Source organism: Kitasatospora sp. GP30, assembly GCF_029892145.1.
Classification (GTDB): Bacteria; Actinomycetota; Actinomycetes; order Streptomycetales; family Streptomycetaceae; genus Kitasatospora; species Kitasatospora acidiphila.
Map to the genome: position 1 here is coordinate 56,975 of NZ_JARZAH010000026.1, position 47,193 is coordinate 104,167.

A 47,193-nucleotide genomic window follows, 5' to 3' on the forward strand; every position below is an offset into this window, starting at 1 on the left:
GGCAGGTCGACGCCGACGAGCAGGTTGAGCGCCCACCACTCCGCCTCTCCCCACTCCAGCGTGTCGTCCACCACCCACCGGGTCGCCCAGGAGCGCCAGGCGGGCCGCCCCTAGTCGCGGTCGCGGCGGGTGGCTGCGGCGGCTTTTCCGATGTGCTCGGCGGGGACCGGCTTGTCCGTCTCCGACCAGGGCGACATGGCGTCGAGGTACCTGCTCAGCAGCATGCTGTCACCGGCTGCGACCGCGGAGTTGGGGCGGGACGCCCGAAACCCGGTAGCCCAACGCCGCCAGGCGCCCCGCGACCTCCCCCGGCGTGCGACCGGTGATCACTGCTGCCCGCAGCACATGGTCGACCGGAACCCGCTTGGCCGGTGACAACCACACCGGCCAACCGTTCACCCGCGAACTGACCAGCAGCTCATCACCCAGGACGACATCCGCCGAGTCCACTTCGGGCACGCGGTACCCCAGCACCGACAACCGCGCCGCCACCTCCCGCACCGAACAGTCCGTCTTGGCAGCAGCCGCCACCAGATGCCCGAACTCGACCGGCTCGTCGGTCTCCAACCAGGGGTCATCGCTGTCAACGTACTTGCTGAGCAGCACGATGTCGTCGGCGTGGACGGCGCTGTCGGGCGGAGCGTCCGGGAGTCGGTAGCCCAACGCCAACAGGCGCCCGGCGATCTCGCTCGGGCTGCGGCGGGTGATCGCCGCCGCGCGCAGGACGTGGTCAGCCGACACCGGCGCACTCGGCGCCAGCCAGTGGGGCCAACCGTTCACGCGGCAACTGACCAGCAGTTCGTCACCGGGGAAGGCGTCCGGCAGGTCCACCTCGGGCAGGCGGTACCCCAAGGCCGTCAGGCGCGCCGCCACCTCGCGCGCCGAGCGGTCCGTCTTGGCAGCCGCCGCCACCAAGTGTCCGAACTCGACCGGCTTGTCGGCCTCCAGCCACGGCGACTCGGCGTCGAGGTACCTGCTGACCAGTGCTCGGTCAGCCGGTCCGGCCGCGGTGTCGGGGAGGGCGTCCGCGATGCGGTAGCCGAGCGCCGCGAACCGGGCCATCACGTCACCCGGGGTACGGTTGGTGGCCGCCGCCGCCCGCAACACATGCTCTGCCGAGATCAGTTCGGTGCTGGGCAGCCAGGACGGCCAGCCGTTCAGGCGTGAGCTGACCAGCAGCTGGTCGCCAGGCTGGACGTCCTGCGGCGGTGTCGCCCGCACGTCATAGCCCAGCGCCTTCAGCCGGTCCGCGATCTTCTGCGCCGACCGATCCAGCTTGGCAGCGGCCGCCACCAGATGCCCCAACTCCACCGGCTTGTCGGTCTCCAGCCAAGGCGACTCCGCGTCGACATATTTGCTGAGCATCACGACGTCACCGGGCCGGACCGCGCTGATCGGCGGAGCCTGACGCGCCGCACCTGCGGCCCGCCACTTCAGCCAGCTCAGCCAAGCCTTCCGGGCTTTTCCTCCCTCGGACTTGAGCATCGCACCCCCCAGTACGTGATCTTGCGCTGCCCGATCATAGACCCAGCACCGACCTGCAGCATCGCTGACGTACCGACAGGTGCCTTGCTCTCCCGACACTTTCGAGCGTACCGTCTCGAAACATGTCTTTCGAGAAGTCCTCGCAGCCTCAACAGGCCGACGCCGCAAGCCCGATACGTCGACTGACCGACCCCAAGGCCATGCGGGCCGTCGCTCACCCCACCCGGCTGGCCCTGCTGGAGGCACTGGCCCAGCGCGAACCGCTCACCGCCACGGAGGCCGCAGAGCTGATCGGGGAATCACCGACCAACTGCGCGTTCCATCTGCGCACACTGGCCAAGTACGGCTTCGTCGAGGAGGCTGGAGAGGCGCCGGGGCGACGGCGGCCGTGGCGGCGGAGCCACATCGGCTTCTCGGTGGACGAGGTGCAGCCCGACTCGGAAGGCTCGGCAGCCGCCGGTGCGCTGTCGCAACTGCTGTGGGACACCTGGCTCCAGCGCATCAGCACGGTGAACAGCCGTCGCGCCCGGTTCGAAGGGGACTGGCAGCGGGTGACGGAGGCCATGGAGCATCTGGCCTATGTGACGCCGGATGAGGCCAGGGAGTTGAACGCCGATCTGCTGGCCGTGCTGGACCGCTACCGGGACCGCTTGGCCGACCCGGCCCGGCGTCCGTCCGGCAGTCTGCCCGTCGAGCTGGTGCTGTTCACCTTCCCGCTCGATTCGGTGAAGTCGGCGGGGTGAACGGCCGGATGCGCCGCCTGCCGGCCGATCGCGATGCTCGCCTCTACCTGGCCGGACAGCTGCTCTCCTCACTCGGTGACTCCGCGCTGTGGCTGGCACTCGGCATCTGGATCAAGACGCTCACCGGAAGTGACGCCGCCGCGGGCCTGTCCTTCTTCATGCTCGCCCTAGGCTCATTGGCCAGCCCACTCGGCGGACTGCTCGCCGACCGTTTGCGCCGCCGCCCGCTGCTGATCGCCGTCAACGCCGCCACCGCCGCGCTGGTCCTGCTCCTGCTCCTGGTGCGTGGCCAGGGCCAGGTCTGGCTGATCTACGCGGTGCTGGTCGGCTACGGCGTCTCCGCTGCCGTTCTCACCCCGGCGCAGACGGCACTGCTGCAAACCCTGCTGCCGGCCGAGCTGTTGGGCGCGGCCAACAGCGCGCTGCAGACCGCGCAGTGGGGCATGCGGCTGATCACCCCGCTACTGGGCGCCGGCCTCCTGACGGCTTTCGGGCCGGCCCCGGTGGTCATCGGTGACGCGGTCACCTTCGTGGTGGCCGTGCTGACCCTGGCCGCCCTCCGGGTGACCGAGCAATCCCCAAGGCCGTCCGGCAAGCGGCTACTTGACGAGGCCGGCGACGGACTGCGGCACATCCGGCACAGCCCGGAGCTGCGGCACCTCACCGTTGCGACCGTGCTGGCCGTCTGCGCCTTCGGCTTGTCCGAACCCACCGTCTTCGCCGTGGTCAGCCAAGGCCTGCACCGCCCCAACGCCTTTCTGGGAGTTCTGACCACCGTCCAGGGCGCCGGCGCCATCGCCGCCGGCTGCACCGCCACCGCAGCCCTCCGCCGCCTGGGCGAACAGCGCCTCGCCGCAGCGGGCTTGGCGGGGACCAGCGGCGGCTTCCTGCTGCAGATCGCCCCCGCCACCCCGGCCGCCCTCACCGGCGCCGCCCTGATCGGCGCGGGCCTGCCCTGGCTCATGGTCGGCCTCACGACGCTCTTCCAACGCCGCACCCCGCCAACCCTGATGGGCCGCACCGACGCCGCCCTGACTCTGGCACTCTCCGTGCCCCAAACCCTCGCCATCGCCCTCGGCGCCGCCCTGATAGCCGTCGTGGGCTACCAACTCCTGCTGCTGGCCATCGCGATGCTGACGGCAGCGGCGGCGGTGTACCTGCACATCCGGGGCGCGGGGGCCAGCCGGGGTGCGGGCCTTTGCCGACATCGTGCTGACGGCGACCGGGTGCCGTCCGAACATGTGTAGCTTGACCCCACCGGGTCAGGGTGCCGCGAGGCGCTCCACGACACGGCTGTGCACATAGGGGTGCGGATCGGCGAGGGCCTTTTCGAAGACGATCCGAGGATCGCCGTCGCTCAGTTGGGCAAGCGCCTCCACGGCACGGAAGCGCAACTGCGGTCGGGCGTCACGTTCGGCGACCTTGCCCAGCAAGTCCACGGTACGGTCGTCGCCGACATGGCCCGCGAGGGCGCAGACGAGGAGAGGGCCGTACTCCTCACTGCCGTTCAGGTACGACCTGATCGTGCCCTTCTCCATGTCGAAGAGGAACTGGTTCGGCTGCCGGGTCTCCGGGTTGACGACCATGAGGTTCAGCGAGACCGAGATCTCGCTCGGATAGTGCTGCACATGGATGTCGCGCGATGCGCGGTAGAACATCACCTTTCCCGGACCGAGTGACGTGTGTTCGAGGAACCTCATGTCCACCGGCTCACCCGGGTAGCCCTTGACCTGATCCGGCTCGTACTCCCAGATGGACGTCTCGTAGCCGGAGCCGATGTGACCGACCGTCAGGAAGGAGAAGTCGTGGTCGTGCGGGAGCTCATACGAGTGCAGGACGTCCTCGTTCTCCCGTGCCTGCGCGCTGCGCGCCTGCGGCATCCAGATGTTCGCGCGGACCAGCCATCGGTCGCCGCGCGCGAGGGTCAGTGACTGCGCACCGTACGGGTTTCCGCTCTGGAATTCCGCGACGTCGCGCAGGCCCTCGTTCACCAGGTCGACCAGCACCGTCGCGTTGTTGCTCAGGGCTCGGAGCGCGTCGGCGGAGTCCACGATCGAGTCCTCGTTGCGGACGTCGACGGCGCTCTTGACGTGGTCGATGTAGTCCCTGAGATCAAGACGGTGGTTCTCATCGGTTTCCAGCGTGTACGCCATGCTCTTCACTCACTCCGGGTCGTGCGTCGGGCTTGGGCGGTCGGCCGTCGTGGACTGGACATCGCCGAGGAGGGCGTGCAGGGACCGTCGAGCCGTCTGCTTCACGTGCGGATGGGGATCCTCGGTCGCGCGCTCCAGCAGCTCCATTCCGGTGCGCTGGTCGAGGACCAACGCGGCGCGGGTGGCGTTCCACCGGACGGTGTGGTCGCTGTGGCCGGCCAGGGCCCGCAGGCTCGGCAGGGAGGACGGGTCTCCCGCTGCCGCGAGGAAGCGGATGACGGAGTTCAGGCGTCCGGGCGCCTCCTCGGCCGCCATCATCCGCACGGGAGAGAGCGTGTCGTGGTCGTACTCCCAGCGGTACGGGACGACGGTGCGCGAGGACAGGACGAGCAGGACCGAGGGAGCCTCGGCGGGCTTGATGTCGATGAGATCACGGCCCGCGTGGAACTCGGCCGCTTCACCGGGCTCGAGTACCCGCTCGCCCAGGTGGATCAGACCGCGTTCCGGGTCGAAGACATCGTGCGGCTCCGGTGCCGGCTGCTGCAGCAGCCCATAGCTCAGCGGACCGGTGCCCGGCACTGCCCCGACGCCGAGGAGCATGTGCTCCGTGCTGCTCCAGAGCACCTTTGCGCGGTCTGCGGACTGCTTGCCGGCGAACCGGAGCGACAGGTGCCAGCTCTCGCTTCGCACGATGTTCATGGCGGCAGCGGTGGCCCCGTCGGTGAACTGGTAGAACCTGTCCTCGGTGACCTTCGTCAGTTCGTAGTTGGCGAATTCGACGAAGAAGTCGGACGCCAGAAAGCACAGGAAGGCCGGACGGCAGTCCCAAATTCCTTCCGGGCCGGACTCCCGGAGAATCGGGAAGACCTCCGACGCCAGCTCGTGCAGAGCACGGGGTGCTCGCGGATCGAGGGCGACCTTCGGTGCCGCGAGCCTCGCGACTTCCGGTAGAATATCTGGCATCTGATTCATCCTCGGCAAGGCTCCTCGGCGGGTCGTTGATAACCTGGTTCAGGGGGCCGGAAAAGCTTCAGGGGAGTGACCCCCTGAACCAGGAGAACAGCGAATCAAATACGATGAAGCAGAGCGGTCATCACATGGCCGTGATGATGGCCACGGCGACGATCCCGGCCTTGACCAGGTAGATCGGAGCGATCCCCTCGGGCTGGCCGTCGAGGTCCGGCGTGGGGGCGCTGACGTGGTACGGAAGCTCGTCCAGCGGCAGGTGCGACATGGTGGAATCTCCTCTGTTCATTTCAATCGGTCACGACTTCGGGATATCCGGCGCCGTGATTTCTCTGAACCTACACAGCTGCTACAGAGGCTGCCAGGTACGCTCGGGCAAACCCGACGGCCGGGTGTGCAACCCTCCAGTGCACGTTGGTGCAGGGGCCCAGGTCAACCGAGTGCGGAGCAGTTACCGGATACCGTCCGTGGCGGCTGCCGATGGGATCCGATTGCGAATTTGAGTGTGCATGACGAATTGCGGTGATGATTGTGTTCACGCCAACTCGAATAGCCGGCACTCGCACCACCGCACCACTTCGCCGATCCCCCTGCCGTGGTGCACGCCGGGCTCGCTGACCGGGCAGGTGGGTGGGTCGCAGATGTGCAGGGCGGGCCAACTGCCGTGGGCCGCCAGGGCGAGGTCGGTGCGGGCGCTGTCGCCGACGACCATGCAGAGGGTGCGGCCGGTCGCGTCAAGGTGGGTCCGGACGGCCTTGGCGAAGGCGGGATCGGCCTTGGAGCAGCCGACTTCGGCCGAGATGAGGATCCGGGCGAAGTGGTCGGCGAGGCCGGAGGGGCCAGCTTGCGGCGTTGCAGCGAGCCGGCGCCTTCGGTGGCAAGCCAGAGTTCGTGATGAGCGCTCAACTCAGCGAGTGTCTCGGGTACTTCTGGAAAGGGGCTGACCAACTCGGCCCGGAGGCAGCGGAATTGATCGGAGGCCTCACCAGCGGAGACGGCGTCCTGCCACACCGACCGGCCGTACTCCACCACCCACCGCGCCGCCGCGACCGGCAGCCCCGCCGCCGACGGGTCCAGCCACAGCGCCTCCCAGGAGCTCACCCGGGCGAGCTCTGGCAACTCCCGGTACGGGCAGGCCCGCCATCTGGCGCGCGCCACCCGCAGCACGCCGTCCACCGCGGCCGCGTCAGGCGCGAGGCCGAGGCTGCGCAGGGTGCCGGCGATGGCTTCGCGGGCGGCCGGGACATCCGGTATCAGGGTGTCGTCCATCGATCAGCAGGACTGCTTTCCGCATCCGCCCCCCGGTGTCTATGGTCGACTTTCGACCCTATCCCTCGGCAGCGTACGGAGGACATCGTGCTCAAGGGGAAGACCGCTGTGGTGACCGGCGGTTCGCGCGGTATCGGTCGGGCGATCGTGGAGCGGCTCTGCCGCGACGGGGCCCGGGTGGTGTTCGGGTACGGGAGCAACGAGGCCGCGGCGGACGAGGTGGTGCGTGCGGTGGCCGACGCCGGCGGGTCGGCCCTGGCGGTGCGGGCGGACCTGAGCGATCCGGCGCAGGCGGAGCGGCTGATGGCGCTGGCCGACGAGGAGTTGGGCGGCCTGGACATCCTGGTGAACAATGCCGCGGCGCATTTCAGCCCGACGCCGGTGGCCGAGATCGAACTGGCGGACTTCGACCGGATATTCGCGGTGAACGCCCGATCGGCGTTCCTGACGGTCCGTCATGCGGCGCGCACCATGCGGGACGGCGGCCGGATCGTCAACATCTCCTCCGCCGCGACGGCGCGGGCCGGGCGCGGGACCGCGGCGTACGTGGCCAGCAAGGGGGCGTTGGAGCAGCTGACGGGGGTCGCGGCCCAGGAGCTCGGCGCGCGCGGGATCACCGTCAACACGGTGTCACCGGGCGCCACCGACACCGAGCTGCTGCTCGGCACCGTGACGGCGGACATCCTGAAGGCGCTCCCCGCCATGACGCCGCTCGGCCGGCTCGGTGAGCCGGCCGATGTGGCGGACGTGGTGGCGTTCCTGGTCGGACCGGACGGCCGCTGGATGACCGGCCAGAACCTGCGGGCCACGGGCGGCCTGGCCTGAGACCAGGCCTGCCCTCTGGCCTGACCTGCGGAGATCCCGCGTCAGCCTCGCACCCGGGCCCGCGCCCGGTGCCGGTGCCGTCCTCGCGCGGCCGCCGGCACCGTGGCCGCGTGCTCGGCGGGCCAGGCCGCGATCGGGTTGCCGATCCAGCGGGTGCTGTCCGGGATCTCCTCACCGCGCATCGCCAGTGAGGCAGCGCCGATCGAGGCGCCGGCGCCGACCGTGGTGCCGGGCAGCACGATCGAGTTGGGGCCCAGCGTGGCGCCCTCGTCGAGCACGACCGGCCCGAGCCGCATCACCCGGTCGTGGAACAGGTGCGTCTGCAGCACGGTGCCCCGGTTGACGCTGGCGCCGCTGCCGACGCTGACCAGGTCGGACTCGGGCAGCCAGTGGGTCTCGCACCAGGCGCCGCGGCCGATCTTGGCGCCCAGGCTGCGCAGCCACATGTTCATGTAGGGGGTGCCGAGCAGGGTCTGCCCGCCCCAGGGCATCGCGAGTTCCTCCACGAAGGTGTCGTAGAGCTCGTTGCGCCAGACGAAGGCGGACCACAGCGGGTGCTCGCCGGAGCGGAACTTGCCGACCAGCAGCCACTTGGCGAGCGTGGTGACCAGGCAGGCGGCCAGGGTGGCGCCGGCCAGCACCACGCCGCCGACGGCGAGGGCGGCAGCCAGGCCGTCCTGGTCGATGATCGCTTCGAGCGCACCGAAGACCAGGTCGCCGAGCAGCACGGTGAGGATCACCGGCAGCAGTCGGCAGAGTTCGACGGTGGCGCGGGCCAGCAGCAGTCGGCGCGGCGGCGCGTAGGTACGGGCCTCGTCGGCGGCGTCGGCGACCCGGGGCAGTTCGATGCCCGGTCGGCCGAGCCAGGACGAGCCGGGTGTGGCGTTCACGGGGGCGTCGGAGAGCACGCCGACCAGGGCGCGGTCGGGCAGTTCGGTGCCGGGGCCGACGATGCCGGAGTTGCCGACGAAGGCGCGCTGGCCGACCGCCGAGGGCCCGATCCGCAGCCAGCCGCCGCGCACCTCGAAGGGGGCGATGAGGGTGTCGTCGGCGAGGAAGGCGCCGTCGTCGACCCGCATCAGGCCGGGCAGTGCGAGCACCGTCGAGGCCTCCACCCGGCGGCCGATCCTGGCACCGAGCAGCCGCAGCCAGACCGGGGTGAACAGGCTTGCGTAGAACGGGAAGAGCGAGCGACGGGCGGTGTCCATCAGCCGGGAGACCGCCCAGACGCACCAGGCGACCTTGCCGTGCTCGGGGTGGAAGCCGGGCTGGATGGCCCGGCTGAACAGGCGGACCAGCAGCACCAGCAGCAGCGCGTAGCAGGACATCGTGAGCGCGGTCAGCAGCGCTGTGGTGGGCAGCAGTTGCAGCAGCGCGGCTTGCAGCGTGTGGTCGGCGTCGAGCATCGGGTAGAGCACGCACAGGGCGGGCACCGTGGAGATCACCGGGAGCAGGCCGAAGAGGAGCATGCCGAGGCCGTAGGCGAGGTTCCAGGCGCGTGACGCGGCGTGGCCGCGGCGCGGAGCGGGCCAGCCGGCCTGCGGTTCGCTGTTCGGGCGGGCGGGTGAGCCGTGGTAGTGGCTGCCCGGCGGCACGGTGCCGAGTACGCAGCTGCCGGGGGCGACGTCGGCGGCGGTGCCGACCCGGGCACCGGGCATCAGGGTGGCGCGGGTGCCGACCCGGGCGTCGGCGCCGATCTCGACGGACCCGAGGTGCAGCAGGTCGCCGTCCAGCCACCAGCCGGCCAGGTCGACGCCGGGTTCGACCGAGCAGCCGGCGCCGAAGACGGCCAGTCCGGTGACCGGTGGGACGGCGTGCAGATGGGCGCCCTTGCCGACCCGGCAGCCGAGCAGCTTGGCGTAGTGGCGGGCCCAGGGGGTGCCGGCCAGTTCGCCGGTGTTGAAGCTGGCGGTGGTCCGTTCGGCGGCCCAGAGCCGCAGGTGGGCCAGGCCGCCGCGCGGGTAACTGCCGGGGCGCAGCCGGGCGGTGAGCACCCGGGCGGCGGTGCCCGCGAGCAGCACGCGTCCCGGTGTGCTGCCGAGCAGCAGCAGGCCGCCGATGATCAGCCACCAGGGGGTGTGCGGCGCCCAGGCGAGGTGACCGCCCATCAGGTTGTTGATGGCGGCGATGAGCAGCACCCAGCGCACGCTGGCCAGGGTGTAGAGCACGGCGAGCACCAGGCTCTGGGCGACCGCGGCGCGGCGCGGGGTGCGGCGCACCCGGCGCTTTTCACGGGGTGCGGCCGGCGCGCCGCCCAGTGCCTGGTCGGCGCCGCCGTGCTTCTCGTCGAGCGCGGCGGCGAGGTCGGCCAGCACCGGGTGGGCGTACAGGTCGGCGACGCCGACCGACGGGTAGCGGGTGCGCAGCACGGAGACCAGCCGGGCGGCGACCAGGCTGGAGCCGCCGAGCGCGAAGAAGTCGCTGTCGGAGGAGACGGGCAGGCCGAGGCTGGCCTCCCACTGCTCGGCAAGCCAGCCGGCGGTGCCGGTGAGCCGCTCGGCCGGCCCGGTCCGGTCCGCCAGGCCGGGCAGCGGCCAGGGCAGGGCGTTGCGGTCGACCTTGCCGGAGGTGCGGGTGGGCAGCTGGTCGACGGTGGCGAGCAGCGGGACCAAAGCGGCGGGCAGCCGCTCGGTCAGCTGGGTGCGGGCGGCGGCCAGGTCGAGGGCGGCACCGGGCTGCGGGACCAGGTAGCCGACCAGCAGCTGCGTGCCGGCCGGGTTGGTGCGCACGGCTGCGGCGGCGGCCCGGACGCCGGGCAGTGCCTGGAGGGCGGCGTCCACCTCCCCGAGTTCGATCCGGCGGCCGCCGAGCTTGACCTGTTCGTCGGCCCGGCCGACGAACAGCAGGCCGCGCGGGTCGGCCTGGACCAGGTCGCCGCTGCGGTAGACCCGCGCGCCGGGCAGGGCGGGGTGGGCGACGAACTTCTCGGCGTCCTTGGCCGGGTCGAGGTAGCGGGCGGTGCCGACGCCGCTGATCAGCAGTTCGCCGGTCTCGCCCCACGCGACCGGGTAGCCGGCCTCGTCGACCACGGCGATCTGCCAGCCGTCCAGCGGGAGGCCGATCCTGACCGGCTCGCCGGGCAGCATGCGGTGGGCGGTGGCGACCACGGTGGTCTCGGTCGGGCCGTAGGTGTTCCAGAACTCGCGGTGCGGGGCGGCGAGACGTTCCACCAGCTCGGGCGGGCAGGACTCGCCGCCGACGATGATCAGGCGCACCTGGTCCAGGCACTCCTGGGGCCAGAGCGCGAGCAGGGTGGGCACGGTGGAGACGGCGCTGATCCGGCGCTCGACCAGCCACGGGCCGAGGTCGGTGCCGGCCTTGACCAGCGAGCGGGGCGCCGGGACCAGGCAGGCGCCGTGCCGCCAGGCGAGCCACATCTCCTCGCAGGAGGCGTCGAAGGCCACGGACAGCCCGGCCAGCACCCGGTCGCCGGGGCCGAGCGGCTGCCGCTGGAGGAAGAGCCGGGCCTCGGCGTCCACGAACGCGGCGGCGGAGCGGTGGGTAACGGCGACGCCCTTGGGGCGCCCGGTGGTGCCGGAGGTGAAGATGATCCAGGCGTCTCCGCCGGGGCCGGGGCCGCCGGCTCGGCAGCCGGGTCCGACCACGGAGCTCATGGCCAGTCGGCGCTCGGCGCCGATGACGGCGCAGACCTGGGCGTCCTGCCAGATCATCTCGGCGCGCTCGTCGGGGTCGTCGGCATCCACCGGTACGTAGGTGGCGCCGGCCCAGAGCACGGCGAGTATCGCGACGTAGAGGTCGGCGGTGCCGGAGGGGACGCGGATGCCGACCCGGTCGCCGGCGCCGATGCCGTGCCGACCGAGCTCTTCGGCGTAGGCCGCGACGTGGTGCACCAGCCCCTGGTAGTCGAGGAGCACGCCGCCGGCATCCAGGGCGGGCGCCTGCGGGCAGGCGGCGGCGGTCGCCAGCAGGATGTCGATCAGGGTGCGGGGCGGTGCCGGGTGGGCGACGGGCCAGGCGGCGATCTCACGAGCGGGCCGGTGTTCGGGCAGGGTGGACACCGGATTGTGGCTCGGAGCCATGCGGGCAACTCCTCAAACTCGCGGACTGTCGACTACGGCGCCGACTGCGCCGTTACACGGCACGGGAGATGAGGGTAGGGGTTCATCCCGGGCAGACAGCTTCGCTATTCACCTTGCCAAGCCGCTTCGGTCCGCCGAGGGCGCCTTGCCGAAATCAAAGCAAATTCTCATGGATCTTCCGTGACATAGGCGAAAGTAGCAGGTCAGAGCATTGGGCGACGACTGTTCGAATGCTCCGTGACGATGCTCACGGGTGCCTGGCACCGGTTCGACGAAATTCACCCGGTCGGCGGCCGCGTGTCACAGTGAGAGTTCTCACATCCGAATGCGGCCATAAATGGTGATCAAAGTCTGGAGCTCCGAACCGGTATCTCCCTGAAGAATCCTTGAGGTTCCCGTCGAATTCGTTTCACGGACGCCCGGGCCGTGGCGGAGCCCTTCGGAGCAGGCGCCGCCGTGCCGTCGCAGGACCCTTCACGCCATGCGCACCTCGACGTCACCGGATCCTTCGCGCCATGCCCGCCCTGCGGTCACGGGGCCCTTCAGCCCGCAGCCGGCCCGGTGCTCTCCCGGACCACCAGCTCGGGGCGGAGCAGCTGCAGCGAGTTGGTCCGGGTGCCCGACTTGGTGATCGCGCGCAGCAGCTGCTCGATGGCTTGCCGGGCCATCTCCCGCTTGGGTATCGACACCGTGGTGAGCGCCGGCCTGGCGACCTGGACCTCCAGGGTGTCGTCGTGCCCCACCACCGAGAGGTCCTGCGGCACGGAACGCCCGGCCTCCCTGGCGGCCTCCAGCGCGCCGAGGGCGAGCACGTCGTGGGTGGCGAAGAGCGCGGTCACCTCGGGGTTGGCGGCCAGCGCGGCGGTGGCGGCCTCGAAGCCGCCGGCAGGGGTCGGCTCGGGCGCGTAGTGCACGGCGGAGTCCGGCACGGTCAGCCCGTCCGCCGTGAATGCCCGCCGGAAGCCCTCGATCCGCACAGCGTGGCTGGGGCTGGCCAGCACCGCGACCTTGCGGTGGCCGAGCTCGCGCAGGTGGCGCCCGGCCAGGTAGCCGGCCCGCTCGTAGTCGATGGTGACCACGGGGAACCGGTCCGGGGCCTCGGTCTCCCAGGCGCACAGCACCACTGGGAAGCGGGCGTCGGCGAGCAGCGGCAGGTGGTCGATGAGGTCGTTGTCGCCGGCGATCAGCAGGGCGTCCACCGAGCGGCTGGTCAGGCCGGCGAGGTGGCGCCGGGCCCGCTCGCCGTCCAGCCGGGTGGTGCACAGCAGCAGGTGGTAGCCGTGCTCCTCCAGGACGTCCTCGACCTCCTCGATCAGCTCCGCGTAGAAGGAGCCGACGACGGTCGGCACGAACAGCCCGACGGTCTTGGTACTGCCGGTGGCCAGTGAGCGGGCGACCAGGTTGGGCGTGTAACCGAGCTCGTCGATCGCGGCCCGCACGCGGGCGGCGGTGGCCGGCCGGACCGCGACCCGCCCGGAGAGCACATTGGAGACGGTCTGCTTCGTGACCCCGGCCCGCTCGGCCACGTCCTGCATCGTCACCATGGCTGTTCCCTCGAATTTGACCGGTCAATACTTCTCGTTCGCAAAATAGTCGCACCTTGACAGCAGGTCAAGGCGGCTTTGAACTCCCGGCACCGATAGATCCCCGTCTCGCGTGGCCCCATGAGGCATATCGCGACCCAGCTTGGCAGATTTTTGCAACCTTCCTCTTGTTTTACCGGTCAAGAGAGCCGTACCGTTCGGGCCACCCCCACCTCGAAAGGAGTACCTGTGTCAACTCCTCGACAGCGGTTCGGCGGCGCCGTGGCCGCCCTGGCACTGGCCGCCACGGCCGCCGGCGCCGCCGCGACTCCCGCCGCCGCGCGGACGGCGCCCCCACGCGCCGGCTCGTACACCGTGACCATCGGCTCCAGCGGCGGCTACGCCTACCCCGACGACACCCCGGCCAGCGTCTACACCGACAAGGACGGCTCCTTCCACTTCCAGGAGTCCCACTCCCTCTACGGCGCGACCGACTCCCGGCAGTGGACCTTCTACACCGGCAGCGACTTCGACACCGCAAGCGCCGACAGCGCGCTCGACAATGCGGTCAACCCGAACAACCCCAACGACCGCAACAACGACACCACTTGGCGCTGCAACAACTCCCCCACCGGCCTGACGGCCACGGCGGCACCAGCGGGCTCGGGGTACGCACAGCCCAACTACTGCGACCTGTCGGGTGTCTGGGTCGACCCGGACACCGGTGACTGGTACGGCCTGGTGCACAACGAGTTCACCCCGCAGCCGTTCGGCGACGGCCTCCACTACGACGCGATCGACTACGCGGAATCCACCGACCAGGGGCACACCTGGGCCATCAAGGACCACGCGATCACTTCGCCGTACAGCACCACGCGCGGCGACACCACGGCGTTCCCGGCCCAGACGTACTACTACGGCGACGGCGACCAGCGCCTGTTGGTCGACACCGCCTCCGGCTACTTCTACGTCTTCTACGGCTCCCGGATCATCGACAAGAACGGCGGCTGGGGCGCCTTCCAGGAGCACGTGGCCCGGGCCCCGATCTCCGCCAAGATGGCGCCCGGCAGTTGGCAGAAGTGGTACGACGGCGCCTGGTCGCAGCCGGGCGCGGGCGGCCTGGAGAGCGACATGGTGCCCGCCGACGCCGCCAACCCGACCGGGTACCTGCCGCCCGCCAAGGAGTACAACCCCGCGAACACCGGCACGATCAGCCAGCAGGTCGCGGCGGGCACACTCGCCGCGACCACACCACTGTTCGTCATGAACGTCAGCTACGACGCCTACCTGGGCCTGTACATCGGCACCCCGCAGGGCGTCGACCAGAGCGGCAACGCCCCGCAGCAGATCTACGCCACCAGCAACCTCGCCACCCAGAAGTGGACCCTGCTCGGCGACACCGGCAGCTACCACACCGCCTCCTGGTACCGCTGGCTCCTGGACAGCGCCAACCTCACCAACTCCACCATCGTCGGCAAGAACTTCCGCACGTACTGCGCCTACGGCTGCTCCAACGGCTCGTCCGGCGAGTACGTGAACACCACCATCGACTCCAGCACGCCGGCCGCCGCGCCGTTCGACCCCGCCAAGACCTACCGGATCAGCAGCGGCGACGGCCGGGTCCTGGCCCAGGCCAACGGCGGTTCGGCGACCACCTCGCTGGCCGCACCCGCCGGATCCGCCCTGGAGGCCTGGTCGTTCACCTCGGTCGGTGACGGCTCCTACCTGATCACCAACGCCGCCACCGGCACGCACCTCGGCGTGGACGCCGGCGGCAATGCCGGGCGCGCCTGGGGTGCCGCACCGACCGTCAGCAGCGGCAGCGGCGTCGGGCAGCAGTGGTTCATCGTGCCTGCCGGAGCCGACTACCGCCTGGTCAACCGGTACAGCGGCCTGGTGCTCGGCCTCAACGCCACCGGCACCCTGGCCGAGACCACCCCCGCCCGCTACTGGACCGACGCCACCGGCTCCCCGATCGGCGCCGGGCGCACCACAGCCGAGCAGACCCTCACCATGACGCCGGTCGGCACCGTCTCCGGCGGCGGCAACCTCAACGGCACCCACACCCTGGTCACCGGCGGCAAGGCACTGGACGACCCCAACCACAGCACCACCGCCGGCACCCAGCTGATCACCTGGACCCCGAACGGCGGCCCCAACCAGAACTGGCAGTTCACCCAACAGTCCGATGGCAGCTACCAGTTGACCAACACCCAGTCGGGCCTGTGCGCCGACGTCAGCGGCGGCTCCACAGCGGCCGGCGCCAAGGTGATCCAGTGGACCTGCACCGGCAACAGCAACCAGCACTGGAACCTGACCCGCCAGCCGGACGGCAGCTACACCATCACCTCGGCCAAGAGCGGCCTGCTGCTCACCACCGCGTCGACCGCTGACGGCTCGCTGGTGACGCAACAGGCGGACAGAGGTTCGGCGTTGCAGCGCTGGGCCGTCAACTGACCGAGTTTCAGCACTGATTGTTAGGTCAGTATCGTGCGGATCCCGGGCGCTACGTCCGGGATCCGCTACTCATCCCGCGAAGTCGATCTGGTTGGTCGCAGCAGCGATCGGAAGTCTCCAACATCCCAATGCCCCAGCCAGAATGCAGCCACGGACGGCTCTGCCAACCCCGCCGTCGAACCGTCGTGCGGCACCAGCTCGGTAGGTGCGACATAGCCCTCGCCCGGCTTGAGAAGAATCCGCAGACACCTCAAGCGGTGACCAGCTGAGACGTAGGCGCGAATGTCCTCAGTGTGCGGATGGCGCTCACGGTAGTTGGCGTGGAGCGCCCGGCAGATCGCCAGTGCGTCAACACTGCCGAGCAGCAGATAGCGGGCCCCGGGGCCGGCGTTGATACACAGCCGCCGTCGCGACTGGAGACGGTTCCGGTACGGGAGGCGGTCCCAGTTGTCGAGGTGGATCCCGATGTATCGACCGCCGGCCGGGTTGAAGGTCGTCGTCAGGGTGTTGGCATCACTCCGAGCGAAGCCACAGAACTCGATCGAACTGTCACCGGCGAACGGAAGGCGGCCGATATCACCCCTCCCGAGGCCGCGTTGGACGTCACCGCGATAGCTCTCGGGCGTAGTCACGATCTCCACCGTCTCGGCGGCCCTGGCGCTGGCGCTGTGACTCAGCCCAAGGAGCGCCGCTTGTGTCTCGCTGATCGGTGTCCAGTTCCCCTGCGGCACGATCGCCCGTTCCTCGTGCGATGGACGCCGCGGGCAACCTCAACATCTGCAACCTCGCAGCGACTGCGAAGGTCTGCCATGCTTCTGAAGTAGATCATCACACCTTCCAGTTCGAGGACCGCAGGTCACAGTCCACGAACTCGACCGAGCTGAGGCGGACCCCCTCGAAGATGACCCGGTCAGCGTTGAGATTCCAGACCCGGCCGTTGCGGAGATCGGTCTCGGTGACTTCGAGATCCCGAACGTCCTGGCCCCCGTACCGAAACTCCGAGACCGCCTGACCGGGTCGGTTCAGGTTGACGGCCGTTCCGAGGTACATCTCATCCTCGATCTCCGGGAGGGAGATCTTGGTGCGGCCGAAGAGACGAGTCGCCATCGTGGCGTGCTCCGCTGTCGTAGTGTGCTGGTCGACGCCCGCCGGGGCCGACCAGCCAGACGAGCCGATTCTTGCAGTCCGGCCGGAGCTACCGGTTCGACCAATCCGACCAGGACGGCCCGTTGTTCCAGTTGTCCCACGGCGCGCTCTGCCAGTTGTCCCAGCTGGGCTGGTTGTTCCAGGGACCGCCACCGCTGTTGTCCCAGGTCGGCTGGTTGTCCCAGTTAACGGCGAGCCGATTGTCGGAGCGGCCGGCGGCCGCAATCAGGTCTGCCACGGCCGGAGCCTGACTGGCACTCAGTTCTTCCAGAAGGACCACGTGGTCTACTCCTCTCGGGTGATGCAAGCCAAAGCGATGACGGGTGCCTGGTCGGTCACCCGGCAGTAGTTCGTCTCGGACTCGGCGAAGGTGTTGTGCTCGAAGTAGCGATTACCGGCCTGCGAACCTCGGCAGTAGTCGAAGAACTCGCAGGTGGACTCGCACTTGTCCAAGCCGGTCAGGAACTCGCGCACTTAGCGAAGCTGCGAAGCCTGCGCCAACATGGACGCAATGGACTTGCTCAGCACGTTCCCGGCCCGGAAGTCGTCGTAAGTCGGCGCCGTAATGCCGGACAGCTCTGGGGAGAGCAGCACCACGTCACCGTTCGCAGCAATGGTCGGAAGCGGGTCGATCCGGCTCCTCACTCCACGGTCGGCCTGCTGCTGCCTGGACATGCGGAGGTATCTGCCGAGCCGATCCAGTTCGCGGACAGGCGGTGCATCGGGGTTGCGCCTGGTCCAGCCTGATCGCTTCGCCAGAAGGCCACAGCCTGATCCCTGGTCGGCGGGGTCCGCTCGGTGTTGGCGCCCTCGTACTCCTCGATGTTGATACCGATATTGACCCCATGCAGGGAGGCCAGGAAGTCGAAGAGCGCTTCGGGGTGATCGATGGTCTCATGCCCGACAACGGCAAGTACCGAGAACAGAACGCCGTGGTCCTGAAGACACTTGATCCCCTTCATGATCAGTCGATGTGCCGAGTGGCCTGCGCGATCGACCCGATGAGCCGTCAGCTCAACCGAAGGCAAGATCATGCTGCGATCCGGGAGCGCGGAACGGGCAACCGCAGCGCTCGAAGCGTCGATCGCCATGGCAGTACCGCGTGACAAGGCCGCCCGCGCGCCCCGGCTCGCGGAGGCGCGACTGACCGGGGGCGACCTGGACGGTGCTCTCGACGCGGCGAACGCGGGTGCTGCGCTCCTGGAGGGGCCGGTTTCGTCGGACCGGGCCGTGACTCGGCTGAACGAGTTCTCGCGCCAGCTCGACAAGTACAGCACGGTCCCGGCGGTGAGGGAGTTCCGTGACCGACTGCGGGCGCTCCCGATGGCGTCCTGAACTCATAACAGGATTCCGACGGGCTGCTCACCCGCCTCCCGCTCCAGTGACCACCTCGACTTCCTTGGGTGCTGTGCCTTCACCGGCCGCCGGTGCCAGGCAAGCGGCAGCTGCGCGAGCCGCACAGCGCCTACGAGGCGCCGACGGCGAGGACAACCAGCCACAAGCCCCCGCAGTCGAAGCGGTCCGGGTCGGAGTCATCCGTCTGATTCCAACCCGGACCGCCTTGTGCGCGAGGCTCAGCCGGTGGGCGGGACGCGCAAGCGGGGCCGCACTGGGGGCTCGGACGGGACGTCATCGCATTGGTAGTCGAGCCGGGTCAGGGCGCTCCGGCCCTACCCCTCCTGACCCGCCGACCGGATGCGACGGCGACAGTGGCACCTGGCTCGCTAGTGTGATGCACCGCAAGTCACGCAGGTAAGTTGATAGCCTGTCAGGATGTCGGTTCCTGGCCCTTCAGCTGTCGAGATCACGCTGTCCGAGGACGAGCGCGCCGAACTGCTGCGTCGGGCGGCAGCTCCGGAGCGGCGGTCGGCTGAGCGGGCCCGGATCATCCTGGCGTGCGCTGACGGGATGTCGAATGCGGCCGTGGGACGGTCCCGCGCACTGGTGCGCCTGCGCCGCCTCGGCGGCCGAGGAAATGGGCGATCGACGGCACCTGGCGGGTGCCCGCCCGAGTGGAGAACCCTTTGGTGACAGCAGGTTCAACCCGGGCCGCGTTTCATCGCGGACAACGTGGACCCACGCGAGCTTCGATGCCCCTGCTGCCCGGCCTGCGGGCCGTCCAGGAGAGCTTCCTGGGACGCGCGGGGGCGCCAGCCGCCGCCCCCGGCGTTCACTCAGCCGGGGGCGGCGGCTGGCGCCTGAGGCGCCTCACGCGTAGCGGTAGCCGAGGTCGTGGATGTCCTGCACGCTCCGGACGGTCTTGTACCTGGTGTAGGGCGCGAGTACGTCGAACGGGTCATCGAGGTTCTGGGGGTAGGGTCCGCCAGTGACGGGCCGGTAGGCGTCGGGATGACATTCCTGCCACCTGGCCCAGACGCGGTCGACGTTGGAGTGCAGGTGCCAGAAGAGGGGGTCGTTGGGGGCACTCGCGGGGACGATGGTGCCGTAGACGGCTCCGGGCACTCCGAACTTCGCGGCCAGGTAACCCTCGCCGTACACCTTCACCGCGCTGCTGGGCTCGAACATGCCCCCGACGTAGAAGTGCACGCGGTTGTGATTGATCAGCGCGGCCTTGGACGGGTCGCTTCCCTCGGTCGGTTGCATGATGTCGTCCACGCACACCCCGTGCCCCGCGAAGCCGATCCAGCCCTCCCAGTACTGCCGGAAGCTCTGCTCGGGATCGGACGACAGGTCCCACGGCGCGACGTCGTATACCGGCCGCGAGAGCGCGGCCTGCGTGTCGGCCGCCGTCGGCAGTTCGGGGGCGATGAACGACGTTCCCGCCGCCCTGACCAGGTACGTGAACTGTGCCGGGTCGTCCGACGGCGGTCCGTGGACGGTCACCTCCCAGGCTCCGCGGCGGAACGGCCCCGAGAGCACCGCGTAGTCGTCCTCGGGAGCGCCGTAGGGGCCCATGAAGTCGTCGGCCAGGACCGCCGCGGTCGACGACGGGTCGGTCCAGTCCCAATAGGGCACGGCAATCGGTCCGCCGGCCGCTTCGGCCAGCGCGGCTTCGAAGATCAGCAGCAAGGCCCGGTGCCAGGGCAGGAACACCGGCGACATGTGGCCGTAGAGGCCGCAGCGGTGGACCTCCAGGTGCCAGCTGGTGATTTCGTCGTAGTAGCTCAGGTCGCAGGAAAAGGGCGAGGACATCCGCTTCAGCCGATGGACGGCCTCGACGTAGTCGTGCTTCTCCTGCCGGGTGAGGTCCTTGACGTCCTTGCGCACCAGGACACGGCCGGACGGGGAGCCCGGCGCGTCGGCCCAGGCAGGGCCGGCGGTGGCGGCCAGTGCGCCGGCGGCGAGAGCGGCACCCGCCGAGGAGCGCAGGAACTGCCGTCGGGAGGGATCTGCGGCGGCGGTGCGGTCGTCGGGCCCATTGCCGGCCGGCCGCGTGTGTGAGTCCATCGTCCTTCTCCGATCGCCGGGTCTTGTGCGCGCGGGGGCGCGCCGTGGATGGCTGCCAGGGCCGTGTCGCTGGGCGCTCCAGCGCGACCACAGAATGTCACGAATGGGCACGTTGTGTTACTGCGCCTCGCCGTGATTCTGGAGGCAGGCCCGCTCCGGGCGGGGACCGCGGCCAGGCGATCACAGCGGCCCGGCGCTCCAGGACCCCGGATCGTGCCCGCCTCCGGTGCGGTTCGCGGGGCCGGTGAGTACCGCCTGCGGCGAGGTGGGGCCGCCCTGACACCCACCTAGTGTGAGGCGCCGCAAGTCACGCAGGTAATTTCTACTCTGCTGGTGAGTCAGGTGGGTTGATCTTGGTGAGGTAGTCCGCGAGGGACTTGAGGATCTCGTCGGCTGTCTTGGTCCAGGTGAACGGTCTGGGGTTCTCGTTCCAGGTGCCGATCCACGCCTTGATGTCGTCTTCCAGGGCCCTGACGGAGGTGTGGACACCACGGCGGATGAGCTTGTCGGTCAGTAGGCCGAACCAGCGCTCGACCTGGTTGATCCAGGAAGAGCCGGTCGGGGTGAAGTGGACGTGGAAGCGCGGGTGTCTGGCCAGCCACGTCCTGATCTCGGCGGTGTTGTGCGTGGCGTAGTTGTCACACACCAGATGCACGTCGAGCTCGCGGGGCACGGCCTCGTCTATCGTGACCAGGAACTTCTTGAACTCGATGGCCCGGTGGCGGCGGTGCAGTTCGCCGATGACGGTCCCGTCGGCGATGTTGAGCGCGGCGAACAGGCTGGTGATGCCGTGCCGCAGGTAGTCGTGGGTCCGGCGCTCGGGCATGCCCGGCATCATCGGCAGGACCGGCTGGGAACGGTCCAGCGCCTGGATCTGGCTCTTCTCGTCGACGCAGAGCACGACCGCCTTCTCGGGCGGGTTGTGGTACAGGCCGACGACGTCGACAACTTACCTGCGTGACTTGCGGCGCATCACACTAGTGCTGTGACCGGGATGGTTCACCGTGATCGGAAGGCGGCTCGCGGGACGAGCGCACGCGAAACGGCTGGTATTACTAGGGTATGCAGGAAGAGACCGCACGCTCCGCGATCGACACGTTCATCTCCGCGTTCAACGCCTCGGACGACAGCTATGTGACTGCCCTGCTCTCCCAGGCCCTGACCTCAGACGTGGTCTTCTGGGGGCCGTTGGGCCGCAGCGAAGGAATCGCGGCGGTCGAGCGGTTCGTGCTGGACATCCGGCGCCACCCGGCGGGGACCGGCACGATGACGCGCTGCTCAGAGGTGGACATGCCTGACGAGTGGGCCCGGTACCAGTGGGTCTTCACCACGCCGGATGGAGGCCCCCGCCTGGCGGGAACGGACGTCGTCCATCTGCGGCGGAGCCTCATCGACCAGGTCATCGTCTTTGCGGGGGAGATCGAGCCGTCCGCCTCCTGAGTCATCCTTCTGTCACTGTCCTTCGCAGGTAGCGGTGCAGTGCCTGGGTTTGCGCGGGGTGGCTGCGGTGGTGGGAGTTGGCCAGGGTGAACTGCCGCAGCGGGCCGCAGTGGGCCTTGATCGGGTTGGCCCGGCCGCGTGCTCGCGCAGGGCGGCGAGGTCCAACGACCCCCCGGCGCGAGTTGGGCGGGGCGGCCGCCCCGTGGTACCGACCAGCCCACGACTCCGGGCCGGTCGTGGTGGTGCGCGGCGGGTGCTACAGCCCCGCGAAGATGTCGTCCCAGTTGACCATGTCGCCTCCCCTCCCTCGTCCCCACCTTCAACTGACGCCGCGTCAGCTCCTCCCATGCTTCGTCCCCCCCACCGGTCACCCCGCAACGTTCGCTGCACCAAGGGGCAGCGGGCCGTCGAGATCGAGCTACCACGCCGGCGTCGCGGCCGGGCGATGCGTTTGTCGGCGAAGCGGATCTCGGCCTGCAGTGGTCCTACCCCTCAGGTACGGTTGCTTGATCAGCTGTGATGCGTGGCGACGGCCTTCGAGGGCTGCTCTCGAAGACTGTCGTACTCCGCCTGGCGTGGGGACCTCACCCCTCCCCCGCCGCCTCGCGCGCCGCCTGCTCCACGCGGTCCCGGTAGTCCTGCCACCAAGTCCCGTCCCGTTCCGGCATGTTGTCGTCGATGGCGCGCAGACCGACGGTGCCGTCGACGAGTTCGCGCACGATGTCGGCCTGACCGGCGTGGCGCTGGGTCTCGACGATCACGTGGATCAGGATGCGATGGAGCGGCAGTTGCAGCCGGGCGCCCCAGGGCACGGTGCCGAGCGCGTCCAGTGGCAGCTCGGCGATGGTGGCGTCGGCGTGGACCCAGACCGCGCGGTAGCGGCCGACGAGCTCCTCCCGGGACTCGTCGGGGCGCGCCCAGAAGTCCGCGTTGGCCTCGGCCGCGCCCGCCACCCACAGCCCCGGCGCGGCGAACGGCCGACCGAAGCTGTCACCGAGGTAGACCGCCTCGGCGCTGGTCACATGCTTGACCAGGCCCAGCAGGTTGGTGCCGGTGGGGGTCAGCGGCCGCCGGATGTCGTACTCCGCCAGGCCCTCCAGCTTCAACAGCAGTGCGTCCCGGGCGTCCTGGAGGTAGAGCCGAAGGTCGGCCTTCACAGCTGATTCGATCATCTATCAAGTCTGCTGACCCCGGGTGCGCTGTCCACCGGTTATCGGGCGGCACAAGGGCCATGCCCGTGCCGTCAGCTCGGCCAACCTGCGCCGATGGACCCGCCGCGGCCACCCCTCGCCGGATGTGGCCGCAGCGGGCATGGGCCCTCGCCCGCCAAACAGGATCAAACAGATTCCACTACAAGTCAACAGTCTGGCAGCAGTCGCATCCACCCGCGCCCACCAGGCCCTACATGCCGTCAACACCCGTGGCAGCCAGTGAGAACACCGCCCCGCCGGACCAGCCGGCCCGGATCCTTGCATCTCGTTTTCGCACTGCACAACGAAAACAGTGCGAAAACTATTGTTCACATCCGTTCGGTTGACTACATTCCTGCTCGGCCGTCGGCGACACAGACGGCCGAGGCACGCGTGCCGCCACCGCTGTGCGGTGTGGTGGCACGCTTCGAGGGAGGAAGACCCAGGCATGGGTGGCAGAGTCGTGGGCGGACCGAGTCGGCGCGGATTTCTGAGGGGCCTGGGCGCCGCGGCACTGGCCGCTGGTGGCGCCGGGACGCTGGCCGCGTGCGGCGGTTCCAGTGGCAGCGGCGCGGTGACGGGCGGCTCGGGCGAGCCATCGGGGTCGATCACGGTCTGGAGCTGGAAGAACCCGGCCGCCGAACTCAGGGCGCTGATACCGGCGTTCAACGCCGTTCACCCCAAGGTCCAGGTCAACGTCCAGGACATCGGCAACCCGGCGATCTGGGACAAGATCACCATTGCCATGGAGGCCGGCGGCCAGGGGCTGGCCGATCTGCTGCACATCGGCGTGGACTATCTGCCGAGCTACATCGAGAAGTTCCCGGGCGGCCTGGCCGATCTGAGCCAACTCGGCGCGAACCAGTACGCCACCTCCTTCGCCCCGGGCCTCTGGCAGACCGTCTCCCGGGGCAGCAAGGTCTACGCGCTGCCCTGGGAGGCCAATGCCGCCGGCTTCTTCCTCCGGGCCGACCTGTTCAAGAAGGCCGGCGTGGACCCGAGTTCGCTGCTGACCTGGGACGATGTCATCGTCGCCGGCAAGAAGGTCAAGGCCGCCACCGGCACCGCGCTGTTCGCCGTCGACAAGTCCGCCTCCCAGGCCGACTCCGCCAACCTGTTCCAGCTGCTGATGCAGCTCCAGGGCGCCTTCTACTTCAACCTGGACGGCAAGATCACCCTCAACTCCCCCGAAGCCGCACGGGCGTTGACGCTGATCAAGGAGATGGACGACGCCGGGCTGCTGGCCGATGTGCAGGGCTCCCCGGGGATCACCGGCTACGACACCGCGGTGAAGTCCGGCAAGGTGGCGATCTGCCCCGACCCCGCCTGGTACGGCGGCTACCTGGAGACCCTGGCCCCCGACCTCAAGGGCGACTGGCAGCTGATCCTGCCGCCGGCCGTCACCCCGGGCGGGTCCCGGTCCGCCATCGTCAACTCGACGCATCTGGCGGTCTCCGGCACCAGCAAGAACCAGCGCGCCGCCTTCGCCTTCGCCGAGTTCGCGCTCACCCGGCCGGACTCGCAGGTGTCGATCTTCAAGGCCAAGGGCATCTTCCCGGCCCTGCTCAAGGCCTACGACGACCCGGTCTTCCACCAGAGCGACCCGTACTTCGGCGGCCAGAAGTACGCCGAGGTCTTCGTCGAGGAGCTCGCCAAGCCGTCGACGCCCACCAACTACACCTCCGACTACGCCCGGGCGCTCAAGGCCGTGGACGACGCGCAGACCAAGGTGCTGCTGCAGGGCGCCGACCCGGCCGCCGCCCTCAAGGCCGCCGCTTCCCAACTGGCCCAGCAGACCCGAAGGTCGCAGGCATGAGCCTGGCCGTCAGGGAGCGAGCCGAAGAGCGCGGCAAGAGGCCCGCCCGACCGGCCGGCACCGCACGCCGCACCGGCGGGGGCACCGCCCGGCTGGCTCCCTACCTCTTCATCCTGCCCGCACTGGCCCTGTTCGCCGCGTTCCGGCTCTACCCGATCGGCTGGTCCTTCGTCCTCAGCCTCTACCACACCGAGGGGATGACGCAGACCTGGACCGGACTGGGCAACTACCAGCGACTGATCCACGATCCACTGTTCTGGAAGGCCCTGGGCAACACCGGGCTGATCCTGGTGGTGCAGGTGCCGGTGATGCTCTGCCTGGCGCTCGGCCTCTCGGTGGCGCTCAACTCCGCGCTGCTGCGCTGGAAGCCGCTGTTCCGACTGGGCTTCTTCCTGCCGGTGGTGACCGGCCTGGTCACCTACGGCCTGATGATGGGCGCGCTGCTCAACCAGGACTCCGGGGCGGTGAACTGGCTGCTGAGCCTGGTCGGGCTGCCCGAAGTGCACTGGCTGACCGACCCGTTCTGGGCCAAGGTCTCGGTGATGCTGGCGCTCACCTGGCACTACACCGGCTACAACGCGGTGATCTACCTGGCCCGGCTGCAGGGCATTCCGGACGAGCACTACGAGGCCGCCGCGGTGGACGGCGCGGGCGCCTGGCGCCGGTTCTGGCACATCACCCTGCCCGGTCTGCGCCCGGCCCTGCTGCTCACGGTGGTGCTCTCCACCATCGGCACCCTGCAGCTGTTCGACGAGCCGTTCATCATGACCGGCGGCGGCCCGGACAACGCGACCACCACGATCGGCGTCTACCTGTACCAGACCGGGTTCCGGTACTTCGACTTCGGCTACGCCTCGGCGATCGGCTACGCGCTGGTTCTGATCATCTCGGTCTTCGGCCTGATCCAGGTCAAGTTGGCCAAGGAGGAGGACTGATGGCCCGCACCGGACCGGCCTTCCGCGCCGGCAAGCGCGGCCAGGTGCTGCTGACCGGCCTGCTGCTGGTGCTGCTCGCCTTCACGGTCGCACCGCTGTACTGGCTGCTGATCGCCGCCACCCACAACCAGCACGACATCTTCGGCCGACCGCCCCACCTGCTGCCCGGCGGTGAACTCGGCAACAACCTGGCCCACCTGCAGACTTCGGTCGACTTCGGCCGGGTGGTGCTCAACTCCGTTCTGATGGCCACCAGTTACACAGTGCTGGGCGGCGTCGTCTGCACGCTGGCCGGCTACGGCTTCGCCAAGTTCCGGTTCCGCGGCCGCGGTTTCCTCTTCTCGGTGCTGCTGCTCGCCCTGGTGGTGCCGACCCAGCTGACCATCGTGCCGCTGTTCAAGCTGATGGTGAACCTGGGCTGGCTGAACACCTACCAGGCGGTGCTGCTGCCCAATCTGGCGCTGCCGTTCGGCATCTTCCTGATGCGCCAGTCCATGCGCGCGCTGCCGGACGAGCTGTTGCAGGCCGGACGGATCGACGGCTGCGGCGAGTTGAGGCTGTTCTTCCGGGTCGCGCTGCCCACCATGAAGCCGGCCCTGGCGGCCCTGGCGATGTTCCTCTTCCTGTTCCAGTGGAACGACTTCCTCTGGCCACTGGTCGCGCTGCGCGACCCGTCCTCGTACACCATCCCGGTCGCGCTGGCCGCGCTGACCGGCAGCTCCGACGTCGACTACGGCCAGCTGCTGACCGGCACCGCCGTCGCGGCCGTGCCGATGGCCGTGCTGTTCCTCTTCCTCCAGAAGCACTTCGTCTCCGGGATGCTCGCCGGAGCCGTCAAGCAGTGACTCGGGCTGCGAGCTCAGACCGACCACCGACCCCCATTCCAGGAAGGCTCCCAGTGGAGACCGGCTCCATCGACCTCACCGCGCTGCCCACCTTCACCCCGGACCAGTGGCACCCCGGCACCGAGCAGCTGCAGCTGCACGACGCCCGGATCAGCGCCCACGCACCCGCCGGATCCGTCGAGTTGACGTACAGTCAAGACCTGGTCCTGGTCACCGCCGCCGAACCCGTGGAACTGACGCTGCGGTTGGACGTACCGCTGGGCGACGCGGCCGGCTACTGGCACCCGAACGCCGGCTGGGTCCGCACCGTGCCCGCCGACTGGTCGCCCTGGCGGGCGGTGTCGCTGACCGACTCGGCACCGGTCGGCTGCCTGTACGACAGCAGCGGTGCCACGCTGCTGGCCTTCGGCGCCGACCGCACCGCCCAGCAGACCGCGATCCGGTTCGGCGTCTCGGAGGAGCAGAAGCGCTTCGGCATCTGGCTGCGCTGCCGGCTCGCCGCGGGCGCCACCCTGCGGGTGCGGCTCGCCGCGCCCGGCCAGAGCGTGGCGAGTGCGCTGCGCGAGCTGCGCGACTGGTTCGCCACGCTGCCCGGCGGTGCGCCGCTGCCCGTCCCGGAGTTCGGCCGCACCCCGGTCTACTCCACCTGGTACGCCTTCACCCAGGACGTCAGCGCCGCTGCCGTCGAGCGGGAGGCGGCGGTGGCGGCCGAACTCGGCTGCGGCCAGCTCTTCTTGGACGACGGCTGGCAGCTGCACGCCAACGGGCGCGGCTACGCGGGCTGCGGCGACTGGCAGCCCGATCCCGCGAAGTTCCCCGATCTGCGCGCCCACGTCGAGACCGTGCGCGGCCTGGGCCTGCGCTATGTGGCCTGGATCGCCCCGCTGCTGCTCGGCGAGCGGTCGGAGGCCTACCTGGACTGGGCCCGCTACGCCCCGGAGTACGTGCACAGCCTGGACTGCCGGATCCTGGATCCGCGCCACGCCGAGGTCCGCGAGCACATCGTGCGCAGTTGCCGCGAGGTGGTCGAGGCTCATGGACTGGACGGGCTGAAGGTCGACTTCCTGGACGAGGCCACCGTCTACGCCGGTGCGCCGATCCCCGACGAGCTCGGCGCCGGCTATCTGCACGACGTCGACCAGGCGATGGCCCAGCTGCTCACCCGGCTGCGCGAGGAGCTGCGGGCGCTGCGCGGCGACGACTTCGTGATCGAGCTGCGCCAGCCGTACGCGGGCCCCGCGATGACCGCCTTCGGCAACGCCCTGCGCGCGGTCGACTGCCCGGCCGACGCGGTCGCCAACCGGATCCGCACCCTGGACATCGGCCTGCTGGCACCCGGCGGCGCCGTCCACTCCGACATGCTGATGTGGGACCCGCAGGCCACCCCGCAGACCATGGCCCGCCAGCTGCAGGGCGCGCTGCACGCCGTGCCGCAGCTGTCGGCCCGGCTCTCCGAGCTCTCCGAACCGCACCGGGAGACCCTGGCGTTCTGGCTGGGCGTCTGGCGCGAGCTGCAACCGGCGCTCACCGGCGGCCACTACGAGCCGGGCCGCCCCGACGAGCTCTACCCGCAGGTGACGGCCCGTCATGGCGACCAGTGGGTGATCACCAGCTACGTCGACCGCCCTGCCGAACTGCCCACCGAGGGCTGGCGCGAGCTCACCCTGATCAACGCCACCCCCGCCCGCCGTCTGCTGCTGGACGTCACCGGGGCACCCCGGACGGTCCAGTTGGACGTCTTCGACGCCGCCGGCCGTCCGCAGCCGCCGCTCACCCTGAAGCTCACCCCCGGTCTGCACGCCGTGGCCGTCCCGCCCGGTGGGCTCTGCCGGGTCGCTCGGGACGCGGAATGACATAGTTGCCGCCGTTCGGGCAGCACAGGCAGCAACGTATTCGAGGGTGGTATGGAGCAGGAGAAGGTGAAGATCACCGAGGTCGCCGAGCGTGCCGGGGTGAGTCTGGCGACCGTCAGCCGGGTGCTGAACCGCAAGAGCGGCGTCTCGACGCGGACCCGGCAGCTGGTCGAGCAGGCGCTGGACGAACTCGGCTATGAGCGCAGCATCGCCGGCGGCGGTGTGATCGGTGTGATCACGCCGGGGCTGTCCAGCCCGATCTTCAGCGTGCTGGCCGAGCAGATCGGGCTGGCGCTGGCCCCGCACGGGCTGCGCGCGGTGGTCTGCCCGGCACTGCCGGGCGGGGTCCAGGAGCGGGACTTCCTCAAGTCGCTGCTCAACCTGGGCGCCACCGGCATCGTCTTCTGCTCCGCCAGCAACACCCTCGACCAGTTCGACCCCGAGGTGCTGCACCTGCTGGAGAGCCGCGCGGTGCCGTACGTCTGCATCAACGGCTGCTTCCAGGGCGGCCATTCGATCGCCTACTCCAGCGATGACGGCTATGCCGCCGAGTTGTCGGTCCGTCATCTGCGGCAGCTCGGCCACACCCGGATCGGCATGGCCGCAGGGCCGGTGGGCAATCGGCCCGCCGATCGCCGGGTGGCCGGATACCGGGCCGCCATGGCCGCGCTGGGTCTGGGCGACCACTCCGGACTGGTGGTCCGCCAGACCTACTCGGTCGAGGGCGGCCAGTTCGCCACCGAACGGCTGCTGGCCGACGGCTGCACCGCCGTGGTCGCCTGCAGCGATCAGATGGCGCTCGGCGCGATCCGCGCCGTCCGCCGCCAGGGCCTGTCGGTCCCCGGGGACGTCTCGGTGATCGGCTATGACGACGGCCCGCTGATGGAGTTCACCGACCCGCCGCTGACCACCGTGCGCCAACCGGTGGACCGGCTGGCCGCCGAGGTCGCACGCGGCCTGGTCGGCCTGCTGTCGGGGCGTCAAGTCCCGCCCGGTGAGCTGATGTTCCAACCCGAGGTCGTCGTGCGCGGCACGACCGGCCCCCACCTCGACCGGCGGCCCCCCACCTGAGGCCGTCGGGGCACTCCCCCAACAACGCTGTCGGAGGATCCTTTGCCGCACCGCACCCGCTCCCGCTTCCGCCACCGCATCCACGCGCATCTGGGCCTGGTCTCGCTGGCCGCCGGCGCGGTCAGTCTGATACCGGCCGGCCAGGCCGACGCCGCCACCAGCGACGCCGTGGTCTCCGGAAGCTCCTACTTCCTGGCCTCCGCCGCCACCGGCCAGTGCCTGGGCGGCCAGTGGGCCGCCACCGCCACCGGGACCCCGGTGGTGCAGCAGCCCTGCCAGGACCTGCTCAGCCAGCGCTGGCAGCTCACCGCCAACGGCCAGGGCGGCTGGACCATCGCCGACCGGGCCGCCGCGAGCGCCTGCCTCAGCGTCCCGGGCACGGCATCCGGCGCCGCACTGGTCGAGAACGCCTGCGACGGCAGCACCGGCGAGCAGTTCACGCTCGGCACGGCCGGCGACGGCAGCACCGTGATCCACCCGCAGAACCCGGCGCTCTGCCTGGATCTGCCGAACGGCTCCGCGACTCCCAATACCCAGATCCAGCAGTGGAGTTGCAACGGCGGCAACAACCAGGAGTGGTTGCTGACCCGGGCCGACCCGCTGCAGTTCGCCAACCCCGGCTTCGAGCAGGGCAGCAGCGGCTGGACCCTCACGGCGCACGCCGGCACCGCCGGCAACAACCCGCACCTGGGCAGCACCGCGGCCTACCTGGACGCCGGCACCGGCTACCAGGTCAGCCAGCGCATCACCGCACCGCAGGGCGGCAGTTACGACGTCAGCGCCTGGATCGCGACCGGCGCCGCGGGCGGCAGCTTCAGCGTCCAGGTCAACGGCAGCACCGCGGCCACCCTGACGCTGCCCAGCCAGTCCACCTACGCCAAGTACACGCTGCCGCGCGTCCAGGTGCATGCCGGGGACGCGGTGACCGTGGCGATCGGCTCCGCGCCCACCGGCTGGGTGAACGTCGACGACATCTCGGTTGCTCAGTCGGCGCCGAACAACCCGCAGGTCAGCTCCGACAACGCCACCTTGGCCGCGCTCTTCGACTGGGCCAAGACCAAGGCCAACTCCTTCGCCAGCCAGCCGGGTTCGACCGGTCCGATCAACGCGGACGAGAACAACTCCGGCGGCGCCGGGCAGGGCGTCTACAGCAACACCTACTGGGCCGGCTACCCGTTCCGCTCCGACTTCTACTCGCGCGACTTCGCCCACCAGCTGGCCGGGGCCCACCTGTTGGGTCTCGACGCCGACAACAAGACCATGCTGAAGTCGTTCGCCGCCTCCGCCACCGCCGGGCAGAACTACGACCCGTACTGGTCGGTCAACTTCGATGCGAAGACGCCCGGTTCGATCGACTACCACAGCCCGACCGACTTCGTCCGGGAGCTGCCGGCGCCGTTCGAGCTGGCCCAGAAGGTCAACGACGCCTACCAGTGGACCGGCGACAGCGACTACCTCAACGACCCCACGCTCTCCACGTACGTGGCCAACACGACCGGCCCGTTCATCGCCGGTCACACCGGGCCGCTGAACAACAACGGCGTGCCGATCGCCGAGGCGAGCAGCGGGGACATCTTCCAGGGCGTGGCCAGCTACAACGAGAACGGCGCCACTCTCGCCGAGTCGGGCGACTCGATCGGCTCGCAGTACCAGGCCTACCTGGCCGCCGCCGCGCTGGCCACCGCCAAGGGCAACACCGCGGACGCCACCAAGTACACCAACCTGGCGACCCAGTTGAAGACCTACTACAACAACGCGTGGAGCGGGAACCCGCGCAACTGGAACACCGTGGTGCGGGCCTATGACACCAGCGGCACCGCCTACACCGACTGGGGCAAGGAGAACTCCTGGTTCATGCCGCTCAAGGGCATCATGAACTCCGGCTACCGGGAGACCAACTACCTCAACTTCATCGACGGCCAGGCCTCCGGGACGGGCGCACCGAGCAACCTGGAGGCGGACACCTACCTCCCAGACGTCTTCTTCGCCCACAACATGAGCGCCACCGGCTGGAAGTGGATGCAGTACATCTACAACAACATCAACAACCAGCACTCGGGCGGCTTCCTCAACAGCGACTACCCCGAGGTCTCCTTCACCCTGCTGAGCCAGACCGTGCAGGGCCTGATGGGAGTCCAGCCGAACGCCGCCGCGAACGCGCTCACCACCCACGCCCAACTCCCGGGCGACATCGGCTACCTGCAGCTCACCTCGATCCCGATCGGCTCGCACACGGTGACCCTGCGGCATGACGGCCTCACCAAGTCGACCCTGACCAACACCTCCGGCACCGGTGCCCTCACCTGGACGGCGCAGTTCACCGGCGGCCACAGCGGGATCACCGTCAACGGCGTCGCCCAGCCGGTGCAGACCACCACGGTCGACGGCAACACCTACAGCTACGCGACGGTGACCGTCCCGGCCGGCCAGACCGCGGTCGTCCAGGTCACCGGCTGACGCTCCGTCACCTGAGGTGTTCCGCCGGGCCGGTGTGATGAACGGCCCGGCGGCACACGGGAGTACGGCGCCCTCGCGGCTCGGCAGGCAGTGCTACCGTCGGGACCTCCAGTCACCAACCGTCAGGGAGCGTGCCGATGAGACTGTTGCCGTTCTGGGTCCGACGCCCCATGGAGGCCCTGTACGAGCGGCGGCTCGCCGCCACCCTGGTCGGGCTGCCGGCACCGAAGCACGTCGGGATCATGCTCGACGGCAACCGCCGCTGGGCGCGGCGGGCCGGCCACGAGGACGTGCGGGAGGGCTACCGGGTCGGCGGCGCCAAGGTGCCCGGCTTCCTGGAGTGGTGCACGGCGGCCGGGATCGAACACGTCACGCTCTTCATGCTCTCCGACGACAACCTGGACCGGCCGGCCGAGCAACTCGTGCCGCTGATCGGGATCATCGAGCAGACCGTGCGGGAGATCTCGGCCGAGGGCCTCCCCTGGGAGGTCCAGGTGATCGGCGCCCTCGACCTGCTGCCCGGCGACACCGCCCGCACCCTCAAGGAGGCGGCCGCCGCCACCTCGGGCCGCGGCGGCATGCGGGTCGATGTCGCCGTCGGCTACGGCGGCCGGCGCGAGATCGCGGACGCGGTGCGGGCGGCGTTCGAGACCCACATGGCGCTCGGCGGCGACCCGGCCGACCTGGTCGCGGAGTTCGAGGTCGACCACATCAGCCGCCATCTCTACTCCAGCACCGGGCACGACAAGGTCGACCTGGTGATCCGCACCTCGGGCGAACTGCGCCTGTCCGGTTTCCTGCTCTGGCAGTCCGCCTACGCCGAGATGCACTTCGTGGACGCCTTCTGGCCGGCCTTCCGCCGCGTCGACTTCCTGCGCGCGCTGCGCTCCTACGCCAACCGGGAGCGCCGGTACGGCAAGTGACCCGCCCTAGCGGCGGCGGGCCAGGAACAGATCGCTGAACTGGATCAGGTCGATGCCGCCGCCGTGCGCGTCGAGCAGGGTGGCGACGGCGTCGAGGGCGCGGGCCCGGGCGTCGGCGGGAAGGACGCGGTAGGCGGAGATCGAGGCCAGCAGCCGCACGTAGCTTTCGCTGTCGTAGCGCACCGGTTCGCGGAAGCGGAGCGAGCGCAGGTCGGTGAACCGGCCGTCGCGGCGGCACTCGGCCTCGGGCCAGTGGTCGTACGCGCGGTCCGCACCGTCCGTGCCCGGCGCCTCGTGGTAGTCGGCGGCCAGGTCGAACATCGGGCCGGACACGCCGTGGCGCCGGTTGAGCTCGGTGAGTCGGGCGTGCAACTCGGGGTCGAGCACGCCCTGCGGGTTCCAGCACAGGGCCACGCTGCCGCCGGGTTCGAGCACCTGGTGGGCCAGCTCCCATCGCCGCGTCGGGTCGATCCAGTGCCAGCAGGTGGCCGCGAACAGCAGCCCGAACCTGCGCTCGCCCGGCTGCCACTCCTCGAAGCCGCCCACCTCGACGGTGACGCCGGGGTGGCGAGCGGTGTTGCGGCGCAGCACCTCGGCCATCCGGGGATCGGGCTCCACGCAGACCAGCGGGACTCCCCGCGCGGCGAGCGGCACCGTCGCCTTGCCCGTCCCGGCACCGATCTCCAGCGCGGTGCTGTGCTCGGCCGACTTCGCATAGTCAAGCACCGTGTCGAAGAGCTCCGACGGGTATCCGGGCCGGGCGGCGTCATACAGATCCGCCACCTCGCCGAAGATCCTGCTCTGCTCGCCCGCCTCGTCGATCGCCATCCCGACATCCTGTCGGTCCGAGCGCCCGAGCGCTCCTCATTTTCGTCAACGCGCCGTCAGGACTGGCACTTCCGGGGTCAAGGACGCGTCAGGACCGGTCCCTCGCAGAGCCGGCCCGGGTTAGCGTCGCTGCGGCGCCCGGGCCGCATTTCGGTCACCGGCCCGGCGCCCGCCGATGGCCCTTTCGGGCGGCTGCCCTCCTCCCCTGGGCAGCCGCCCGAGGGGCCGCCACTCCAGCGACTCCGAAGCATTGAACCTCATCGTTCATTTTGACCGTCTAATCTGACAGTCAGTCAACTTCGTTATACGCTGGGAGGTAATGATCATGAAGATCGCTGTTCTTGGCACCGGTGAGGTCGGCCGTCGCCTGGCGAGCGCCTTCGTGGCCAACGGGCACCAGGTCACCCTGGGCTCGCGCACGGCGGACAACACCAACGCCGCGCAGTGGGCTGCCGAGCAGGGCGGCTCGCACGGCACCTTCGCGCAGGCCGCGGCCGACGCGGAGCTGGTGGTGAACGCGACCGCCGGACTCGTCTCGCTCGACGTGCTCACCGCCGCGGGCGCGGAGAACCTGGACGGCAAGGTGGTGGTGGACGTCTCCAACCCGCTGGACTTCTCGGCGGGCTTCCCGCCCAAGGTCCTCCAGAAGGACGGCCTGAGCGTGGCCGAGCAGATCCAGCGGGCCTTCCCGGGCGCGCGGGTGGTGAAGACCCTCAACACCATGAACAACATCGTGATGGTCGAGCCGAGCCTGGTCCCCGGCCACCACAACGTCTTCGTGAGCGGCGACGACGCCGACGCCAAGACCGTGGTGACCGACCTGCTCCAGGAGTTCGGCTGGAGCTCGGCGCAGATCATCGACCTGGGTGAGCTGTCCACCGCGGGCGGCACCGAGCTGGTCCTGCCGCTCTGGGTCCAGCTGTACGGCAAGCTGGACGGCAAGCCGTTCAACTTCGCCGTGGTCACGGCCTGATCGCCGTAGCGGTCGTCGCGCGCTGATCACTGACCGGGCGGTGTGTGCAAACCCCTGAATGCACACCCCGCCCGGCTGTGCTCAGCCCTGGTCGAGCGCACGCAGTTCGGTCAGCACGTCCAGCAGCGGCTCCTGGTCGGCGCCGTCGGGCCCGCTGACGCAGAGCCGGTCGACCAGGCCGGCGTACCGTCGCCGGATCTCCCGGGCGACCTCGGCGGGCTCCCCGGCCACCGCGAAGGCGGCGAAGACCTCGTCGTCGATGAGCTCGCCCATCTCCTGCCAGCGGCCGCGCACCGACATGGGGTGCAGCCGGTCGTGCAGTTCGCCCCAGCCGTGGGTCTCCAGCACGGCCCGGTAGGCGGGGGTGGAGGCGTAGAAGGCGATCCGCTCGCGGACCTGGCGGCGGTTCTCGGTGTACTCCTGCTCGGTGCGACCGGTGGCGGTCAGCACATGGCCGACCACCTCGAACGGGCGCGCGGTCCACGGCGCCTGCTCCGCCTCCACCTTTCCACGGGCCGCCCGCAGCCGCGGCAGCACCGTGCCGCGCAGGTAGTCGGTCGTGGTGAACGGGTGGCTGAGGAATCCGTCGGCCATCGCACCGGCCGCCTCGGTCATCAGCGGCCCCACCCCGGCCAGCAGGATCGGCGGGGTGCCCTGCGGGATCGGGTCGGGCGCGAAGACCGGGGTCATCACGGTGTGGCGGTAGAACTCGCCGCGGAACGCCAGCCGCTCGCCGGTCTGCCAGCTGTGCCAGATCGCCCGGACGGCGGCGATGTACTCCCGCATCCGCGCGGCCGGGCGGTCCCACGGCATCCCGAAACGTCGCTCGATGTGCGTCTTGACCTGCGAGCCCAGTCCGATCACCGCGCGCCCGCCGGATGCCTCGTGCAGCCCCCAGGCCTCGTAGGCGAGGGTCATCGGGGTGCGGGCGAAGGCGATGGCGACGCCGGTGGCGAGCTCGATCGACTCGGTGCGGTCGGCGGCGCGGGCGAGTTGGAGGAACGGGTTGTACGAGGTCTCCGACATGCTGATCCGGTCCAGCCCGCGCCGCTCGGCGGCCACGGCCAGCGCGAGCCCCTCGGCGGGGCCGCCGGCAGCGGTGACGTCCAGGCGCAGGGGTGCATCGGTCATGTGGTTCTCCCTGGGGCGGCGGATCATGGCACGTCAGCCTATCCGGGCGCCTTTGCGTCCCCAGGGAGCACTGATCGCCGCCCGGCTTGCGGACCGGACGGCGATCAGGTCGAAGTCATCCAGTGATCAGGTCACTTGATGATCGAGTGGCTCATCTCGCAGCCGCCCTTGCCGCTGCTGGCGTCATTGGCCCAGGTGGACTGCATCGCGAAGCTGCCGGTGGCGAACTTGACGTTGGCCGAGGCGCCGGTGCCGGTGTTCACCCAGGCGCACTTGTCGCCGGTCTCCTGACCGTCGCTGGAGGTCCAACCACCGGCCGGGTTCTGGTCGGTGATGGTCTCGGCGTACTCGTGGCCCTCGACGATGGTGACGCCGTCCAGGTTGCCCGCGGTGCCGGCGTTGACGAAGTTCTGGCCGCAGCTGGCGCCCGCGTCGGTGACGTAGGGCATGTTGGTGAACGCCAGCTGTCCGTACTTCGACGGCACGGCACCGCCGTTGAGAGTGGTGTCACCGGTGTAGTCGTGCCAGGCGCAGAAGCCGCCGTTCGGGGTGTTGAAGCCGTCCGGGAAGGTGCCGGAGGGCGAGACGACGACGTACTGGACATTGCGGTTCTTGGCGGCGGTGGTGTTGCCGAAGTGGCCGGCCGCCTTGACGGCCTCGACGCCGAGGTCGTGGCCGTTGGCGGCGGACGGCTCCGCACCGGACTCGTCCACCCAGACACCGGCCAGCGCGCCGCCGGTCGGGTAGCCGACGTGCTTGGCGTTGCTCGGGCAGCTCTGGGCGCCGGTGGCGATGCCCTCGCAGTACTGGGTCATCACGCCGGACCAGGTCTCGTGGTTGGCGCCGATCCCCTTGAAGAGAGCCTGCAGGCGCGGGGCGGTGCCAGTGGAGTCCCCGCTCAGCGTGGTGTAGCCCTGGGCGTTGGTGCTCTTCTTGCCCCACTGCGAGCCCCAGAAGACCAGGTAGACGCGCGGCGCACCGGTGGTGACGCCGATCTTCGGGCTGCCCGCGCCGCCGCCGTAGCTCATGTTCACGGAGGAGGTGGCGGCCGCGTCCTGGGCCGTGCCGAGCATCGGAACGGCGCCGTGGCGGTACGCGTGGTCCGGGTCGGCGCCGGCCGGGGCGGCGAACGCGGCCGAGCCTGCGGCGAGCAGCGAGGCGGTGACGGCGGCGGCCAGGACGGTGCGGGCGGAGGTGCGTCGGATTCCCATACGGGGTCCTCTCTCGGGTCCTGCTCAGTGAGGGGTCGGTGCAGGCGTGCCGTTCTCGGGGAACGCGGTATGGAGCCGCAGCGGGTTCCGCCGGTGTGATCAAGGCCGAGCGATCCGCGCAGGCTGACGTCGCGTCAGACCGTGCAGCGACTGACGATGAGTCAGGCCTCTTCCCCCTGAGTGCTGCAGACATCGAACAGCGATCGACGTCTGGGCGATGACCGTAGATGGCTGACGGTTCGCCGTCAATATGCCGATCACATTTCCCCCACGCTGAGCGGCGATCGTTCACGCTCGGCAACCACGATCCGGCCGACGGGACGGCCTGCCTGAGCCGTGGGCGCGTCGGCGACTGCCAAGCTGGGTAGGGCGAGAGTCGAGCAGCAGCCCCCGGAGCCGACGGAACGGAGCCATGGCCACCACGTCCACGATCCCACCCATGAAGGCGCCCGCGATTCCGACGGTCCCCGGCGCCCTCCCCGTGCTCGGGCACGCCCTGCAACTCCTGTGCGACCCTCTGGGGTTCGTCCGCGGCCTGCCGCGGCACGGCGAGCTGGTCCGGGTGCGGCTGGGCACGCACCCCGTGGTCGTGGTGTGCGATCCGGAGCTCACCCGGCGACTGCTGCTGGACGACCGGTCCTTCGACAAGGTCGGCCCGATCTACCAGCGCTCCCAGGACGTGGTGGGCGACGGGCTGGCCGGCTGCCCGCACAGCCGCCACCGGCGCCAACGGCGGCTCTGCCAGCCGTCCTTCCATCCGCACCGGATCCCGGAGTACGCCCCGCACTTCACGGCCGCGGCCGAACACCGCATCGGCACCTGGCAGGACGGCCAGCTCATCGACGTCAGCCGCGAGTTGATGACGATGACGATGCGCAGCTCGGTGTCGGCCATGTTCGCCGCCGAACTACCGTCCCAGGTCGAGCAGTTGCTGCTGACCGATCTCACGACGCTGCTCAACGGCTCGTTCCGGCAGATCGTGAGCCCCGCCCTGCTCAACCAGCTGCCGACGCGGGCCAATCAGCGCTACCAGCTGGCAACCGAGCGGTTCGGCAGGACACTTCGGGAGATCATCGGCCACCGCCGCACCGATCGCACCGGTCCGGCCGATCTGCTCTCCAGTCTGCTGGGCACCGTCGACCCCGAGGACCCGCACGGCCAGGCGGTTCTGACGGACCATGAGATCAGTGACCAGTTGCGGACGTTCTTCGTCGCCGGGACGGAGACCACTGCCGCCACGCTGGGTTGGGCGCTCCACCTGCTCTCCCGCCACCCACGGGTGCAGTCCGCGCTGCAGGCCGAGGCCGACGCCGTGCTGGCCGGTTCACTGCCCACCGCTGCCGATCTCCCGGCGCTGCGGACCACCGCGAACGTGATCACCGAGACGCTGCGGCTCTACCCGCCGGCCTGGATGCTCACCCGGGAGACCACCCAGCCGGTGGAGCTCGGCGGACACGCCTTCCCGACGGCCACCCAGGTCGCCTGGAGCCCGTATCTGCTCCACCACCGCCCGGACTTCTACCCCGAGCCCGAACGCTTCGACCCGGAGCGCTGGTCGGAGCGCAAGCCCGACCGCACCACGTTCCTCCCGTTCGGCAGCGGCCCGCGCAAGTGCATCGGCGACCAGTTCGCGCTGACCCAAGCCACCTTGGCGCTCGCCATGCTCGCCGCCCGCTGGCAGTTCACCCCAGTGGCCGGCCCTCCGGTGAAGCCGGTCGCCAAGAGCACCCTGACGCCGCGGGGGCTGCGGCTGCGGGTCACCCGGCGCTGAAGTCCTGTCGGCCGCAGGCCTCTTGAAAGAGCCGTTCGGCCGCCGCGACGGCCCGCGCCAGCACCTCCGGGGCCGGCGTCAGCGAGCACAGCACCTCGTCGAACCCGCGCAGCCCGGCGCGCTGCAGCAGCCGCTTCTCGTTGGTCACCCACTCCCCCCGCGCGGCCAGGATCCCGTGCGCGGTCTGCGCCGCCGCCACGGCCAACGCGCCGGCCAGCTCGGTGACCTGGCCGCCCTTCGGGTAGGCCGCCTTGGCGTACCCCAGGGTCAGCGCGGCCCGGCCGTGCCACTCCTCGGCGGCGGCGCGGCGCAGCGCCTGCGGGTAGTCGGGGCGCGGCAGGCTGCCGTGCAGCACCTGGTTGACAGCCAGTTCGGCGAGCAGCAGATAGCTGGGAATGCCCGCGAGGTGGAACAGCAGCGGCTCGATGTCGAAGCGGCCTTCCCGACTGTCCGTCAGGATCCGTTCCACCGCGTCGAGATCACGGTAGTGCACGTCCACCCGCCGACCGTCCACGGTGAGCCAGGCGCCGCCGTTGAAGACGCCGCCGCCCCAGCCGCCGAGTTCGGAGACCTCGCCGGGCCAGCCCAGGGCGCGCAGGTCGGCGGGGTCGAACGGGCCGCGGTAGTAGACGGCCACGTCCCAATCGCTGGCCGCGGTGTGGGTGCCCTGGCCCCGGGAGCCGCCGAGGGCGACGGCCCGCACGGTGGGCAGGGCGGCCAGCCGCTCGGTGAGGTGCGCCAGGAACTCGTCGTCGGTCATGCGTCTCCTGTTGCCGTGCATGTGGATGCGGGGGCGCCGAACCGGGCCAGGTAGTGCCACACCTTCTTCAGCGCCTGCGGGTCGTGGCGCCCGGTGCGGGCGGCGTCGCCGATGATGCGCGGGTCCAGCATGCCGTCCTGGGCGACCTCCTCCGCCAGCGCCACGTACTCCGGCCCCCGGAAGTCGGGGTACCGGCGCAGCTGGGCCGCGGCGATCCGCCAGCCGGGATGCCACTGCACCGGGCAGGGCAGCCGGCGGGCGGCCGCCTCGACCTCGGTACCGCGGTAACTCGGGTCCAGCACCAACGCGGTGACATCGCGGTCGAACCGGACCGCGCCGTGCACCTGGGCCTCTATGTAGTCGTCCAGCGCGTCCCGCCGGTCGGCCGCGGCCAGCTCGATCAGGCCCATCCGGTCCGCGACCCCGAAGTCGGTGGGTTCGGTGAAGCTGTCCGGGTAGCAGAAGGTGGTGCGCTCCAGGGCCTCGGCCGTCAGCCGGAAGTGCGCGGAGCCGAAGCGCGGGGCGGCGCCGAACGGCCGGCGGCGGAAGTTCAGCGCGCCGTAGACGGGGCGGTGCTGCGGCTCGGTCGCGTCGTAGGCCTCGCCGAAGATCCGGCTCTCCCAGCGCCAGCGGTCGCCGCCGGGAAAGGCGCTCAGCCCGCCGTTGCTGGTACCGGTGGTGAACTGCGAGCGGTAGACGCCGTCCGCCGCCATCCGGGCCAGGATCGGCTCGCCGTCGACCAGCCGGTCGGGGTGGAAGTTGAGGGTCAGCGGCAGCCGACGGTCCAGCGGGGGCCCGCCGGCGAGCCCGGCGACATGCCGCAGCGCACGCTCGGCGGGCGTCGCTCCCGGCGTCGGGTCAGCAGTCATGGCTGGCATTGTGCCTGACCTCGATCATCAGCCGCCATCAGATTGTCAGCTAGGTCCGGCCGCTATCTGATGATCATTCAGCCCGGGCATCCGGGTGCGAATTCCGTGAAGCCGCACTGAGCGAGCCGACGCGCGGGAAGGAGCCGGAGCATGCCCCTCGCACCCAGTGAGCCGCTCACGGCGGCAACGGTGAAGCAGTGGCTGCGACGGCCGGTGGTCGATCAGGCCATCCGGGCTACCGCCGCGGCCACCATCGCCTACATCGTGGCAGTGCACCTGAGCAGCCAGCGCGCCCCACTGACCGCACCGCTCACCGCGCTGCTGGTGGTGCAGGTGACCGTCTACTCCACGCTGACCACCAGCATCCGCCGGATCGCCGCGGTGGTCGTCGGGGTGCTGATCGCGGTCCTGTTCAGTGCGGTGGTCGGGCTGTCCTGGTGGAGCCTGGCGCTGATCATCGTGGCCTCGCTGATGATCGGCCACCTGGTGCGGGTCGACGAGTTCGTCAGCGAGGTGGCGATCAGCGCGATGCTGATCCTCGGCGTCACCCAAGTGGGCTCCCAGGCCTGGGACCGGGTGCTGGAGACCCTGATCGGTGCGGTGGTCGGGCTGGTCTTCAACCTGGTGCTCGCGCCGCCGGTCTGGGTGGACACCGCCGGCGAGTCCATCGAGGACCTGGCCCGCCGGGCCCGCCACCTGCTGCTGGAGATCGCCGAGGAGCTCGGCCGCCCGACCCCGGTGGCGCGCGCCGCCGCCCGGCTGCACGAGGCCCGCGAACTCGACCAGGCGATCGCCGAGGTCGACGCGGCCCTGCGCCAGGCCGAGGACAGCCTGCGGTTCAACCCCCGGATCCGCGAGGGCCTGCTCTCCCGCCTCGTGCTGCGCACCGGCCTGGACACCCTGGAGATCTGCGTCGTGGTGATCCGGGTGCTGGCCCGCTCGCTCACCGACCTGGCCAAGCGGCGCGGCGAGGACGAACAACTGCTGGCCCCGGAACTGGCCCTCGGCATGGAGGAACTGCTCGACCACCTGGGCGGCGCGCTGGTCAGCTTCGCCGTCATGGTGACCGACCAGGTGGGCCGCAGCGCCCAGGAGGCCGAGGACCGCCTCACCTCCGACCTCGCGGCCGCCTGGACCATCCGCGACAACCTCGCCCAGCAGATGCTCCGCCGCATCCAGGAGCACCCCCTCGCCTGGCAGCTCCACGGCGCCCTCCTCGCCGAGGCCGACCGCATCCTGGACGAACTCGATCTGGAACACCGCACCCGCCGCCTGATGGAGGAACTCGACCGCGCCGCCGTCGCCAACGGCACCCGCCTGGAGCGCCTCGGCTTCGCGGGCCGACTGGCGGAACGGGTAGCCCGAACGGTGCGAGGCCGGGAGTGACAGCCTCGCAGGGGAGGACGGGGCAAGCGGGCGCCGTCAGCGGGACATGCGAGAGCGGCCTGCGAGGGCGGCCGGAGTCCGCCGCCCTCGCAGGGCGTCATGCGTTGGGCAACCGGTCGATCAGCCGCAGTGGAAGGCCGGGCTCTGCCAGAGGGCGGAGACGTTGGCGGTGTTCTCGGTTTCCGCGACGATGCCGATGCACTGGCCGGCGGCCGACACGTGGACCGGGCCGGCGTAGTAGCTGTAGTTCTTCCAGTCGTCGTTCTCGTCGATGGCGGTGCAGGCGCCGCCGCCGACGGTCTGCGAGCACTCGATCAGGGTGATGCCGGTGTAGGTCGACACGCCGTAGAGGCTTCCGGCCTTCACGTTGACCGCGCAGTTCTGGCCGGTGGAGGCGTCCCAGAACAGGTGGACGTAGCTGAACGCCGTGCCGGTCGCCGGGACCGCGTACGGCGAGCCGCTGACCTCGTTGCCCGAGCAACCCCACCCGCTGGCCGAGGCGTTGGACGCCGAGGCCAGGGTGACGCCGCCGGCCATGGTGACGGCCGCCAGCACCGGTGCGATCCGGCGAACAAGTCCGCGCATGGGATTCCTCTTTCCTTCAAACCGGCTTCGGGGAGGGCCGGTTGACGACATGGCTGTGCCGCGTCACCGCATGATTGGGGTTTTCGTCCAACGAAGGCGCGCTCACAGCGAGTTGGGCAGGCCCATGATGGCATTCCCGCAGGTCACTGGGAAGGCGCCGGATCCAGGCGAGACGGTCCGCGATACATGCGCACATTCACGGCACTTGCGCACCGACATGCATCAACTCGGCGAAATGCCTCACCCCTCAGCCGACCAGGCGCCGGCGCCAGGCCAGCGGTGTCACGGTGATGGCGCGGCTCGGGTCGTGGTTCCACTCGGTGGGGAGGCCGACCGCCTCCAGGGCTGCGGCGACCTCGTGGCCGATGGCCGCGGTGGTCTCCGCAGAGCCGTCGAAACCGCCGTAGAGGAGCGTCAGTCCGTGGCCGGCCGCGGCGGAGTCCGTGCACTGGGTGTGGAAGTAGACGAAGCCGCGGGCGTCGGGCTGGCCCTCGGCGCTGATCTCGGACTGGCCGCAGCCGCGGCAGCAAGTGAAGTTCTCGCGGGCGGTGATGCCGGCCTCGTCCAGCGCGGCGAAGGCACGGGTGAGCCGCTCGGGGTCGGTGATGCCCTGCCAACCGGCCTGCTCCGCAACGCGTTCCAGCCACAGCCGATCGACCAGGGCCGTCGCCTGCCCGCGCGAGACGGGCCGACGGTCCGCGGTGACCAGGTACTCCTCGGCGAGCTCGGTCAGTTCGGTGCGGGAGGCATAGCCGCCGACGAGCACCACGCGGACCCGCTGCTCCAACTCCCGTTGCTCGGCCTCGTCGAGATCGAGCGGCGGGACCTCCTCGCTCGGCCCCATGTCCAGCCGCGACCAGGCCGGTTCGGCCTCCCACCCGGCCACCTGGCGGGCCCAGCCGGTGAGCGCCGCGATCACGGTTTCCGGAGTCTGGACGATCGTCTGGAAGTGCCGGTCGGCAGCCCCGTCGCGGTACTCCAGCGTGTAGTCACCGCCCGCCTCGTGCCATACCTGAGCGAAGACGTCGGGCAGGTCGGGCACTCGCTGGACCACCAGGAACCGGTCCCCTGCATCGCCGATCCGCCGGATCAGCCCGGCCAGTTCCTCGGCGGACACGCGGACGTACCGCTCCCAGTTCTCCGTCTGCACCACGATTTCGAGCATGGGCAGACTCTTGCACACGCCGGTGACAGCAGTGCGTCAGCCCACGTCCGCGAGCAGCTGCTCCGAAACCACCCATAGCCGCCGGGCGTTGTCCGTCATGGACTTCACGGATGTGTCGCTGACCGCGCTACGCCTGTTCCGCGCGGTGGCCGAGCAGGGGGACCTTCACCGCGGCCGCGGCCTCGCTGGGGTACACCCAGTCGGCGGTGTCCCGGCAGATCGCCTCGCTGGAGCGGGTCGCGGGCACGGAGTTGCTTGAGCTGCGGCGCCTGCTGCTGGCCCGGCTTCCGCAGTCGCCGAGCGAGCCCGTCGTCCGCCTCGCGGCCGCGCTGCGGGCCGCGGCCTTCGGGAGCGGCGCCGTTCCGAACCCGTGACTCCGGAGCCCTGAGGGTGTCCTGGATTCGGCAACCCGGTCGACACGGGGAGATCGATTGACGGATAGTCACGTCATGGTTGATCCGTTCTCAACGCCGTTCCCGGCTTCCTACCGGTGTCGGGCGGCGACCGTGGCCGACGCCCGCGCGATCCACGAGCTGGTGGCCGCCTGCGAACGCGAGCTGCTCGGCGCGCCCGAGACCGAGCCCGACCGGACGGTGGCCGATCTCACCCTGCCCGGCATCGATCTGGCCGCCGACACCCTGCTGGTACTCAACTCGTTTGAGCAGATTGCTGGTTGGGCCTGGGTACACGGCGGTCGACGCAGCACGGTCGACGTGCACCCCGGCCATCGGGGGAAGGGGCTGGGCGGTGTGCTTCTCGACTGGGCCGAGGCGCGGGCCCGGCGGACGGGCAGTGAGCGGCTCAGCCAGACGATCTCGAACGAGGATCGGGCGGCGGTGCAGCTGCTGCGGTCCCGTGGGTACGAGCCGTTCGTCACCCAGTGGCTGCTGGAGATCGCGCTGGCCGCCGAGCCGGCGGTGCCCGCGCCGCCGCCCGGGATCACCGTGCGCTGGTTCCGCCCCGGTGACGAGCAGGCCGCCTACCAGCTCACCGAGGACGCTTTCGACGAGTGGCAGAAGCGGCGCAAGTCGTACCAGGAGTGGGCCCGGCGCACCGTCGAGCGCGACACCTTCGCACCGGCGCTCTCACCGGTCGCCTTCGCCGGCGATCAGATGGTCGGCGCGGTGTTGTCGTTGAGCGTCCCGGGCAGTGACGAGGGCTATGTCGAGCGGGTGGCGGTCCGCAATGACCACCGCAACCGGGGGATCGCCCGCTTGCTGCTGCGGGAGTCGTTCCGCGCCTTCTACCGCCAGGGCCGCCGGACCTGCACCTTGTGGACGCATTCGGAGACCGGCGCGCTGGCCCTGTACCAGCGGGTGGGCATGACGATCCGTCGCAGCTCCGCGGTCTACGGCAAGGCACTCGGCACCGACTAGCGCGGAACGGGAACCGAGAGGCATGCCGCCGGCACCCCGCCTGCGGGTGCCGACAGTTACGCCCGAAGGACCGTTCCCGTCGCCCCGCGCCCCCTGCCACGATCCACCGAACGCGGCCGCCTCACCCCGACGCCGCCAGCAGCGTCTCCCCCGCCGCCGTGCGGGCGTACAGCACCCAGCGCCCCGCGCGGTGCGCGCTCACCAACCCGGCGGCGCGCAGGGCGGTGAGGTACTGGGAGACGGCGGCCGCGGACAGGCCGGTGCGGTGGGCGAGTTCGGTGGTGCTGGCGGGGGTGTCCAGCTCGATCAGCAGACGGGTGCGGGAGCGGCCGAGCACGGCGGCCAGGGCGGCGCCGTCCGCGGTCGGCCGGGGCTCCCAGAGGGTGCCGGATCCCCGGGCGGGGTAGGCGAGTTGCGGCGGGTCGGGCGGCGCGATCCGGCTGCGCACGCGGTCCCCGCCGAAGGCGACGGGAACCAGGACCAGGCCCGGACCGGTGCGCCGGCGGGCCAAGGACTGCTTCCGACCGCGCAGCCGCAGCCGGGTGCCGTCCCAACTCAGCGACTCGTGCAGGTCGTCGAGGAGGTGTCCGGCGCCGCGCTCGGCGACCTGCCGGGCCCGGTGGAAGAGGTCGGCGTCCAGCACGGCACGGATCCGGGACCAGTAGGGCGCCAGCGCCAGCTGCCAGTACGCCTCGATCTCGGCGGCCAGCCGGTCGAGCCGAGCCGGCGGGTCCGCGTGCAGGGCGCGCAGCCTCGGCCCCAACGGGCCCTGATGGCGCGCCAGGTGGTCCAGATCGCGTCGCACCCGGTCGGCCGGGGTGGCGGTGAGCACGGCCAACTCCTCGGCCAGTGTGGGGGCCGGGCCGGTCGGCGCCGGGTTGAGGAAGTCGGGGGCGTACCCGGGGTGCGCGAACAGCTCGGCCAGCCAGCCGCCGTCCAGCCCGGCGGCCGTCACCCGCGGCCTGACCTGCTCGGCCCAGCGCCGGTGCACCGGATGCGCGGCGGCCGATCGCAGCAGCCGGTAGCTGGCCACCACCTCCCAGAGCGGCGAGACGGCGAACCGCAGCCGGGCCAGGTCGTCCACCGAGAAGTCCAGTTCAGCCGGCACGCCACCACCTTGGATTCACGGATGTCCGAATCGGTTCCGTCGCACCCTAGCGCGTGGTGATCATTCCGGCATGACTTCAGAAACGGCTACCGCCTCCGGCAGTTGGACCCTCGGCGACCTGCGGGTGCGCCGGGTCGGCTTCGGCACCATGCGCCTCCCGCAGCACGGCGCGGCCTTCGCACCCGGCAGTCCGCCGCGCGACCGCGCCCAGGCGATCCGGGTGCTGCGCCGGGCCGTTGACCTCGGCGTCAACCACCTGGACACCGCCGCCTTCTACTTCTCCGCGCTGCGCAGTGCCAATGAGCTGATCAACCGGGCGCTGGCCCCCTACCCCGACGATCTGGTGATCACCACCAAGGTGGGCCCAGGGCGTGGCCCGGCGGGCGACTGGCTGCCGCATGCCCGCCCGGAGCAGCTGCGCGGGCAGGTGGAGGAGAACCTGCGCCAACTCGGCCGCGACCACCTGGACGTGGTGAACCTGCGGGTGCTCGGCACCGACTCGATCGCCGAACGCTTCGGCGTGCTGGCCGAGTTGCGCGAGGCCGGGCTGATCCGGCAGCTGGGCCTGTCCAATGTGACGGCCGACCAGCTCGCCGAGGCCCGGGCGGTCGCACCGGTGGTGTGCGTGCAGAACCTGTACGGCGTCGGGGACGCCACCGGTGAGCGGCAGGCGCTGCTGCGCGACTGTGGCGAGCAGGGCATCGCCTACGTGCCGTTCTACTCGATCGCCGGTCCCGGCCGGGAGGCCGGGGCGCGCGGCGCCGAGCTGCCGGAGGTACTGGCGGTGGCACGGGCCCACGGGGTGACGGCGGCCCAGGTGCGGATCGCCTGGACGCTCCACCAGGGCCCGCACGTGCTGGCCATCCCGGGCACCGGCGACCTGGCGCACCTGGCCGAGAACGTCGCCGCGGGCGCGCTGCGGCTCACCGAGGCGGAGCTGGCCGAGCTGAACGCACTGGGCTGACAGTGAGGATGTGTGGTGGCTTCTCCGGCGGGTCTGACTCACGGGCTGACCGACGCCGGCTGGCTGTCCTTTGCGGGATTCGTCGGCCCGTCTGGAGGAGCCACCGCACGCGACCGGACGGGCGACCGTGACCTAATAGGAGCTTGGTCCAGAAGCCCCGCCACTGTCTTGTCCGCCCGCCCGGCCGGCGCGTGCTGCCCCACCCGGTTCAGCGAGAGGACGGCAGTGACCAGCATGACGGATCAGGCCCTGGAAGTCACAGGCGGCGTGGATACCCACGGCAGGACCCACCACGCGGCCGTGATCGACCGGATCGGCCGCCACCTGGCCGACCGCGAGTTCCCCGCCACCGGCGTGGGATACCGCCAACTGCTGGCCTGGCTAAGCTCATTCGGCGCCGTTACCGCAGTCGGGGTGGAGGGCACGGGGGCCTACGGAGCCGAGCTGGCCCGTGTCCTGCGCCGAGCCGGGCTGACCGTGATCGAGGTCGATCGGCCCGACCGCAAGACCCGCCGGATGAA

General features: G+C 70.5%; 41 protein-coding genes and 4 pseudogenes (1 of these 45 running past the window's edge). 21 read left to right on the plus strand and 24 right to left on the minus strand.

Features of this window, described 5'->3' with window-relative positions; all coding sequences use genetic code 11:
• On the minus strand, nt 1–71 hold the beginning of the coding sequence (locus P3T35_RS28130; protein WP_180356282.1) for a hypothetical protein. The gene continues 88 nt to the left of window position 1, outside the view; the window shows 71 of its 159 coding nt (coding positions 1–71); the start codon lies at nt 69–71; its stop codon lies beyond the left edge, outside the window.
• 157 nt (nt 72–228) lie between these two features.
• A complete protein-coding gene (locus tag P3T35_RS28135) occupies nt 229–1,365 on the minus strand; it encodes a hypothetical protein (protein ID WP_143676704.1) in 1,137 nt (378 codons plus the stop codon).
• A 242-nt stretch (nt 1,366–1,607) separates the two neighbouring features.
• Here P3T35_RS28135 and P3T35_RS28140 point away from each other — a divergent pair, with 242 nt between their 5' ends.
• Nucleotides 1,608–2,228: a helix-turn-helix domain-containing protein gene (locus tag P3T35_RS28140; RefSeq protein WP_101378666.1), complete on the plus strand. Its 621-nt coding sequence runs from the start codon at nt 1,608–1,610 to the stop codon at nt 2,226–2,228.
• 8 nt (nt 2,229–2,236) lie between these two features.
• Nucleotides 2,237–3,475, plus strand: coding sequence for an MFS transporter (locus P3T35_RS28145; RefSeq protein ID WP_143676705.1), 1,239 nt, complete (start codon nt 2,237–2,239; stop codon nt 3,473–3,475).
• 15 nt (nt 3,476–3,490) lie between these two features.
• On the opposite strand, the gene P3T35_RS28150 is transcribed toward P3T35_RS28145, so the two are convergent.
• The 4 genes from P3T35_RS28150 to P3T35_RS28165 form a co-directional block, all read right to left on the minus strand.
• Nucleotides 3,491–4,381 (minus strand): HEAT repeat domain-containing protein, encoded by an 891-nt coding sequence (locus tag P3T35_RS28150; RefSeq protein WP_101378668.1) that lies wholly within the window; start codon nt 4,379–4,381, stop codon nt 3,491–3,493.
• A 9-nt stretch (nt 4,382–4,390) separates the two neighbouring features.
• Complete coding sequence (locus tag P3T35_RS28155; RefSeq protein ID WP_101378669.1) at nt 4,391–5,353, minus strand: HEAT repeat domain-containing protein; 963 nt, start codon at nt 5,351–5,353, stop codon at nt 4,391–4,393.
• Between the two features lie 121 nt (nt 5,354–5,474).
• The gene (locus tag P3T35_RS28160) at nt 5,475–5,615 is read right to left on the minus strand and encodes a hypothetical protein (protein WP_180356283.1); all 141 of its coding nucleotides are present in this window, start codon (nt 5,613–5,615) and stop codon (nt 5,475–5,477) included.
• Between the two features lie 267 nt (nt 5,616–5,882).
• On the minus strand, nt 5,883–6,059 hold the full coding sequence (locus tag P3T35_RS28165; RefSeq protein WP_180356284.1) for a hypothetical protein: 177 nt from the start codon (nt 6,057–6,059) through the stop codon (nt 5,883–5,885).
• 644 nt (nt 6,060–6,703) lie between these two features.
• Between P3T35_RS28165 and P3T35_RS28170 the strand changes: the two genes are divergently transcribed.
• Nucleotides 6,704–7,441: a glucose 1-dehydrogenase gene (locus P3T35_RS28170; RefSeq protein ID WP_280708261.1), complete on the plus strand. Its 738-nt coding sequence runs from the start codon at nt 6,704–6,706 to the stop codon at nt 7,439–7,441.
• Between the two features lie 41 nt (nt 7,442–7,482).
• On the opposite strand, the gene P3T35_RS28175 is transcribed toward P3T35_RS28170, so the two are convergent.
• A complete protein-coding gene (locus P3T35_RS28175; RefSeq protein ID WP_101378670.1) occupies nt 7,483–11,481 on the minus strand; it encodes a Pls/PosA family non-ribosomal peptide synthetase in 3,999 nt (1,332 codons plus the stop codon).
• A gap of 542 nt (nt 11,482–12,023) precedes the next feature.
• Nucleotides 12,024–13,025, minus strand: a complete 1,002-nt coding sequence (locus tag P3T35_RS28180; RefSeq protein WP_101378671.1) for a LacI family DNA-binding transcriptional regulator — start codon at nt 13,023–13,025, stop codon at nt 12,024–12,026.
• Between the two features lie 228 nt (nt 13,026–13,253).
• On the opposite strand from P3T35_RS28180, the gene P3T35_RS28185 reads away from it, so the two are divergent.
• Nucleotides 13,254–15,461 carry an RICIN domain-containing protein gene (locus P3T35_RS28185; protein ID WP_101378672.1) on the plus strand — a complete coding sequence of 736 codons (2,208 nt, stop codon included), beginning with the start codon at nt 13,254–13,256 and terminating at the stop codon, nt 15,459–15,461.
• A 65-nt stretch (nt 15,462–15,526) separates the two neighbouring features.
• On the opposite strand, the gene P3T35_RS28190 is transcribed toward P3T35_RS28185, so the two are convergent.
• The 5 genes from P3T35_RS28190 to P3T35_RS28210 all read right to left on the minus strand — a co-directional run bounded on the left by P3T35_RS28190 (nt 15,527) and on the right by P3T35_RS28210 (nt 17,698).
• Complete coding sequence (locus P3T35_RS28190; protein ID WP_101378673.1) at nt 15,527–16,192, minus strand: hypothetical protein; 666 nt, start codon at nt 16,190–16,192, stop codon at nt 15,527–15,529.
• Between the two features lie 97 nt (nt 16,193–16,289).
• Nucleotides 16,290–16,568, minus strand: coding sequence for a hypothetical protein (locus tag P3T35_RS28195; protein WP_101378674.1), 279 nt, complete (start codon nt 16,566–16,568; stop codon nt 16,290–16,292).
• Nucleotides 16,569–16,656: 88 nt separating this feature from the next.
• Nucleotides 16,657–16,887 carry a multiple cyclophane-containing RiPP AmcA gene (amcA, locus tag P3T35_RS28200; RefSeq protein ID WP_143676706.1) on the minus strand — a complete coding sequence of 77 codons (231 nt, stop codon included), beginning with the start codon at nt 16,885–16,887 and terminating at the stop codon, nt 16,657–16,659.
• A 5-nt stretch (nt 16,888–16,892) separates the two neighbouring features.
• The gene (locus P3T35_RS28205; RefSeq protein WP_101378676.1) at nt 16,893–17,081 is read right to left on the minus strand and encodes a hypothetical protein; all 189 of its coding nucleotides are present in this window, start codon (nt 17,079–17,081) and stop codon (nt 16,893–16,895) included.
• A gap of 167 nt (nt 17,082–17,248) precedes the next feature.
• Nucleotides 17,249–17,698 carry a hypothetical protein gene (locus tag P3T35_RS28210; RefSeq protein WP_143676707.1) on the minus strand — a complete coding sequence of 150 codons (450 nt, stop codon included), beginning with the start codon at nt 17,696–17,698 and terminating at the stop codon, nt 17,249–17,251.
• On the opposite strand from P3T35_RS28210, the pseudogene P3T35_RS28215 reads away from it, so the two are divergent.
• Nucleotides 17,616–17,942, plus strand: a pseudogene (locus P3T35_RS28215) (transcriptional regulator); the annotation flags it as partial. The gene P3T35_RS28210 and the pseudogene P3T35_RS28215 overlap by 83 nt on opposite strands.
• A 438-nt stretch (nt 17,943–18,380) precedes the next feature.
• Nucleotides 18,381–18,524, plus strand: a pseudogene (locus P3T35_RS28220) (IS630 family transposase); the annotation flags it as partial.
• A 291-nt stretch (nt 18,525–18,815) separates the two neighbouring features.
• Here the strand turns inward: P3T35_RS28220 and P3T35_RS28225 are convergent.
• Both P3T35_RS28225 and P3T35_RS28230 read right to left on the minus strand, forming a co-directional pair.
• The gene (locus P3T35_RS28225; protein ID WP_101378679.1) at nt 18,816–20,015 is read right to left on the minus strand and encodes a tyrosinase family protein; all 1,200 of its coding nucleotides are present in this window, start codon (nt 20,013–20,015) and stop codon (nt 18,816–18,818) included.
• Between the two features lie 322 nt (nt 20,016–20,337).
• Nucleotides 20,338–20,958: pseudogene (locus tag P3T35_RS28230) on the minus strand (IS630 family transposase); the annotation flags it as partial.
• A 119-nt stretch (nt 20,959–21,077) separates the two neighbouring features.
• Here P3T35_RS28230 and P3T35_RS28235 point away from each other — a divergent pair.
• Nucleotides 21,078–21,455 carry a hypothetical protein gene (locus tag P3T35_RS28235; protein WP_101378680.1) on the plus strand — a complete coding sequence of 126 codons (378 nt, stop codon included), beginning with the start codon at nt 21,078–21,080 and terminating at the stop codon, nt 21,453–21,455.
• A gap of 584 nt (nt 21,456–22,039) precedes the next feature.
• On the opposite strand, the gene P3T35_RS28240 is transcribed toward P3T35_RS28235, so the two are convergent.
• Nucleotides 22,040–22,627 carry a DinB family protein gene (locus P3T35_RS28240; protein ID WP_101378681.1) on the minus strand — a complete coding sequence of 196 codons (588 nt, stop codon included), beginning with the start codon at nt 22,625–22,627 and terminating at the stop codon, nt 22,040–22,042.
• Nucleotides 22,628–23,093: 466 nt separating this feature from the next.
• On the opposite strand from P3T35_RS28240, the gene P3T35_RS28245 reads away from it, so the two are divergent.
• The 7 genes from P3T35_RS28245 (at nt 23,094) to P3T35_RS28275 (ending at nt 32,545) form a co-directional block, all read left to right on the plus strand.
• Nucleotides 23,094–24,461 carry an extracellular solute-binding protein gene (locus tag P3T35_RS28245; RefSeq protein WP_101378682.1) on the plus strand — a complete coding sequence of 456 codons (1,368 nt, stop codon included), beginning with the start codon at nt 23,094–23,096 and terminating at the stop codon, nt 24,459–24,461.
• Complete coding sequence (locus P3T35_RS28250; protein ID WP_101378683.1) at nt 24,458–25,396, plus strand: sugar ABC transporter permease; 939 nt, start codon at nt 24,458–24,460, stop codon at nt 25,394–25,396. Before P3T35_RS28245 ends, P3T35_RS28250 begins: the two co-directional genes overlap by 4 nt.
• Nucleotides 25,396–26,241: a carbohydrate ABC transporter permease gene (locus P3T35_RS28255; protein WP_101378684.1), complete on the plus strand. Its 846-nt coding sequence runs from the start codon at nt 25,396–25,398 to the stop codon at nt 26,239–26,241. Before P3T35_RS28250 ends, P3T35_RS28255 begins: the two co-directional genes overlap by 1 nt.
• A 53-nt stretch (nt 26,242–26,294) precedes the next feature.
• A complete protein-coding gene (locus P3T35_RS28260) occupies nt 26,295–28,094 on the plus strand; it encodes a glycoside hydrolase family 36 protein (protein WP_180356286.1) in 1,800 nt (599 codons plus the stop codon).
• A 51-nt stretch (nt 28,095–28,145) separates the two neighbouring features.
• Nucleotides 28,146–29,165: a LacI family DNA-binding transcriptional regulator gene (locus P3T35_RS28265; protein ID WP_101378686.1), complete on the plus strand. Its 1,020-nt coding sequence runs from the start codon at nt 28,146–28,148 to the stop codon at nt 29,163–29,165.
• 42 nt (nt 29,166–29,207) lie between these two features.
• Nucleotides 29,208–31,622: an RICIN domain-containing protein gene (locus P3T35_RS28270; RefSeq protein ID WP_101378687.1), complete on the plus strand. Its 2,415-nt coding sequence runs from the start codon at nt 29,208–29,210 to the stop codon at nt 31,620–31,622.
• A 146-nt stretch (nt 31,623–31,768) separates the two neighbouring features.
• Nucleotides 31,769–32,545, plus strand: coding sequence for an isoprenyl transferase (locus tag P3T35_RS28275; protein WP_180356843.1), 777 nt, complete (start codon nt 31,769–31,771; stop codon nt 32,543–32,545).
• A gap of 6 nt (nt 32,546–32,551) precedes the next feature.
• Here P3T35_RS28275 and P3T35_RS28280 read toward each other — a convergent pair whose 3' ends face one another.
• On the minus strand, nt 32,552–33,373 hold the full coding sequence (locus P3T35_RS28280; RefSeq protein WP_101378689.1) for a class I SAM-dependent methyltransferase: 822 nt from the start codon (nt 33,371–33,373) through the stop codon (nt 32,552–32,554).
• A 325-nt stretch (nt 33,374–33,698) separates the two neighbouring features.
• On the opposite strand from P3T35_RS28280, the gene P3T35_RS28285 reads away from it, so the two are divergent.
• Entirely contained in the window at nt 33,699–34,346 is a 648-nt protein-coding gene (locus P3T35_RS28285; RefSeq protein ID WP_101384790.1) for an NAD(P)-binding domain-containing protein, read from the plus strand.
• A gap of 81 nt (nt 34,347–34,427) precedes the next feature.
• On the opposite strand, the gene P3T35_RS28290 is transcribed toward P3T35_RS28285, so the two are convergent.
• Together P3T35_RS28290 and P3T35_RS28295 are read right to left on the minus strand one after the other, a co-directional pair.
• On the minus strand, nt 34,428–35,477 hold the full coding sequence (locus P3T35_RS28290) for a TIGR03617 family F420-dependent LLM class oxidoreductase (RefSeq protein ID WP_180356287.1): 1,050 nt from the start codon (nt 35,475–35,477) through the stop codon (nt 34,428–34,430).
• 131 nt (nt 35,478–35,608) lie between these two features.
• The gene (locus tag P3T35_RS28295; RefSeq protein WP_101378690.1) at nt 35,609–36,688 is read right to left on the minus strand and encodes a hypothetical protein; all 1,080 of its coding nucleotides are present in this window, start codon (nt 36,686–36,688) and stop codon (nt 35,609–35,611) included.
• 439 nt (nt 36,689–37,127) lie between these two features.
• On the opposite strand from P3T35_RS28295, the gene P3T35_RS28300 reads away from it, so the two are divergent.
• Nucleotides 37,128–38,459, plus strand: a complete 1,332-nt coding sequence (locus P3T35_RS28300) for a cytochrome P450 (RefSeq protein ID WP_101378691.1) — start codon at nt 37,128–37,130, stop codon at nt 38,457–38,459.
• Here the strand turns inward: P3T35_RS28300 and P3T35_RS28305 are convergent.
• Entirely contained in the window at nt 38,446–39,219 is a 774-nt protein-coding gene (locus P3T35_RS28305) for a nucleotidyltransferase domain-containing protein (protein WP_101378692.1), read from the minus strand. The genes P3T35_RS28300 and P3T35_RS28305 overlap by 14 nt on opposite strands.
• Nucleotides 39,216–40,088 carry a DUF3626 domain-containing protein gene (locus tag P3T35_RS28310; protein WP_101378693.1) on the minus strand — a complete coding sequence of 291 codons (873 nt, stop codon included), beginning with the start codon at nt 40,086–40,088 and terminating at the stop codon, nt 39,216–39,218. Before P3T35_RS28310 ends, P3T35_RS28305 begins: the two co-directional genes overlap by 4 nt.
• Nucleotides 40,089–40,238: 150 nt before the next feature.
• On the opposite strand from P3T35_RS28310, the gene P3T35_RS28315 reads away from it, so the two are divergent.
• Nucleotides 40,239–41,474, plus strand: coding sequence for an aromatic acid exporter family protein (locus P3T35_RS28315; RefSeq protein ID WP_101378694.1), 1,236 nt, complete (start codon nt 40,239–40,241; stop codon nt 41,472–41,474).
• A gap of 120 nt (nt 41,475–41,594) precedes the next feature.
• Here the strand turns inward: P3T35_RS28315 and P3T35_RS28320 are convergent, their stop codons facing one another.
• Both P3T35_RS28320 and P3T35_RS28325 read right to left on the minus strand, forming a co-directional pair.
• Nucleotides 41,595–42,059: a hypothetical protein gene (locus tag P3T35_RS28320; RefSeq protein WP_101378695.1), complete on the minus strand. Its 465-nt coding sequence runs from the start codon at nt 42,057–42,059 to the stop codon at nt 41,595–41,597.
• A gap of 247 nt (nt 42,060–42,306) precedes the next feature.
• Nucleotides 42,307–43,224, minus strand: coding sequence for a hypothetical protein (locus P3T35_RS28325; RefSeq protein ID WP_101378696.1), 918 nt, complete (start codon nt 43,222–43,224; stop codon nt 42,307–42,309).
• A 97-nt stretch (nt 43,225–43,321) separates the two neighbouring features.
• Between P3T35_RS28325 and P3T35_RS28330 the strand changes: the two are divergent.
• Nucleotides 43,322–43,493: pseudogene (locus tag P3T35_RS28330) on the plus strand (LysR family transcriptional regulator); the annotation flags it as partial.
• A 180-nt stretch (nt 43,494–43,673) separates the two neighbouring features.
• Nucleotides 43,674–44,600 (plus strand): GNAT family N-acetyltransferase, encoded by a 927-nt coding sequence (locus tag P3T35_RS28335; RefSeq protein ID WP_101378697.1) that lies wholly within the window; start codon nt 43,674–43,676, stop codon nt 44,598–44,600.
• 121 nt (nt 44,601–44,721) lie between these two features.
• Here the strand turns inward: P3T35_RS28335 and P3T35_RS28340 are convergent, their stop codons facing one another.
• Nucleotides 44,722–45,708 (minus strand): ArsR family transcriptional regulator, encoded by a 987-nt coding sequence (locus P3T35_RS28340; RefSeq protein WP_180356288.1) that lies wholly within the window; start codon nt 45,706–45,708, stop codon nt 44,722–44,724.
• 70 nt (nt 45,709–45,778) lie between these two features.
• Between P3T35_RS28340 and P3T35_RS28345 the strand changes: the two genes are divergently transcribed.
• Nucleotides 45,779–46,672 (plus strand): aldo/keto reductase, encoded by an 894-nt coding sequence (locus tag P3T35_RS28345; protein ID WP_101378698.1) that lies wholly within the window; start codon nt 45,779–45,781, stop codon nt 46,670–46,672.
• A gap of 234 nt (nt 46,673–46,906) precedes the next feature.
• Nucleotides 46,907–47,193 (plus strand): transposase (locus tag P3T35_RS28350; RefSeq protein WP_280708280.1); only part of this gene is annotated, 287 nt, incomplete at its 3' end.

Coding starts and splice junctions, on each gene's coding strand:
- P3T35_RS28135 (WP_143676704.1), bottom strand. CDS start 1,365: ATGCTCAGCAAATATGTCGACGCGGAGTCGCCTTGGCTGGAGACCGAC.
- P3T35_RS28140 (WP_101378666.1), top strand. CDS start 1,608: ATGTCTTTCGAGAAGTCCTCGCAGCCTCAACAGGCCGACGCCGCAAGC.
- P3T35_RS28145 (WP_143676705.1), top strand. CDS start 2,237: ATGCGCCGCCTGCCGGCCGATCGCGATGCTCGCCTCTACCTGGCCGGA.
- P3T35_RS28150 (WP_101378668.1), bottom strand. CDS start 4,381: ATGGCGTACACGCTGGAAACCGATGAGAACCACCGTCTTGATCTCAGG.
- P3T35_RS28155 (WP_101378669.1), bottom strand. CDS start 5,353: ATGAATCAGATGCCAGATATTCTACCGGAAGTCGCGAGGCTCGCGGCA.
- P3T35_RS28160 (WP_180356283.1), bottom strand. CDS start 5,615: ATGTCGCACCTGCCGCTGGACGAGCTTCCGTACCACGTCAGCGCCCCC.
- P3T35_RS28165 (WP_180356284.1), bottom strand. CDS start 6,059: ATGGTCGTCGGCGACAGCGCCCGCACCGACCTCGCCCTGGCGGCCCAC.
- P3T35_RS28175 (WP_101378670.1), bottom strand. CDS start 11,481: ATGGCTCCGAGCCACAATCCGGTGTCCACCCTGCCCGAACACCGGCCC.
- P3T35_RS28180 (WP_101378671.1), bottom strand. CDS start 13,025: ATGGTGACGATGCAGGACGTGGCCGAGCGGGCCGGGGTCACGAAGCAG.
- P3T35_RS28195 (WP_101378674.1), bottom strand. CDS start 16,568: ATGGCGACTCGTCTCTTCGGCCGCACCAAGATCTCCCTCCCGGAGATC.
- P3T35_RS28210 (WP_143676707.1), bottom strand. CDS start 17,698: ATGGCGATCGACGCTTCGAGCGCTGCGGTTGCCCGTTCCGCGCTCCCG.
- P3T35_RS28225 (WP_101378679.1), bottom strand. CDS start 20,015: ATGGACTCACACACGCGGCCGGCCGGCAATGGGCCCGACGACCGCACC.
- P3T35_RS28235 (WP_101378680.1), top strand. CDS start 21,078: ATGCAGGAAGAGACCGCACGCTCCGCGATCGACACGTTCATCTCCGCG.
- P3T35_RS28240 (WP_101378681.1), bottom strand. CDS start 22,627: ATGATCGAATCAGCTGTGAAGGCCGACCTTCGGCTCTACCTCCAGGAC.
- P3T35_RS28245 (WP_101378682.1), top strand. CDS start 23,094: ATGGGTGGCAGAGTCGTGGGCGGACCGAGTCGGCGCGGATTTCTGAGG.
- P3T35_RS28250 (WP_101378683.1), top strand. CDS start 24,458: ATGAGCCTGGCCGTCAGGGAGCGAGCCGAAGAGCGCGGCAAGAGGCCC.
- P3T35_RS28255 (WP_101378684.1), top strand. CDS start 25,396: ATGGCCCGCACCGGACCGGCCTTCCGCGCCGGCAAGCGCGGCCAGGTG.
- P3T35_RS28265 (WP_101378686.1), top strand. CDS start 28,146: ATGGAGCAGGAGAAGGTGAAGATCACCGAGGTCGCCGAGCGTGCCGGG.
- P3T35_RS28280 (WP_101378689.1), bottom strand. CDS start 33,373: ATGGCGATCGACGAGGCGGGCGAGCAGAGCAGGATCTTCGGCGAGGTG.
- P3T35_RS28285 (WP_101384790.1), top strand. CDS start 33,699: ATGAAGATCGCTGTTCTTGGCACCGGTGAGGTCGGCCGTCGCCTGGCG.
- P3T35_RS28290 (WP_180356287.1), bottom strand. CDS start 35,477: ATGACCGATGCACCCCTGCGCCTGGACGTCACCGCTGCCGGCGGCCCC.
- P3T35_RS28295 (WP_101378690.1), bottom strand. CDS start 36,688: ATGGGAATCCGACGCACCTCCGCCCGCACCGTCCTGGCCGCCGCCGTC.
- P3T35_RS28300 (WP_101378691.1), top strand. CDS start 37,128: ATGAAGGCGCCCGCGATTCCGACGGTCCCCGGCGCCCTCCCCGTGCTC.
- P3T35_RS28305 (WP_101378692.1), bottom strand. CDS start 39,219: ATGACCGACGACGAGTTCCTGGCGCACCTCACCGAGCGGCTGGCCGCC.
- P3T35_RS28310 (WP_101378693.1), bottom strand. CDS start 40,088: ATGACTGCTGACCCGACGCCGGGAGCGACGCCCGCCGAGCGTGCGCTG.
- P3T35_RS28315 (WP_101378694.1), top strand. CDS start 40,239: ATGCCCCTCGCACCCAGTGAGCCGCTCACGGCGGCAACGGTGAAGCAG.
- P3T35_RS28320 (WP_101378695.1), bottom strand. CDS start 42,059: ATGCGCGGACTTGTTCGCCGGATCGCACCGGTGCTGGCGGCCGTCACC.
- P3T35_RS28325 (WP_101378696.1), bottom strand. CDS start 43,224: ATGCTCGAAATCGTGGTGCAGACGGAGAACTGGGAGCGGTACGTCCGC.
- P3T35_RS28335 (WP_101378697.1), top strand. CDS start 43,674: ATGGTTGATCCGTTCTCAACGCCGTTCCCGGCTTCCTACCGGTGTCGG.
- P3T35_RS28345 (WP_101378698.1), top strand. CDS start 45,779: ATGACTTCAGAAACGGCTACCGCCTCCGGCAGTTGGACCCTCGGCGAC.